At 58.6% G+C, this 57,671-nt stretch carries 49 protein-coding genes and 8 pseudogenes (2 of these 57 cut by a window edge); 39 read left to right on the plus strand and 18 right to left on the minus strand.

From position 1 onward, the window contains the following. On the plus strand, positions 1-829 hold the 3' portion of the coding sequence (locus A7K61_RS01590) for a DUF6361 family protein (RefSeq protein WP_139129444.1). The gene continues 212 nt to the left of window position 1, outside the view; 829 of the gene's 1,041 nt are visible here — the last part of the coding sequence; its start codon lies off the left edge, out of view; its stop codon occupies positions 827-829. Here A7K61_RS01590 and A7K61_RS30695 read toward each other — a convergent pair. From A7K61_RS30695 to A7K61_RS01605, 3 genes are all read right to left on the minus strand, one after another. Beyond that, a protein-coding gene (locus A7K61_RS30695; protein WP_139129445.1) for an IS5 family transposase occupies positions 774-1,627 on the minus strand; the annotation gives its coding sequence in 2 pieces (ribosomal slippage) (positions 774-1,285 and positions 1,285-1,627; 855 coding nt in all). The genes A7K61_RS01590 and A7K61_RS30695 overlap by 56 nt on opposite strands. Positions 1,628-2,023: 396 nt before the next feature. Further along, complete coding sequence (locus A7K61_RS01600; RefSeq protein WP_069556805.1) at positions 2,024-3,163, minus strand: glutathione-independent formaldehyde dehydrogenase; 1,140 nt, start codon at positions 3,161-3,163, stop codon at positions 2,024-2,026. Between the two features lie 171 nt (positions 3,164-3,334). Beyond that, positions 3,335-4,030: a reverse transcriptase domain-containing protein gene (locus A7K61_RS01605; protein WP_256557688.1), complete on the minus strand. Its 696-nt coding sequence runs from the start codon at positions 4,028-4,030 to the stop codon at positions 3,335-3,337. Positions 4,031-4,367: 337 nt separating this feature from the next. Between A7K61_RS01605 and A7K61_RS01610 the strand changes: the two genes are divergently transcribed. Beyond that, positions 4,368-6,131 carry a recombinase family protein gene (locus A7K61_RS01610; RefSeq protein ID WP_256557689.1) on the plus strand — a complete coding sequence of 588 codons (1,764 nt, stop codon included), beginning with the start codon at positions 4,368-4,370 and terminating at the stop codon, positions 6,129-6,131. Between the two features lie 169 nt (positions 6,132-6,300). Continuing rightward, positions 6,301-7,081, plus strand: a pseudogene (locus A7K61_RS30700) (ATP-binding protein). Here the strand turns inward: A7K61_RS30700 and A7K61_RS34125 are convergent. Beyond that, a pseudogene (locus A7K61_RS34125) lies at positions 7,011-7,487 on the minus strand (EAL domain-containing protein); the annotation flags it as partial. The pseudogenes A7K61_RS30700 and A7K61_RS34125 overlap by 71 nt on opposite strands. Before the next feature lies 1 nt (position 7,488). Here A7K61_RS34125 and A7K61_RS30710 point away from each other — a divergent pair. From A7K61_RS30710 to A7K61_RS01690, 14 genes and pseudogenes are all read left to right on the plus strand, one after another. Continuing rightward, positions 7,489-7,683, plus strand: a pseudogene (locus A7K61_RS30710) (EAL domain-containing protein); the annotation flags it as partial. A 162-nt stretch (positions 7,684-7,845) separates the two neighbouring features. Continuing rightward, complete coding sequence (locus A7K61_RS01630) at positions 7,846-10,845, plus strand: molybdopterin cofactor-binding domain-containing protein (RefSeq protein ID WP_069556809.1); 3,000 nt, start codon at positions 7,846-7,848, stop codon at positions 10,843-10,845. After that, entirely contained in the window at positions 10,842-11,648 is an 807-nt protein-coding gene (locus A7K61_RS01635; protein WP_017737798.1) for a xanthine dehydrogenase family protein subunit M, read from the plus strand. The genes A7K61_RS01630 and A7K61_RS01635 overlap by 4 nt, the downstream gene beginning before the upstream one ends. A 2-nt stretch (positions 11,649-11,650) precedes the next feature. Beyond that, positions 11,651-12,151 (plus strand): (2Fe-2S)-binding protein, encoded by a 501-nt coding sequence (locus A7K61_RS01640; protein WP_008060977.1) that lies wholly within the window; start codon positions 11,651-11,653, stop codon positions 12,149-12,151. A 5-nt stretch (positions 12,152-12,156) separates the two neighbouring features. Beyond that, positions 12,157-13,695 carry an AMP-binding protein gene (locus A7K61_RS01645; RefSeq protein WP_069556810.1) on the plus strand — a complete coding sequence of 513 codons (1,539 nt, stop codon included), beginning with the start codon at positions 12,157-12,159 and terminating at the stop codon, positions 13,693-13,695. A gap of 19 nt (positions 13,696-13,714) precedes the next feature. Beyond that, positions 13,715-14,518: an enoyl-CoA hydratase/isomerase family protein gene (locus A7K61_RS01650; protein ID WP_052229556.1), complete on the plus strand. Its 804-nt coding sequence runs from the start codon at positions 13,715-13,717 to the stop codon at positions 14,516-14,518. A gap of 194 nt (positions 14,519-14,712) precedes the next feature. Continuing rightward, positions 14,713-15,078 carry a hypothetical protein gene (locus A7K61_RS33045; RefSeq protein ID WP_069556811.1) on the plus strand — a complete coding sequence of 122 codons (366 nt, stop codon included), beginning with the start codon at positions 14,713-14,715 and terminating at the stop codon, positions 15,076-15,078. Then, entirely contained in the window at positions 15,066-16,499 is a 1,434-nt protein-coding gene (locus A7K61_RS01660; protein WP_069556812.1) for a UbiD family decarboxylase, read from the plus strand. The genes A7K61_RS33045 and A7K61_RS01660 overlap by 13 nt, the downstream gene beginning before the upstream one ends. Before the next feature lie 77 nt (positions 16,500-16,576). Next, positions 16,577-17,935: an MFS transporter gene (locus tag A7K61_RS01665; RefSeq protein WP_083263029.1), complete on the plus strand. Its 1,359-nt coding sequence runs from the start codon at positions 16,577-16,579 to the stop codon at positions 17,933-17,935. An 11-nt stretch (positions 17,936-17,946) separates the two neighbouring features. Beyond that, entirely contained in the window at positions 17,947-18,705 is a 759-nt protein-coding gene (locus A7K61_RS01670; RefSeq protein WP_017737792.1) for an SDR family NAD(P)-dependent oxidoreductase, read from the plus strand. A 49-nt stretch (positions 18,706-18,754) separates the two neighbouring features. Beyond that, positions 18,755-19,543 (plus strand): fatty acid hydroxylase, encoded by a 789-nt coding sequence (locus A7K61_RS01675; RefSeq protein WP_017737791.1) that lies wholly within the window; start codon positions 18,755-18,757, stop codon positions 19,541-19,543. A 71-nt stretch (positions 19,544-19,614) separates the two neighbouring features. Next, positions 19,615-21,057, plus strand: a complete 1,443-nt coding sequence (locus tag A7K61_RS01680) for an aldehyde dehydrogenase family protein (RefSeq protein WP_017737790.1) — start codon at positions 19,615-19,617, stop codon at positions 21,055-21,057. Positions 21,058-21,077: 20 nt separating this feature from the next. Next, entirely contained in the window at positions 21,078-22,031 is a 954-nt protein-coding gene (locus tag A7K61_RS01685; protein ID WP_069556813.1) for a LysR family transcriptional regulator, read from the plus strand. Beyond that, positions 22,015-22,638, plus strand: coding sequence for a UbiX family flavin prenyltransferase (locus tag A7K61_RS01690; RefSeq protein ID WP_026136920.1), 624 nt, complete (start codon positions 22,015-22,017; stop codon positions 22,636-22,638). The genes A7K61_RS01685 and A7K61_RS01690 overlap by 17 nt, the downstream gene beginning before the upstream one ends. Positions 22,639-22,654: 16 nt before the next feature. On the opposite strand, the gene A7K61_RS01695 is transcribed toward A7K61_RS01690, so the two are convergent. After that, on the minus strand, positions 22,655-23,434 hold the full coding sequence (locus A7K61_RS01695; protein ID WP_069556814.1) for an alpha/beta fold hydrolase: 780 nt from the start codon (positions 23,432-23,434) through the stop codon (positions 22,655-22,657). Between the two features lie 90 nt (positions 23,435-23,524). On the opposite strand from A7K61_RS01695, the gene A7K61_RS01700 reads away from it, so the two are divergent. The 7 genes and pseudogenes from A7K61_RS01700 (at position 23,525) to A7K61_RS01730 (ending at position 30,769) form a co-directional block, all read left to right on the plus strand. Continuing rightward, the gene (locus tag A7K61_RS01700) at positions 23,525-24,496 is read left to right on the plus strand and encodes an XdhC family protein (protein WP_069556815.1); all 972 of its coding nucleotides are present in this window, start codon (positions 23,525-23,527) and stop codon (positions 24,494-24,496) included. A gap of 186 nt (positions 24,497-24,682) precedes the next feature. Continuing rightward, entirely contained in the window at positions 24,683-25,537 is an 855-nt protein-coding gene (locus A7K61_RS01705) for an AraC family transcriptional regulator (protein ID WP_069556816.1), read from the plus strand. Positions 25,538-25,880: 343 nt separating this feature from the next. After that, positions 25,881-26,660, plus strand: a complete 780-nt coding sequence (locus tag A7K61_RS01710) for an ABC transporter ATP-binding protein (RefSeq protein ID WP_069556817.1) — start codon at positions 25,881-25,883, stop codon at positions 26,658-26,660. A gap of 1 nt (position 26,661) precedes the next feature. Further along, positions 26,662-27,372 carry an ABC transporter ATP-binding protein gene (locus A7K61_RS01715; protein ID WP_069556818.1) on the plus strand — a complete coding sequence of 237 codons (711 nt, stop codon included), beginning with the start codon at positions 26,662-26,664 and terminating at the stop codon, positions 27,370-27,372. 167 nt (positions 27,373-27,539) lie between these two features. Continuing rightward, the gene (locus A7K61_RS01720) at positions 27,540-28,427 is read left to right on the plus strand and encodes a branched-chain amino acid ABC transporter permease (RefSeq protein WP_069556819.1); all 888 of its coding nucleotides are present in this window, start codon (positions 27,540-27,542) and stop codon (positions 28,425-28,427) included. Between the two features lies 1 nt (position 28,428). Then, positions 28,429-29,325: pseudogene (locus A7K61_RS01725) on the plus strand (branched-chain amino acid ABC transporter permease); the annotation flags it as partial. A 217-nt stretch (positions 29,326-29,542) separates the two neighbouring features. After that, positions 29,543-30,769, plus strand: a complete 1,227-nt coding sequence (locus A7K61_RS01730) for an ABC transporter substrate-binding protein (RefSeq protein ID WP_069556821.1) — start codon at positions 29,543-29,545, stop codon at positions 30,767-30,769. A 158-nt stretch (positions 30,770-30,927) separates the two neighbouring features. Here the strand turns inward: A7K61_RS01730 and A7K61_RS01735 are convergent, their stop codons facing one another. Then, a complete protein-coding gene (locus A7K61_RS01735) occupies positions 30,928-31,830 on the minus strand; it encodes a LysR substrate-binding domain-containing protein (protein WP_069556822.1) in 903 nt (300 codons plus the stop codon). Positions 31,831-32,001: 171 nt separating this feature from the next. Here A7K61_RS01735 and A7K61_RS01740 point away from each other — a divergent pair, with 171 nt between their 5' ends. The 8 genes and pseudogenes from A7K61_RS01740 (at position 32,002) to A7K61_RS01775 (ending at position 42,355) form a co-directional block, all read left to right on the plus strand. Then, positions 32,002-33,123, plus strand: a complete 1,122-nt coding sequence (locus A7K61_RS01740; protein WP_069556823.1) for a glycoside hydrolase family 88 protein — start codon at positions 32,002-32,004, stop codon at positions 33,121-33,123. A 29-nt stretch (positions 33,124-33,152) separates the two neighbouring features. Further along, on the plus strand, positions 33,153-33,593 hold the full coding sequence (locus tag A7K61_RS01745) for a MaoC/PaaZ C-terminal domain-containing protein (protein ID WP_069556824.1): 441 nt from the start codon (positions 33,153-33,155) through the stop codon (positions 33,591-33,593). Positions 33,594-33,629: 36 nt separating this feature from the next. Then, positions 33,630-35,198 carry an acyl CoA:acetate/3-ketoacid CoA transferase gene (locus A7K61_RS01750; protein WP_069556825.1) on the plus strand — a complete coding sequence of 523 codons (1,569 nt, stop codon included), beginning with the start codon at positions 33,630-33,632 and terminating at the stop codon, positions 35,196-35,198. 41 nt (positions 35,199-35,239) lie between these two features. Then, positions 35,240-36,367: an iron-containing alcohol dehydrogenase gene (locus tag A7K61_RS01755; RefSeq protein ID WP_069556826.1), complete on the plus strand. Its 1,128-nt coding sequence runs from the start codon at positions 35,240-35,242 to the stop codon at positions 36,365-36,367. Beyond that, on the plus strand, positions 36,367-37,500 hold the full coding sequence (locus A7K61_RS01760) for an acyl-CoA dehydrogenase family protein (RefSeq protein WP_069556827.1): 1,134 nt from the start codon (positions 36,367-36,369) through the stop codon (positions 37,498-37,500). Before A7K61_RS01755 ends, A7K61_RS01760 begins: the two co-directional genes overlap by 1 nt. Before the next feature lie 69 nt (positions 37,501-37,569). Continuing rightward, positions 37,570-39,228 (plus strand): acyl-CoA synthetase, encoded by a 1,659-nt coding sequence (locus A7K61_RS01765; protein ID WP_069556828.1) that lies wholly within the window; start codon positions 37,570-37,572, stop codon positions 39,226-39,228. Between the two features lie 183 nt (positions 39,229-39,411). After that, positions 39,412-40,989 carry an aldehyde dehydrogenase (NADP(+)) gene (locus A7K61_RS01770; protein WP_069556829.1) on the plus strand — a complete coding sequence of 526 codons (1,578 nt, stop codon included), beginning with the start codon at positions 39,412-39,414 and terminating at the stop codon, positions 40,987-40,989. Positions 40,990-41,087: 98 nt separating this feature from the next. Further along, positions 41,088-42,355: pseudogene (locus tag A7K61_RS01775) on the plus strand (OprD family porin). A gap of 90 nt (positions 42,356-42,445) precedes the next feature. On the opposite strand, the gene A7K61_RS01780 reads toward A7K61_RS01775, so the two are convergent. Continuing rightward, positions 42,446-42,781: an alginate export family protein gene (locus A7K61_RS01780; protein ID WP_256557690.1), complete on the minus strand. Its 336-nt coding sequence runs from the start codon at positions 42,779-42,781 to the stop codon at positions 42,446-42,448. Between the two features lie 129 nt (positions 42,782-42,910). Between A7K61_RS01780 and A7K61_RS01785 the strand changes: the two genes are divergently transcribed. Continuing rightward, positions 42,911-43,765: an AraC family transcriptional regulator gene (locus tag A7K61_RS01785; protein ID WP_069556831.1), complete on the plus strand. Its 855-nt coding sequence runs from the start codon at positions 42,911-42,913 to the stop codon at positions 43,763-43,765. Between the two features lie 104 nt (positions 43,766-43,869). Here the strand turns inward: A7K61_RS01785 and A7K61_RS01790 are convergent, their stop codons facing one another. Then, positions 43,870-44,160: a DUF6388 family protein gene (locus tag A7K61_RS01790; protein ID WP_069556832.1), complete on the minus strand. Its 291-nt coding sequence runs from the start codon at positions 44,158-44,160 to the stop codon at positions 43,870-43,872. Positions 44,161-44,230: 70 nt separating this feature from the next. After that, positions 44,231-44,632 (minus strand): SPOR domain-containing protein, encoded by a 402-nt coding sequence (locus tag A7K61_RS30715; RefSeq protein WP_080758726.1) that lies wholly within the window; start codon positions 44,630-44,632, stop codon positions 44,231-44,233. 846 nt (positions 44,633-45,478) lie between these two features. Here A7K61_RS30715 and A7K61_RS01795 point away from each other — a divergent pair. Beyond that, positions 45,479-46,786 (plus strand): OprD family porin, encoded by a 1,308-nt coding sequence (locus A7K61_RS01795; protein WP_069556833.1) that lies wholly within the window; start codon positions 45,479-45,481, stop codon positions 46,784-46,786. Between the two features lie 151 nt (positions 46,787-46,937). On the opposite strand, the gene A7K61_RS01800 is transcribed toward A7K61_RS01795, so the two are convergent. The 3 genes from A7K61_RS01800 to A7K61_RS01810 form a co-directional block, all read right to left on the minus strand. Further along, complete coding sequence (locus tag A7K61_RS01800; protein ID WP_017737781.1) at positions 46,938-47,957, minus strand: zinc-binding alcohol dehydrogenase family protein; 1,020 nt, start codon at positions 47,955-47,957, stop codon at positions 46,938-46,940. A 10-nt stretch (positions 47,958-47,967) separates the two neighbouring features. Continuing rightward, positions 47,968-48,261 (minus strand): putative quinol monooxygenase, encoded by a 294-nt coding sequence (locus A7K61_RS01805; RefSeq protein WP_017737780.1) that lies wholly within the window; start codon positions 48,259-48,261, stop codon positions 47,968-47,970. A 188-nt stretch (positions 48,262-48,449) separates the two neighbouring features. Next, positions 48,450-49,541: an NADH:flavin oxidoreductase/NADH oxidase gene (locus A7K61_RS01810; protein WP_026136919.1), complete on the minus strand. Its 1,092-nt coding sequence runs from the start codon at positions 49,539-49,541 to the stop codon at positions 48,450-48,452. An 85-nt stretch (positions 49,542-49,626) separates the two neighbouring features. Between A7K61_RS01810 and A7K61_RS01815 the strand changes: the two genes are divergently transcribed. Further along, positions 49,627-49,941 (plus strand): helix-turn-helix transcriptional regulator, encoded by a 315-nt coding sequence (locus A7K61_RS01815; protein ID WP_017737778.1) that lies wholly within the window; start codon positions 49,627-49,629, stop codon positions 49,939-49,941. A 30-nt stretch (positions 49,942-49,971) separates the two neighbouring features. Here A7K61_RS01815 and A7K61_RS01820 read toward each other — a convergent pair whose 3' ends face one another. Further along, positions 49,972-50,880: a LysR family transcriptional regulator gene (locus tag A7K61_RS01820; protein WP_069556834.1), complete on the minus strand. Its 909-nt coding sequence runs from the start codon at positions 50,878-50,880 to the stop codon at positions 49,972-49,974. Positions 50,881-51,002: 122 nt separating this feature from the next. Here A7K61_RS01820 and A7K61_RS01825 point away from each other — a divergent pair, with 122 nt between their 5' ends. From A7K61_RS01825 to A7K61_RS33430, 3 genes and pseudogenes are all read left to right on the plus strand, one after another. Further along, complete coding sequence (locus A7K61_RS01825; protein WP_017737776.1) at positions 51,003-51,746, plus strand: SDR family oxidoreductase; 744 nt, start codon at positions 51,003-51,005, stop codon at positions 51,744-51,746. A 67-nt stretch (positions 51,747-51,813) separates the two neighbouring features. Beyond that, positions 51,814-52,305, plus strand: a pseudogene (locus tag A7K61_RS32060) (LysR family transcriptional regulator); the annotation flags it as partial. Positions 52,306-52,381: 76 nt separating this feature from the next. Further along, positions 52,382-52,702 (plus strand): hypothetical protein, encoded by a 321-nt coding sequence (locus tag A7K61_RS33430; RefSeq protein WP_256557692.1) that lies wholly within the window; start codon positions 52,382-52,384, stop codon positions 52,700-52,702. A 276-nt stretch (positions 52,703-52,978) separates the two neighbouring features. Here the strand turns inward: A7K61_RS33430 and A7K61_RS33435 are convergent. The 5 genes and pseudogenes from A7K61_RS33435 to A7K61_RS01855 all read right to left on the minus strand — a co-directional run. Next, positions 52,979-53,899 (minus strand): annotated as a pseudogene (locus tag A7K61_RS33435) (hypothetical protein); the annotation flags it as partial. A 6-nt stretch (positions 53,900-53,905) separates the two neighbouring features. Beyond that, positions 53,906-54,376: pseudogene (locus tag A7K61_RS33290) on the minus strand (amidohydrolase family protein); the annotation flags it as partial. 3 nt (positions 54,377-54,379) lie between these two features. After that, on the minus strand, positions 54,380-54,688 hold the full coding sequence (locus tag A7K61_RS33295) for a hypothetical protein (protein ID WP_069556837.1): 309 nt from the start codon (positions 54,686-54,688) through the stop codon (positions 54,380-54,382). Between the two features lie 351 nt (positions 54,689-55,039). Further along, positions 55,040-55,468 carry a hypothetical protein gene (locus A7K61_RS33300; protein ID WP_069556838.1) on the minus strand — a complete coding sequence of 143 codons (429 nt, stop codon included), beginning with the start codon at positions 55,466-55,468 and terminating at the stop codon, positions 55,040-55,042. Positions 55,469-55,983: 515 nt separating this feature from the next. Beyond that, positions 55,984-56,889 (minus strand): LysR family transcriptional regulator, encoded by a 906-nt coding sequence (locus A7K61_RS01855; RefSeq protein ID WP_069556839.1) that lies wholly within the window; start codon positions 56,887-56,889, stop codon positions 55,984-55,986. A gap of 157 nt (positions 56,890-57,046) precedes the next feature. On the opposite strand from A7K61_RS01855, the gene A7K61_RS01860 reads away from it, so the two are divergent. Next, positions 57,047-57,671, plus strand: partial view of an S-(hydroxymethyl)glutathione dehydrogenase/class III alcohol dehydrogenase gene (locus A7K61_RS01860; RefSeq protein ID WP_069556840.1) — the 5' portion only. It continues 485 nt past the right edge of the window; 625 of the gene's 1,110 nt are visible here — the first part of the coding sequence; it begins with the start codon at positions 57,047-57,049; the stop codon falls past the right edge of the window.

Genomic DNA, 57,671 nt, shown 5'->3' on the forward strand with positions numbered 1-57,671 from the left:
CGATTACCTGCAGCTCAGTTGTGCGCGCCAGCGCAAGCAGCCACTTGCCCACTACCTGGAGGAACAGGAGGCGCATCTTTCGGAGTTGCTCAGGGTAAAGCACCATAATTCTGGCCAGACCGGTATCTCCGGGTTCTCCCTGCAAAAAGGCGAGCGGGTTTCCCGGCAGCCATCGTCCATTTATTGGGTTGGCTTGCGCACTTGGAAACTGATCGATACCCAAGGGTCGCTGCGCCAGTTCGCGCAGGCCATCGGCTCGGCAGAAGAACCCTGGGCCGGTCTGCAGGAAGAGGCGGGAGATGACAGCGACGCCCACAGCCCGTCGAGGCTCGTCCACCTAGATCGCCATGATCCGGCTTGGCTTGACGGCGTCAGCATCGAACTGACCGATTCGGAGGCGCGCTTCTTGAGCGAAAAGCTCAAAACCGGGCCTGAGTATAACCTCGTTACCGAGCTTGAACGATCCGATCTGCGCGAGCAGGCGCTGGTCAAGGGAAAGGCCGGGTTTCCGGCGCTGGCAGCCTGGGTGGGCGATCAGACGCAACTGCCTCGCCAGACCCGCGACAGCGTGGCCATGGCGCAGGCGTTCAGTGAGCTGATTTACGGTGCCCATCTGCGCTTGAACATGCTGCTGGTGCGTAACGGCGCCGAGCACCGGGCGTTGCTGGATACCTACAGCGAATACTGGGACGCCTGGCGTTTGCAGGCCCATGCCCACCCGCAGGAGGTCGATCGATGGCTGGCGCACACCAAGGTTTCGCTGGCCGGCCACACTAGGTTCTGTACGAAAAGTACTGCCGTAGGCATCGCAGCGTGCAAGCCAGCGTGACCATCGCGCCAAAACTTCTGGCGAGCTTGTCGTAGCGGGTGCCGATTCTCCGGTTCTCTTTCAGCCAGCCAAACATCCGCTCGATGATGTTCCGTTGCCGGTATTTCGGACGATCAAACAGTCGGGGTAGTCCTGGCTTGGGTTTGCGCTTCATGGTGCGCTGCAGAATCACCGGCTGCATGCGATAGCGGTCGCAGTACTGGCGCAGATGCTCGGCATCGTAACCTTTGTCTGCCAGTAACCAACGGCAGCGCTTACGAGGCCGTCCCGACTTTCCGGGGATACGCACCTGATCCAAGAGCGGCTGAGCATGTGCAATGTCGCTGGCTTGCCCCGGTGACAGCATGAAGCGAAGAGGTATCCCATTGGCATCGCAGATCAGGTGAATCTTGGTGGTCAGGCCGCCTCGACTACGTCCCAATGCATGGTCTACCGGTTCTTCTGGCCCCCCTTTTTCCCGGCGCCAGAAGAGGCTCGGGTTGCGCGCAACGCAGTGGAGTCGATCATCCACGTATCCAGGTCAATCAGGCCTTCCTGATTCAGCCGGACGTGCAATCGCTCAAGTACTCGGTCAAACGTACCGTCGTCTCGCCAGTCACGGAACCGTTGATACACCGTCGACCACGGGCCGAAACGTTCCGGCAGATCACGCCAGGCGGCTCCGGAGCAGAGGATCCAGAAGATGCCGTTGAGCACCAGCCGATCATCACTTCGAGGTCGGCCCATCTTCTGTTCCGGGGAAACCAGATCCTTGATCAACTCCCAGCCCGCATCCGGGAGTTCGTAGCGCCTTGCCATGTGGGCCTCCAGCCAATCATGGCGGCGATTCTACCTGCATCGACTTTTCGTACAGAACCTAGCAGACGTCATCTACTATCTTCATCAGCTGATGGAACAGCGACGTTTTTTCGTAAGTCCCCAAGCCCGCCCATGCGGGCATTTTCCTTTGAGCTCAAGGCAGAGCGAATTAACTGTTTTGGGTGCCGCCGCCATCTTTATACGACAAAGCCCTGATTATTCAAGGCTTTGTCGTTTCTGGAGTTTGATTTTCTCAGCTGCCTCTCCGCGGAACGTTTGTCCATCTCTTCGACGAGCTCCGCAACCTACTCTCCAGAAATCGATGCAGGTCCAGGAGACATTCACGTAGCTGGTGAATGGCCCGATCTTCTAACCCGGCGCGACTACTTATCCGACTCAAGCCGCAGGTTTGAGCACAACTTTTGTCCAGCCATTGTCACGCGCATCGAAGTGCTTATAGGCCTCAGGCCCTTCAGCGAGTTTCAGTCGGTGCGAAATGATCTGCGCGGGGTTGGCGCGACCGTGGTAAATGAGCTCAGCCAAACGACGGTTGTAGACTTTGACGTTGGCTTGCCCGGTGCGAATCTGCTGCCCCTTGAACCAGAAAGCTCCGAAGTCGAAGGCCATCTTACCTTGCTTGGCGAGGTCATTTTTGGCACCTGGATCTTCCGGCACAAACACACCTACGACACCGATTCCACCGGTAGCCTTGGTCGAGGCGACGAGGTTGTTCATGGTCAAGTGATTGGCTTCATGACCATGACGGTCGCAGCACTGATAGCCCACACATTCGCAACCGCGATCAGTCCCCTTGCCATGAGTCAGATTGAGAATCTGATCCACCGCGTCCTTCCCCAGCGAGTTGATTGGCGTGGCGCCCATCTGAGCAGCAAGCTTCAATCGGTCAGGATGGTTGTCGACCACAAATACCTGCGATGCACCTTTGATCATCGCAGAGTGAGCAGCCATCAGACCCACCGGGCCGGCACCATAAATGGCAATGCTCTCACCCGGTAAAAGACCGGCCAATTCCGTGGCGTGCCAGCCCGTTGGAAAGATGTCGGACAGCATGACGTAGTCGTCTTCACGCTCTTGCGCATCCTCAGGTAGCACCAGACAGTTGAAGTCTGCGTAAGGCACTCGGAGCAATTCAGCTTGCCCACCTTGATAGGGCCCCATATCGGCAAAACCATACGCGGCGCCTGCGCTACCGGGGTTTGCAGTCAGGCAGAAACCCGTCAGGCCCTTTTCACAGTTTTCGCAGAAGCCACAACCGATGTTGAACGGTAGGCAAACGCGGTCGCCCACCTTTACCCGATCAACACCGGCTCCCACCTCGATTACCTCACCGAGGTTCTCATGTCCAAATACACGACCTGTCTCCATCGAGGTACGGCCTTCGTACATATGCAGGTCTGAACCGCAGATGTTGGTCGTGGTAATTCGAACCAGGGAGTCTGTGGGTTTTTCAATTTTGGCATCGGTAACATTTTTTACACTCACGTCACGTGGGCCGTTGTAAACAATGGCTTTCATGTTGTTCTCCCATTGGCAAAACGAAAGATATGTTTCGTTTGCTCAAACTTATAGTTAAGAAGGGAATGAACGTATGTTCAAACAATTGATGAGGGAATTGACCAGCGGTTGAACGGTCGCGGTAGGAATGGCAGTCACCTGCCACCCCCGCACAGATCCGTACGTGCGGAACTACCGCATACGGCTCCTGCCTTGGGTTTTGACGCCGAAGCGGGTTATGGGATGCGGATGCATTGGTAGCTCTCTTGGATAGGGTATGAATAGCCGGGCCAACGTAGCCATGCGTTCCCAGTTCAGACGGTGCCGCTGACTTCGCCGTTTAAGAGCATGCCTCCACGCACCGATCACTTCACGGCGAAAGGCATCCAGTCGCCGTGTGTTACCGGGGACGTGATAGTAGTTGCAGTAACCTTTAAACAGACGGCTCGACCATTGTCCGATTACCGGGACGGGCTCATGTCTGCGCTTGTGTAACTGCGCCCGTATCTCCCTGATTGTCGTTCTCATACGCTTGGCGATGGTCACGCGTCTAACCACAAACATCCCGTTCTTGGTTTTGTCACAGATATGCGTGAACCCGAGAAAATCGAAAGTTTCCGGTTTTCCTTCTCCGCGCTTCTTGCGATCTTCGATCGCGAACCAGCCAAACCGTAGCAAACGTGTTTTCTCTGGATGCAGTGTCAGGTTGAACTGGGCTAGTCGAGCCTCCAACGCCTGGCGAAAACTCCATGCATCTTCATGCTTTTCAAACCCAAGCACACTGTCGTCTGCGTATCGCACAGCAATCATCTGACCTCGTGCAGTACGCTCGCGCCATTGCCTGATCCACAAGTCCATCACGTAGTGCAGGTAGATGTTGGCAAGCAACGGTGAAATAACGCCGGCAACAATAGAGCAAACTCTTGGATAAACTGGGGGCTGCGCATTGCCAGGGAGAGTTTTGCTCCGAGGTATGCAGGATGCCCCGACGTCGAGATTGTTCTCGTCATTGAGGTCATCGCCTCCACTGACGGGAGACTTCAGTCATGAGCCGAAAACCGCGGATCTGGCATATTCGTCTGGCTTTCGAGCCAAATCGATTCTCTTATGAGCAGTTCGAGAGGGTCTACGAGCAGCTAAAACCGACAGATGCGCGCGGTTCCTCAGAATTGCCACAACCCCAATCCTCTGTGACAAAGCATCGTGCTGCCAAGCGAGGTGAACAATGAGCCAGGCTGTGATGGTGGCGTTCTATGCTCGCGTATCCTCTGATCAACAGGCTAAACGCGGCACGATTGAAAGCCAGATTGCCGCGTTGACAGAGCGGATCGTGGCTGATGGTGCCCACGTTGCTGAGGACATGCGCTTTGTCGATGCAGGCGTCAGCGGCGCGACGCTGATTCGCCCACAATTGGAACGGCTCAGAGACCGCGCTGCACTTGGCCTGGTGGAACGTCTCTACGTCCTGTCCCCAGACCGGCTGTCGCGAAAATATGCTCACCAGGCCTTGCTGATGGAAGAACTATCGGCGTGCGGCGTACAGGTCGTGTTCCTCAATCATGCCATTGGCGTCACGCCAGAGGAGTCGTTGCTGCTGCAGATGCAGGGCATGATCGCGGAATATGAGCGTGCCAAAATCATGGAGCGCCATCGTCGCGGCAAGCTTCATGGGGCCAGACGTGGCAGCATCAATGTGTTGTCGACTGCGCCGTACGGTTATCGCTACATTCGTAAGCAACTTGATGGCGCACCCGCACAGTACGTTATCGACCTGCCGCAAGCGGCGACGGTCAGAACCATCTTTCAATGGATTGGGATGGAGCGACTGAGCATCGGCGAAGTGGTGCGACGCCTTGGGGCAACCGGCACCGTCACCGCCTCAGGTAAACCGTATTGGGATCGCAGCACTGTATGGGGAATATTGCAAAATCCAGCCTACATGGGCCGGGCCGCTTTCGGTAAAACACCGGCGCGTGATCGTTTACCTCGGATACGCGCACAACGCCACAGTGCCGAGGTGCCCAGGAAGGGCTACTCCACCGTACGTACCGATCCGAGTCAGTGGATCGAGATAGCCGTACCGGCGATTGTCAGCGAAGGGTTGTTTCAGTCGGTTCAAGAGCAACTTGCTGAGAATCGCAAAGCGACTCGTCAGCGCCGTCATGGTGCGGTCTACCTGCTTCAGGGCTTGACCGTTTGCGGCCATTGTCACTACGCCTATTACGGTAAAAAGGTCAGCAAGGCAGCGGCCAAAGTCCAACGTCGGGACTATGCCTATTATCGTTGCATTGGAACCGATGCCTACCGCTTTGGTGGCGAACGCGTCTGTGACAATCAGCAAATACGAACGGACCGTCTCGATGAACTGGTGTGGCAGCAGGTTGTTGAGCTGCTCGCCCACCCTGGAAGGCTAAAGAATGAATATGAACGTCGGCTGGGAATCCTCGAAGAAAAAGAAAAAACAAACCTTGATACGGCCGCACTGGAACGACAACGACTGCAGCTGGACAAAGGCAGGTCGCGGCTCATCGATAGTTATGCCGAGGGTATGATCGACAAAATGGACTTTGATCCGAAGATGCGGCACTTGAAGAGCCGTCTGGAGCAGCTTGATCAGCAGATTCAGGACTCACGGCGTCATCAGGTGGGGCAGCGCGAGCTGTTTCTCGTGATTAATCGTCTCGAAGAGTTTGCCGCGGCTGTCCATGACCGACTGGGCACTGTCGATTTCGTCACCAAGCGCGAGATCATCCGCGGTCTGGTCAAACGCGTCGAGATTCACAAAGACGAGATTTTGGTGGTGTTCCGGGTTGATCCGGATCCCGGGTTCAACGCCAGCGAGACGTCGACTGGCTCCGGCACCAGAGAAAAAAGTATGCAAGATCGTACGCGGCGTACTGGGCGCACCTTGCGGCGTGCCCTGCTTCGCAGGAATGCGCTTTCCATTTTCGAGAACACCTGTGCGCAGCCATCGAGCTATCAGCGCTAACATTCGCCTATCCGCAATTCGGTGTTGCAGGAAGCACATCATCCATTCGTGATGGTTGTACTGGATAGCTGCTGGTTTTATCGTGTTTATCCTCATAGTGTTTTTTACTCTGTCGCGACAGTTGCGCTCGCGGGTCAGCACCTTGTTACAGGGCGCTCATCAGTTGTCCATGGGCGACCTCAGTTATCGCCTGGCTGAACAGCCCCGTGACGACGAAATCAACCATGTAGCGCGGGCGTTCAATGTAATGGCCGCGCGCTTGGCGGACATGTTGGAAAACACTGTGCGGACAGAAAATCTCGCGGTACTGGGGGCCTTTGCCACGGGCGTGGCCCATGAGGTGCGCAATCCCCTAACAACCATGAAAACTACAGTGCAAGCCTTACTGCGCCGAGAAGAAGAACCCGAACGACGTTACTTGCTGACCGACCTAGGCAAGGAAATCGACCGCTTATCCCTTGTCACCAGCGATCTGTTGGAATATGGGAGGCCTCACCCGGCTCAACCCGAGGTGGTTGCTGTCGCGTCGTTGTTCGAGCAGATCGTCCGGCTGGCAGGGCCGGACGACCCGCAATTGCTGTGCGAAACAGAACCAGGCTTGCAGCTTTACGTCGACCCGGACCAGATCCGGCAGATCCTGGTCAACCTTTGTTTGAATGCGTTCCAGGCTTGCGACAACCAGAGCCCCGTGCGCCTGTGCGCCCAAGTATGGGATGGGCAGGTGCGAGTCATGGTCATTGACCAGGGCTGCGGTATCTCCGAGGCGGACTTGCAGCGCATCCGCCAACCGTTTTTTTACCTCCAAGGCGCGGGGTACAGGGCTGGGGCTGAGCATCAGTCAGCAACTGCTGGATGCCAACGGTGCGCGCATGGACATTATCAGTACGCTTGGCGTAGGAACTCAGGTGATCCTGGACTTTCCCGCGCCCCCAGGGAACGAGGCGAAGTAAACCACCGATGTCTGACATTCACGTTTTGATAGTAGATGACGAAGACACACTGGACGAAATTGCCACGCTGAAAATGCATCGGCGAAATATTCACCGCCATCGAGATGCCGGTGATGCCCTGCTCGCCTAACTGGCGCAAGTGCGCGCAGGCCGTATCGAGTACCGCATCGTGAGGGTCGGTGGCGATTTCCTGGATGAACGAGCGATCAATCTTGATCTTGTGGATGGGCAAACGCTTGAGATAACTGAGGCTGGAAAAGCCGGTGCCGAAATCATCGAGCGCAATGCGCACCCCCAACGCCTTGAGCCGGTGCAACGTATCGATCGCGCTATGCAACAGAAGCGACTCGGTGATCTCCAGCTCTAACTGCTCACCACGCAGACCATGTTTCTCCAGGGTGGCTTGGGCGATCACCCAAGGCATTATTTCCATGGCCCATCACCTCAGCCTGACGGTGGTCGCCGAAGGCGTGGAAACGGCGTCTCAGGTGGATTTCCTGAAGGGCAGTCGCTGCGATATTTTTCAGGGGTATTACTTTGCCAAACCAATGCCCTACGCAGAAATCGAAGCTTTCCTGAGCCATCCCGCGCCCCTTCCCTGAGCGGCCATTCTGTCGGGTCCCAGTCCTGTAAATCAGACGCTAAGGCAAATTGTCAGACTCCAACGCAGAACTCCCTCTCCCCAGGCAAGGCGCTCCCTGCGCCTTTCTCACACACTCGGCTCTAACGCTATCGCGCTGCATAACAACAAGAGCCGCGAAAAAATGACTAGTTTCCAACCTGCTACCGAAAATCAGACCGGCCACATCGGCGCCCGTCAGGCCCGTGTCGAGGACGCCGCATTGTTGCGCGGTCTCGGCTGCTATGCCGATGACGCTGCGATCCCGCCGGGGACGCTCCATGCGGCGATCATCCGTTCACCCCACGCTCATGCGCGGATCACCTCGGTGGACTTTTCCAGTGCGCTGCTGATGAAAGGCGTGCACGGCGTGCTGGTCGGCGAAGACGTCAAACGCTGGGCGCTGCCATTTCCGGTGGGTGTACGTCAGCCGATGGAGCACTGGTGCGTCGCCGTCGACAAAGTGCGCTACGTTGGAGAGCCGGTGGCCGTGGTGATCGCCGAGAGCCGCTATCTGGCCGAAGACGCCATCGAAGGTGTGCGCGTTGAATACGAGCCGCTGCCCCCGATCATCGATCCAGAACGGGCCACCGCCGAACAGGCGCCTATCCTGCACGAAGCCGTCGGCAGCAACGTGGTCAACGAACGACGCTTTCGTTATGGCGAGCCGGAGCAGGCCTTCGAGCAGGCGCCGCACAAGGTCTCGCTCAAAGTGAAGTTTCCGCGCAGTTCCTGCACACCCATTGAATGCTATGTGGTGTTGGCTCAGTACGAGCGCGCCACCGGCATTTATGACGTGCTGGCCAATTTCCAGGGCCCCTATGCATTACACACGGTCATGGCCCGGGCTCTGAATGTGCCTGGCAACCGCTTGCGTTTGCGCACACCGAAAGATTCCGGTGGCAGCTTTGGCATCAAGCAAGGGGTTTTCCCTTACGTGGTGATGATGGGGCTGGCGTCACGCAAGGTCGGCGCACCGGTGAAGTGGGTCGAGGACCGTCTGGAACATCTTCAGGGGGCTTCTTCGGCGACCAATCGGGTGACCGAAATTGAAGCGGCGGTAGAAGCAGACGGGCGCATCACCGCTTTGCGTTATGACCAGATCGACGATTGTGGTGCCTACCTTAGAGCGCCTGAACCGGCGACTTTCTACCGCATGCACGGCAACCTGACGGGTGCCTATGCGATCCGCAATCTGCAAGTGCGCAACCGCGTGGTGCTGACCAACAAAACCCCTTCCGGCCTGAACCGTGGTTTCGGTGGCCCGCAGGTATATTTCGCCCTGGAGCGGCTGCTGCAACATATCGCCGTGCAGTTGAAGCTTGATCCGTTGGACGTGATCCGCCGCAACCTGGTGCCGGCCGATGCCTTCCCATATCGCGCGGCCGCCGGTGCGTTGCTCGATTCCGGCAACTACCAAGCTTGCATTGCCTTGGCGGCGGCTGACGGTGGACTCGACGAGTTGCTCAAACGTCGTGATCAGGCGCGGGCGGAAGGTCGAATCTATGGCATTGGCTATGCCGCCGTCATTGAACCCTCGATTTCCAACATGGGTTACATCACCACCGCGATGACACCCGAAGAGCGGCGCAAGGCCGGTCCGAAAAACGGCGCTGTCGCCACCGCAACCATCAACGTCGGCCCGTTGGGTGACGTCAGTGTGCATGTGTCCTCGACACCGCAAGGGCAGGGCCATCAAACCACCGTCGCTCAGGTCGTCGCCGACGTGCTTGGGGTTGCATTGGAATCCATCGTGGTCAACGTCGAGCTGGATACTCAGAAGGACGCTTGGTCGATTGCCTCGGGCAACTATTCCAGCCGTTTCGCCGGCGCTGTGGCCGGTGCCGTCTATAAGGCCGCGCTGAAGATCCGCGATCGCCTCGCCGTGATTGCCGGCGAGCAATTGCAGGCCAGTCCCGAAGATATTCGTTTCGCCGGCGGCAAGATTTTTGTGGTCAATGGCGGGGCGGTGGCGCCATTCCATCGGATTGCCGGTGCGACCCACTGGTCGCCGGGCCTGCTACCGGAAGGTGAAAGTGGCGGTCTGCGCGAAACCGCGTTCTGGAGCCCGCCGCAATTGGTGGCCCCGGACGACCAGGACCAGGTCAATAGCTCGCTGTGCTACGGCTTTGTCTTCGACATCTGTGGTCTGGAAATCGACCGCATGACCGGCGAGATCCACATCGATCGCTACGTCACCTGCCATGACGCCGGCCGCCTGCTCAACCCCGCGCTGGTCGACGGCCAGATTCGTGGTGGCTTCACCCAAGGCCTCGGCGCGGCGCTGATGGAAGAATTCGCCTACGGTGAGGACGGCAGCTTCCTCTCCGGGACCTTCGCCGATTATCTGGTGCCAACCGCACCGGAAGTGATCGAACCGGTGATCCTGCACATGGATACGCCATCGCCCTTCACCCCGCTGGGCTCCAAGGGTGTGGGCGAGGGCAACAACATGAGCACGCCGGTGTGCATCGCCAACGCGGTGGCCGACGCCCTCGGTCGCTCGGACATCCGTCTGCCACTGACACCATCGAAAGTACGCACGCTCATCGGGATCGACGAGCCCCCTCGGCCCGCCGGTATGGAGCCCGACGAAGACCTGGACGCAGCACCTGCCGGTGGACCCGCGTTGCGGGCCAACGACTCGGTGGTGATTCCTGCTTCGCCGCAACAGGTCTTCGATACCTTGCTCGACCCGCAGACGCTGGCGGCGATCATTCCCGGTTGCCACGACCTCGTGCTTGAAGGCGAGAACCGATACCGCGCAGACGTCACCGTCGGCGTCGGCATGATCCGTGCGCGCTTCGAGGCCAAGGTGGCCCTGAGTGATCTGGACCCACCGCATTCGTTGCGTCTGTCCGGTTCCGGCAGCAGCTCGATGGGTTCGGCCCAGGGCCAGGCCAAAGTGCGTTTCGTCGAACTGGAAAATGGCCACACGCGTCTGGAATACCAATACCAGGTGGCGGTCAGCGGCAAAGTCGCCGCGGTCGGCGGCCGAATGTTGCAAGGGGCCTCGAAAGTGATCATCGGACAAATCTTTACTCGCCTGTCGCAACGGGTCAGCGGCCAAGCCATCTCCACCGGCTGGTGGGCGCGACTGCGCGCCTCGCTTGGCGCGCTGTTTGGCAAGGGGGGTGCGCAATGAAACCGGCTGCTTTCGATTACGTTCGGGCTGAAACCCGTCGTCAGGTGGTTGAGTTGCTCGCCGAGTATGGCCAGGAGGCTCGCATCATCGCCGGTGGCCAATCGCTGATGGCGGTGCTGAACATGCGCCTGGCTCAACCCAAGTTGCTGATCGATATCAATCATGTGGCCGAGCTGGCCTATATCGAGCTGCGCAAGGATTGCCTGGCGGTAGGTGCCGGGGTGCGACAGGCGCAGTTGCTGGCGCGTTCGACCCTGATGGACGAGGTGCCTTTATTGGCACTGGCGATGCCCTGGATCGGCCACTTCCAGACGCGTAATCGCGGTACGGTCTGCGGTTCGGTGGCTCACGCCGACCCCAGCGCCGAGTTGCCGCTGTGCCTGGTGACACTGGGCGGCGAGATCGTTCTCGAGTCCAAAAAAGGCAAGCGCATCGTCAAGGCCGCCGACTTCTTCCAAGGCATTCTCACCACCGACAAGCGTGCGGATGAGCTGGTCGTCGAGGTGCGTTTTCCGCTCAAGCGCGAAGGCATCACCTATCGCTTCCGCGAAATCGCCATGCGCCACGGCGACTTTGCAATTGTCTCCCTGGCCGCGGCCATCGGGACGGACCAGGTCGAACTCGGCATCGGCGGGGTCGCCGACCGTCCGCAACGTCGCAGCCTGCCACGGGGTGCGGCGCTGCCTGACGCGCTCAATCAAACCGCCTGGTCGCTCGATGCACAAGACGACGTGCACGCCAGCGCCGCCTATCGCCGCCAACTGGTTCGCGAGCTGGGTCATCAGATGATCGAAGGAGTCTGAACATGCGTGTAACTGCCGACCAAACCTTTCCGATTCGCCTGGAACTCAATGGCCGCTCCCGCGAAGCGCTGGCCGAACCGCGGACCCAACTCTGCGACTTCCTGCGCCACGACCTCGGTGCCACCGGCGTCCATGTCGGTTGCGAACACGGTGTCTGCGGCGCCTGCACGGTGCTGGTGGACGGGGTCGCCATGCGTTCCTGCCTGATGCTCGCGGTACAGGGGCACGAACGGCGTATCGAGACCGTCGAGTCCCTGGCCGACGACGACACACTGAGCGATCTGCAACAAGCCTTTCGCCGTCATCACGCCTTGCAGTGCGGCTTTTGCACTGCGGGCATTCTCATGTCCTGCGTGGATTTCCTCGAACGGGTACCCAACCCGGACGAGACCCAGGTACGCGACATGCTTTCGGGGCATCTATGTCGCTGCACGGGCTACACCGGCATCGTCCAGGCCGTGCTCGAAGTCGCTGCCCAGCGCCAAACGAACAAAGGGGTATAACAATAATGTTCGATCTCGGACGCAGTTTTCTCGCTGCCGTTGAACGCCGACCGCACGCCGTGGCGGTCAGTGACGGTGCGTTGAAGAAAACCTATGAAGACTGGTTCGTCGATATCCAGAGTGCAGCGCGGGGCTTGCAACGCCTTAGGCTGCAACGGGGTGACCGACTGCTGGTAGCGATGCAGAACCGCTGGCAGATGGCGACCCTGCATTGGGCCTGTCAGTTTGCGGGCGTGGTCATGACCCCGTTGAACTGGCGTTCGACTGCCGATGAACTGGGCTACTGCATCGAAGATGCGCAAATCCGCGCACTGGCTTACGACGACGCGACCGTGGCCGCGGTGGCCGGTTGCAGCGCCGCCACCAGGCTGCCACGGATCGCCGCCGGTATCCGTGCCGCCGACACCGACCTGAGTTTCGAGGAGCTGTGTTCGCAGACCCCCTCCGACATCATTTTGCAGGCCGACGCCGAAGACTTTTCACTGCTGCTGTACACCTCCGGAACCACCAGCAAGCCCAAGGGCGTGCCCCGTCGGCACCGTAGTGAACGCGCCGCGGCGGTGGCCCACGTAGCGCAAAACCTCTACCGCCAGAGCGAGTGCACGCTGGGTGTCATGCCGCTTTACCACACCATGGGCGTGCGTTCGTTGCTGTCCATGGCGCTGATCGACGGGCATTTCGTCTGTGTGCCGAAGTTCGACGTGGAAGCCACGCTGCAGGCCATCGAGCGGGAAAAGGTCAGCAACCTGTACCTCGTACCGACGCTCTACCACATGCTCATCGAGCACCCGGCCTTCGGCCGCGAGCGAGTAGCCAGTGTGGAGAAAATCGGCTTTGCCGGCGCGCCGATGAGCGACGGCTTGATGCGTCGCGTCGAGCAGGCGTTCCAGCCGCAGTTGTTCGTCAACCATTACGGCAGCTCGGAAATCTACACCTTCACCATCGACCAGCAGGCCAGTCGCAAACCCGGCTCCTCAGGGCGCAGTGCAATGAACCAGCGCGTGCGCGTGGTACCGATCGATGCTGAAACGGTGGACGTGCAGGCCAACCCATTGGAGGAGGGCCAGATCATCGCCGACCTGGCGAGTGACGAGGCGTTCGAAGGCTACCTGAACCGCCCTGAGGCGAACGCCAAGGCGTTGCGTGACGGATGGTATTTCACCGGTGACATCGGCTACTTCGATCTGGAAGGCGATCTGTTCGTCACGGGTCGTGTCGATGACTTGATCATCACCGGCGGCGAAAACGTCAGCCCGGCGGAAATCGAAAACATGCTCTCTCTGCACCCGGCAGTGGAAGAAGTGGTGGTGGTCGGTCTGCCTGACGAGCAGTGGGGCAAGATCATTGCAGCGTTTATCAAGCTGCGCGCCGAGGTGTCGGAATGCGACCTCGATGCTCATTGCATCGCTTCGGGCCTGGCCAAATTCAAGCGGCCACGGCGTTACCAGTTCATCGATCAGATTCCCAAATCTCCAGTTGGCAAGGTGCTGCGGCGCGTGCTGCTGGCCCAATTTCAGGAACAGGCCTTGAAGGCCATCAGCTAATCATCCAGAGGACACTACAATGCAACAACAAGCGATCCAGCAATTTCTCGACACTCAGTTCGATGGCTTCCAGGTTGAAGTCGATGTGTCCCGCGAGCGCGCTGACATCATCCTCAACCGGGCGCCGTTGAACGTCATTTCCATGGGGCAGCGTGATCAACTGCGCCTGGTCTTCGAAGCCCTCGATGCACACAAAGATGTGCGCGTCATCGTGCTGCGCTCGGTGGGTGAACACTTCTCCAGCGGTGGCGACATCAAGGGTTTCCTTGAAGCTTCGCCGGAGCACGTTTCGAAGCTGGCCTGGAACGTTGCGGCACCGGCACGTTGCGAAAAACCGGTAATCGTCGCCAACCGTGGTTACACCTTCGGCGTCGGTTTTGAATTGTCCCTGGCCTGCGATTTCCGCGTTGCTTCGCAAACCACGCGCTACGCCTTGCCGGAGCAGAACCTGGGTCAGATCCCAGGCTCGGGAGGCTCCGCACGCCTGCAGAAAATCATCGGCATCACCCGCACCAAACACATGGTGATGCGCGCCAAGCGCATTACGGGCGACCAGGCCTATGCCTGGGGTATTGCTACCGAGGTCGTGCCAGATACCGAACTGGAAAACACCGTCGATGCGCTGGCTGATGAACTGCGGCGCTTCTCGCCGCTGGCTCAGCGCACGGCGAAAAAACTGATCAACGACAACGAAGATGCGCCGCTGACCGTCGCGATCGAAATGGAAGGTCACTGCTACAGCCGCCTGCGCAGCTCCAAGGACTTCAAGGAAGGCGTCGAAGCGTTTCACAGCAAGCGTCCGGCAGTGTTCACCGGCGAGTAAATGCGTACCGGCGAGCAGGCCCGGGAGCATGTCGGCAAAGGCGTGCCTCCCTATGGAGCAGGGCCTGCCGCCCCTTCACTGAAACTGATAGGGCGCATCAATATTCGTTAATAGAAAACCCGTTGCGGGGCTCGTAGGGTGAGATCGGCTGCACCGAAATCCGTCCAATAAATATAAAAATCGGAGTTCCACTTATGGCTTCTAGCTGGCTGGTATTAACCATCGTGGCCGCCTACAGGGTGGTCTTGGCGTTGATCAGTTTCTGGGTTCGACGCTCTACACAAAGCGCGAAAAACTTCACCTCCGGAGGCAAGGAATTCCCGGCGGTGATTCCATCGTTGCAGGCCGTTGCGCAATTTTTCGGGCACATGCACGAATGGATGGCCGGGATCGCCGTTGCAGGACTGGCCGGGGCGCTGTTCGGCACCATGGCCGCGCTAACCATGGGCATCGCCACCTTGTTGCTCAAGGACTTCTATCAGCCGTTCTTTAACCCGCCGCCGGATGACCGGGCATGCCACCAAAATAATAATGACGAGGTAAGGCCATGCAGCCTGTGACGCTTTCCACCCCCGAAGCCGACATGGCCGGGGACTTGCCAGCAGGCGCCAGCCTGCGTGGCTGGCTCGACCATTTGCAGCGCCAGCAGCGTTTGGCAATGATACGTCCCGGCGTGGACCTGCGTTTCGGCGTTGCAGCGATTGCTAATCGTCTGGACGGCAAGAGCGCTTCACTGTTTCCCCAGCCTGGCGGCCACTCGATTGCGGTGGTTTCCGGCCTGCTGTCCGACCGGCAGTGGATGGCCGAGGCGATGGGCGTGGAGTCCGCTGAAGTGTTGGCGCGTTTCGAGGCGGCCAGCCTCAATCCGCTGCCGTGGCGGGAAGTCAGCGATGCAGCTTGTCAGCAAGTGGTGCATCGCGAGATCGACCTGAACAAACTGCTACCAATTCCCACCCACAACGAGTACGACAGCGGCCCTTACATCACCGCTGGCCTGCTGATTACCCGCAACCCGCGCACCGGGGTGCAGAACGTTTCGATTCACCGCTTGCAGGTGAGCAGCCCAAATCGACTGGGTGCATTGCTGCTGCCACGCCATGCGCTGGCCTTCTTTCAGGAAGTCGAGGCGCTGGGTGAGGATCTGGACGTGGCGGTGGTAATTGGTGCTGATCCGCTGACCTTGCTGGCGTCCCAGGCCATCGTGCCGATCGATCACGACGAACTGGAAATCGCCGGCGCTCTGCATGGCCGTCCGCTGGCGGTAACGCGCTGCGTGACCCATCAGATTCGCGTGCCTGCCGACGCCGAGATCGTCATCGAGGGCCGGTTGCTGGCCAAGGCGCGGGAGATGGAAGGGCCGTTCGGCGAGTTTCCGCAGTACTACGGCGAACGCGCCGAGCGACATGTGATCGAAGTCGACGCCGTAACCCATCGTCACAACCCGATCTTTCACACCATCGTCGGCGGCGGCCTGGAACACTTGCTGCTCGGCGGCATCCCGCGCGAAGCGACCATGCTCGCGCACTTGCGCCGCAGTTTTCCGTGCGTGCGTGACGTGCACCTGAGCAAGGGCGGAGTGTGTCGTTATCACCTTTATGTGCAGATCGACAAACGCTCCGAAGGCGAGGGCAAGAACGTCATCCTCGGCGCGCTGGGCGGTCACTACGACATCAAGCATGTCACCGTGGTGGATCTGGATGTGGACATTCATGACCCCACCGAAGTCGAGTGGGCGATTGCCACCCGTTTCCAGGCCGACCGCGACCTGGTGCTGATCCACGAATCCCAGGGCTCGAAACTCGACCCGTCCACCCGTGACGGTGTTGGCTCGAAGATGGGCTACGACGCCACGGTGTCGCTGTCGGCACCGACCATGCGCTTCAAACGAATCCAGGTGCCAGGCCAACAGGAAGTCGAACTCGACAAGTTGGCGGACGCGGCCCCGCAGGACTGGCAGCGCGTGCTCCAGATGCACGATTGAACCCGGTGGCCGCTGGATTCGGCGGCCTGTTTCCGATAGTTCCAACCAACTCAAGACACGTCTTGCGTGAGGCAACCATGACCACGACAACAACAACAACAACAACTGCATCGCCAACCAGCGCCGCTATCGATACACCGCAGATTCCACCGGGCAAGGCTTTACTGGCGGCATTTGCCTCAACATTCGGCTGGGCGCTGGATTTGTTTGACCTGTTCATTCTGCTCTACGTGGCGCCGATCATCGGCCGCATGTTTTTCCCCTCGGACACCCCGACACTGTCGCTGGCCGCGGTATACGCCTCATTCGCCGTGGCCCTGCTGGTGCGCCCCCTGGGTTCGGCAATCTTCGGCGCGTATGCCGACAAGCACGGCCGCAAGCGAGCGTTGATGGTGTCGATGGTCGGCGTCGGTATTTCCACGGCACTGTTTGGCGCGCTGCCGACCATTCATCAGGCCGGCTTATTGGCCCCGATACTGTTTCTGCTATTGCGGGTGATTCAGGGCATTTTCGTTGGCGGCATCGTGGCCTCCACTCACACCATCGGCACCGAATCCATCTCGCCGCGCTATCGCGGCCTGATGTCCGGGTTGATCGGTGGTGCCGGTGCCGGCATGGGCGCGCTGTTGGCGTCGTTCACTTACCTGGTGTTGTCGGAAATTTTCCCCGGGGATGAATTTGACGTCTGGGGCTGGCGCTTCATGTTCTTCTGCGGGCTGCTCAGCACGTTTTTCGGGCTGGTGATGTTCCGCTATCTGGAAGAAACCCCGGTCTGGCAGCAACTGCAACAAGCGCGCAAGACCAAGGGGCCGGCGGTAGTGGTCGTGTCGCCGCTCAAGCGTCTGTTTGGTCGCGAGTACCGCAGCGTGATGCTGGTCAATCTGCTGATTACATTCGGCGGCGGAGCGACGTATTACCTGGCCTGCGGTTATCTGCCGACCTTGCTCAACGTGGTCGCCAAAGTGCCCCATACGCAAACTTCGCAGATGCTCATGTACGGGTCGGTGGCAACCATTGTCGGAGCACTGGCCTTCGGTTACCTGAGTGACCTGATCGGTCGCAAGAAGACCTTCATGCTACTGGGTGTGATTAACCTGGTGAGCTTGCCGATGATGTTCCTCGGTGTCGCCGAGCCGGGTTCGCTGACCCGCACTGCGCTGTATTGCGTGGGCATCGCCTTCATGGGCGGGGCGATCATCGCGCCGATCCTGATCTTCCTCAACGAACGCTTCAGCACCGAGCTGCGCGCCAGCGGCACAGGATTGTCCTGGAACATCGGTTTCGCCCTCGGTGGAACCATGCCGACCTTTGTGTCCCTGTTCAGCAGCAGCCCCGCGCAGATCCCCATGGTACTGGCGATTTTCGCCGCCGGCCTGTCGGTGATCTACCTGATCGGCAGCGTGGTGATTCCGGAAACCCAAGGCAACTTCAAGTGAAGGAGATGGCAATGAACAGATTGACCGGCAAGGTCGCTATCGTCACCGGCGCGGCCCAAGGTATCGGCGCCACCTACGCCAAGGCGCTGGCGGCCGAGGGCGCGAAGGTGGTGCTCTGCGATTTGAAGGCGCCTGACGAAACCGCTGCCGCGATCCGCAACAAGGGCGGTACGGCCCTGGCAATCGCTTGCGACGTGACCGACGGTGCCGCGGTGCAAGCCATGGTCGAGGAAGCCGTGGCGCAGTTCAGCGGTGTGCACGTGCTGATCAACAACGCGGCGTTGTTCGCCACCCTGGAACTCAAACCTTTCGAGCAGACCAGCTCGGCGGAATGGGACCGGATCATGGCAGTCAACGTGCGCGGTTCCTTCGAGTGCGCGAAGGCGGTAATGCCGGTGATGCGCCGTCAGGGCTACGGCAAGATCGTCAATATTGCCTCGGCAACGGCTTTCAAAGGCGCGCCGATGATGGCGGCGTATGTCGCGTCGAAGGGCGCGGTGATTGCCCTGACACGCTCGATAGCGCGCGAAGTCGGCGACGCCGGCATCCGCTGCAACTGCCTGGCCCCCGGCCTGACCATGAGCGCCAACGTCCAGGCCAACGCCGCCTGGGCCGGCGACATCGTGCGCAACAACATCGCCAGCCGCTGCATCAAGCGCGAGGCGGTACCGGAAGACCTGGTCGGCGCGCTGCTGTTTCTGGCCAGCGCCGACAGCGATTTCATGAGCGGCCAGACTGTGGTGGTCGACGGCGGCTCGGTGACCCACTGATAGGGGGAGTCCATGCGCAGCCGATATTTCATTGAAAGGGTAAACCGTTATGAATCGTGAACAACAAATCGTTGAGCGTTCGCACGCATACCGCGAGAGCTATCGTGCGTCCACACCCAGCTGGTATCGCGGCGAAATGCACCTGGCTTTCACCCTGCTGTTCACCGGCGGGGTGCTCTGGTACTGCGCCAGCCAGATTGTCGATGCGAGCTGGCAGGAGTGGTTGCTGGTGGTAGTGCCGATGTTCCTGTTCGGCAATTGGGCCGAATGGGCGGGCCACCGTTATTTGCTACACAGCCCTAGGAGCTGGCTCAAGCCGGCCTACAAGCGGCATGTCGCCACCCACCATCAGTTCTTCTCGCACAAGACGCTGGACTATCACGGCCATCAGGATTGGCGCGCTCTGCTGTTTCCCCCATTCGCTCCGGTGTTGTTCGTGATGGCCGCGCTGCCGCTGGCCCTGCTGCTGGGCACGTTATGGACGGCCAACGCCGGCTATATCGCAATGTTGACGATGGCGGCCTACTTCCTGATGTACGAAGGCCTGCACACGCTGTCGCACCTCGAGCATCCGCTGCTCGATGCCATGCCGCTGGTCAACACGGTGCGCCGCATGCATGTCCTGCATCACAACCCGGACTTCATGCACACGCGCAATTTCAACCTGACCTTTCCGATCTGCGATGCACTGTTTGGCACCAGCGACTTGAACAAGGGCGTGCTGGGCACGCTGTTCAATGGCATGTCGGATGCGGCGCGCAAACCCGAGGACCAGGCTCGCGTTGATGCGCAGCAGGTCGAGCGCGCGTCCAAAGCGGCTACCGAACACCAGCTCTGACAGCGACTCAATGAGCGGTCGGTTCTGGTGGTCGACCGCTGCTCGCTGACCCACGGAATACCGGAGGACTCATGCAAAGCAGACATTTCATCGATGGGCAATGGACCGACGCGGGACATTGGGCGGACAGCTTCGACCCGGCCAGCTGCGAGTTGATCGGCCGCTTCGCCGATGGCGGCGAAGCCGAGGCGCAAGCGGCGGTCTCCGCCGCCGCGCGCGCCTTCGCCAACCCGCAGTGGTCACAGAATCCGCGCCTGCGTCAGCAATTGCTGCTGGACTGGGCCGCAGGCCTCAAGGCACGCCAGGAGGAACTGGCGCAGCTGCTCACCCGCGAGAATGGCAAGGCCCTGGTGCAATCGCGCGGCGAGATAGCCGGGGCGATTTCCGAGATTGTCTATTATGCCGGTCTGGCCCGACACAACCCCGGCCATGTGATGGAGGTGGCGCCTGGCGAGTTCTCCAACATGCTGCGTGAACCGGCCGGGGTCGCGGGGCTGATCATTCCATGGAATGCCCCGGCGGTGCTGCTGGTGCGCGCCCTCGCCCCGGCATTGGCGGCCGGCTGCACCGCGGTGATCAAGCCGGCGCCGCAGACCGCGCTATTCAACGCGGCCATGCTCGAGCCGCTATTCGCCCTACCGGGCCTACCGGCCGGCGCGGTCAACCTGTTCGCTGAAACTGGGCATGTCGGCGCGGCGTACCTGGTGGCTTCGCCGCTGGTAGATGTGCTCAGCTTTACTGGCTCCACCGCAACCGGCCAGCGCATCATGCAAGACGCCGCAGCGACCATGAAGAAGCTGTCCCTTGAACTCGGCGGCAAATCCTGTTGCCTGGTCTTCGAGGATACCGACGTCGAGGCTATCGCACCGAAACTGGCGGCAGCAGCAACCATCATTTCCGGCCAACAGTGCACCGCCGCACGGCGCGTGCTGGTGCAGGCCAGCCGTTTTGCCGAGATGAAACGTGCGCTCAGTGCCGCGCTCGGCGAAATCCGCCTGGGCCACGGTTTGGAGGCGGCGACGCAAATGGGCCCGCTGATCGACTGGCAGTCGCGCGACAAGGTCGAGAGGCGCATCGCCGAGGCGCTGGACTGTTGCGACGAGGTGCTGCTGGCCGGCGGCCGCCCGGATGGCGCGCTGAGTCAGGGCGCCTTCCTCGCCCCTGCACTGATCGCCCACCGCGACAGCGGCGCGTTCTTCTGCCAGGAGGAAATCTTCGGCCCGTTGCTGGTGCTGGAGTCCTTCGAAGATGAAGCCGAGGCAGTAGCGCGCGCCAACCATACCGAGTTCGGTCTGTCGGCGAGTGTCTGGACCGGGCAGGGCGCTCGCGCCTGGCGTGTCGCTCGGGCACTGCGCAACGGTACGGTGTGGCTGAACGACCACAACAAATTGTTCGCCGAGGCGGAAACTGGTGGCTACCGCAAGAGCGGTCTGGGGCGCTTGCATGGCGTCGATGCGCTGCTGGATTTCAGCGAGCTCAAACACATTTATCAGAACGTCGGCACGCTCGGTTGAGCGCGCACGCGAGGGTGACCATGGAGCTGCGCCATCTGAAGTATTTTACCTGCCTTTATGAGGAAGGCTCCGTCACCCGGGCTGCGCAGCGCTTGAATATCGTGCAACCGGCGTTGTCGATGCAGATCGCCAGGCTTGAGGAAGAACTCGGGCAGACGTTGTTCGAGCGCAGCTCCAAGGGCATGGCGCCGACCGAGGCCGGCGATCAGGCTTATCGTTTGTTCATGCCGATTCTTGCCCAGCTGCTGGCGGCGCGTCAGGCCCTGATCGACCGTAGCGGCCAGATCGGCGGACGCATCAGTGCCGGGCTGATCGCGTCTGCCGCCAACAACGCGTTGGCCAGCACCCTGGCGCATTTCGTCGAGCATCAGCCACAGGTTGAATTGAGCGTCACCTCGGGCTACAGCCAGGAGTTGATCGCGAAGGTCCTGACCGGCGTGCTGGATTTCGCGGTCATCAACCAAAGCTTTCAGCATGAGCACCTGATCGGCCACGACATTTTCGATGAGGAGCTACTGGTCGCCACCGGTGCAGCCAATCGCCTTAACGGAGCGTTGCCCTTGCCGTTGGCCAGTCTGGCGGGATTCAAACTGGTGCTGCCCTCGCGTCGTCACGGGCTGCGTATGGTCATCGACCAGCACCTTGCCGCCCAGGGCATTGAAGTCACCCCGCAGTTGGAGGTGGACGATCTGGCGGTCATTGAGGACTTCTTGCGTCGCAGCGACTGGGTCAGCGTGCTGCCGGCAACCGTCTTGCATCGCGGATTGCACGAAGGCGCGTTGCGCGCCTATCCGCTGGTCGCGCCGGTGATCAGCCGGCGCATGGTCTGTGTGCACGACGCCCGTCGACCACTGACCCCGGCGGCAATGCTGTTCATCGAGATGATCGGCAAAACCATGACCACCGCACTCGACGCCATCCATTTCTACAAAGAAGGTCCGATAGAGGAAGGCGACCATGAGCGTTCCCAGTAATAGCCGGCCGCAGCGGCTGATCGTAGGAATTTCCGGTGCCTCCGGCGCCGTTTATGGCGTACGTCTACTGGAGCTGTTGCGCGACACGCCGATTGAAACCCATCTGGTGGTCAGCAAGTCGGCGCTGATTACTTTGGCCCATGAAACCGAGATGTCCTGGTCTCAGATCAAGACCCTTGCTGACGTTAGCTACATCAATCAGGACATCGGCGCGGCAATTGCCAGTGGCTCGTTCAAAACCATGGGCATGATCATCGCGCCGTGTTCGATACGCAGCCTGTCAGAAATTGCCAGCGGCGTGACCTCAACGCTGCTGACCCGCGCCGCCGACGTGGTGCTCAAGGAGCGCCGGCGCCTGGTGCTGATGGTTCGCGAGACGCCACTGCACCGCAATCACCTGCGCAGCATGACCGAGTTGGCTGAACTCGGTGCGGTGATCGCGCCGCCAGTGCCTGCGTTCTATGCCAAGCCGACCAGCCTGGATGACATGATCGATCACACTGTAGGAAGGGTGCTGGATATGTTCGATATCGAACTGGGTGTCGTCCGTCGCTGGCGCGAACGACCGGAGCGCGTAGCAACGCTGGATGAGGTGATCGATGGTTGAGTCACATTCGGGGCATTCAGGCGGGGAGGCGCTCCAGGAATTCGCAGATCAGCTGCAAGGTCCGCTCGGTCGCTTCGGTCTGGGGAAAGTGCCGGCAGTTATCCAGCAACACACAGCGGCACGGCCCAGGCACCTGTCGCTGGATGACCATCAGTTGCTCGGGCGTGGCGTAGTGGTCTTCGCGACCCTGAATGACCAGCAGCGGCCTTTCGATATAAGCCAACTGCGCTTCGAGATCGTCCAAGGAAAAGTCCGGGTGCAACCAGCTGTCGCTCCAACCGTGAAAGGCGCCGTCGACATTGGTCCCATGGTGGCGTGTCAGGCGTTCGCGCAATTCGCCCTGATGCCAAACCTCGGTGGTATGGCGAATGCCATCGAGGCTCTCGGTCTCGACAATCACGTGAGGCGCCAGTGCAATGCTGCCCAATACGCGGGGATCATTGGCGGCGGCATAGGCGAGGACAATGGAGGCGCCGTCACTGTGACCGAGCAAAACCACTTGCGGCAGTTGCAAGGCATCGAGCAATTGCCGCAGTTCACGAGGGCCGTCGCTGCTCAGGTAGTTCAGCGGACGCGGCAGGGTTACCGGGCTCGATTGCCCATAACCCTGACGACTGTAGGTGACCACACCGCAACCGCTGGCCTGGGCCAGGCGCTGGGGGAAGTCTTTCCATTGATCGGCGCTGCCGAGGCCTTCGTGCAACAGCACAAGCGTCGGTCGCGATGGGTCAGCCGCAGGAATTTGGCGATATTCCAGGCGCAGCGGCCCAAGTTGCAGAAATTGTTGTGGCGACATGTTGAATCAACGATTGAACAAGGTTGCTCGCAGGTTACCGTAAACGTAACCCTGTCTGCAGCACCACGCTTTGCTTGAGGTACAGAAAACATGCGTCATCTCGATGTTCAGGTGATCGACCAGGCACTGCAATGGGCTCGCGCCGGGCAGGCCCAGTGGCTGTGTACGGTGCTCTCCACCTATGGCTCGGCGCCGCGTGCGCCGGGGGCGATGCTGGTGACCAATGGCTCGGGCGAACACGTCGGCTCGCTGTCGGGTGGCTGCGTCGAGGAGGAGTTTCTCGAAAGCCTGACGCGCGGTGAATTACGCGAACCGGCGCAGATCGTCAGTTATGGCGACAGCGTCGAGCAACGCCACCGTCTGCGATTACCCTGTGGTGGCGTGCTGATCGTGCTGGTCGAGCACCGCGCTGCGAGTCTCGAATGGATCGAGCACCTGGAGAGTCTGCAAGCGGCGTTACTGGGTCAGCGGCGTCTGCTGCGCCATGTCGAGTTGAGCAGCGGAGCCTTGCGCCTGGACGCAGACATCGGACACGGCAGCGAGCGGGTGCAAGTCGTCGACGAGACGGTGCGCATCAGTGTTGGCCCTGCGTTGCGACTGATTCTGGCCGGGCTGTCGCCGGTCGCTGAAGTTTGCGCCAGTTTCGCCCGCGCCATCGGCTGCGAAGTCATCGCCTGCGACCCCCGGGATGAGATGCAGCATGTGCAGCTCGAAGGCGTGGAGATGCAACGCATGCTGCCCTCGATGTACATCGCCGCTGGTGGTTGCCATGCGGCGACTGCGGTGGTGGCGCTGACTCACGATCCTCGAATCGATGATCTGGCGCTGATGGAAGCGGTTCACACCCCGGCGTTTTACATCGGTGCCATGGGTTCTCAGGCAACCTCGGCCAAGCGCGCCGAGCGGCTCAAGCGCATCGGTGGTCTGACGGATGAACAGATTGCCCGTTTGCACATGCCCATCGGCCTCGATCTGGGCAGCAAGGCCCCGGCGGAGATCGCTCTGGCGGTGGTGGCCGATATCCTGCGCGTTTATCACGGCAAAGAACGCCATGCCTTGTAAGGCGGTTTTTCCGACGAACGTGGGGGCTGCGAAAGTCGAGGTAGACGCTCGGTCATTCGCGCGCGATAGTGGTCAGCCAAGTCTGGCTGAACCATGGACCGATCGACGGGCTTGAGAAATAGATAAGCGCCCCGATGATATGCATTGAGGCCGATAACAATATCGCTTCAAGCGAGGAGGAATCTGATGTCGATTGCCCAACGGGTTTTCCACGGCAGGTTTGGCCGGGTCGCCTTGCTGAATATGGATCATTCGCTGGTCACCCATACCCATTCCGAATGCCATGTGCTGGTCAAAGTGTCCGGCGAGGATACTTACTTCAACGTTAAGGGTCGACGGGTTCCGCTCAGTGATCGCACCGCGGTGTTGGTCAACGCCTGGGAGCCGCATTTCTACGATCCGCAGCCGGGTGCCGGTGCCACGCTAATCCTGGCGCTTTACATAGAGCCCGCCTGGCTGGCCACTGCCCAGCAATCGCTGGCGCTCAGCGGTCGGCCGGACTTTTTTGCCCAATCATGCATCGAGCTGTCGAGTCGAAATCGCACCCTGGCCGACATCCTGGTCGCCGAAGCGCATGGTTGTGGGATCGTGCCGAAAGAGCGTTTGGAGTTCATGCTGTTCGACTTCCTGATCGAACTGATCGAGGACTTTTCCAGCTGGCGGCATTTGTCGCTACTGGGTGCGCCCAACACAGGTGAGTTCCGGGATGCGCGCGTGCGCCGTGGCACCGCCTGGTTGCTTGAGCACCTCGATGATCCGAACCCGATCGACAACGCCGCGCGGGCCTGTGGTCTGTCTCGGGCACACTTCTTTGCGCTGTTCAAGAAAGACACCGGCATGACCCCGACCCTGCTGCTTAACGACGCGCGCATGCGCCGGGCTTTTGCCTGGCTGGAGCGTGAGCGCAGTGGCACGTTGGGCCTGTTGTCTGAGAACCTCGGGTTCTCCGAGCAAGGTCATTTCACACGGTTTTTCCGTCAGCACATCGGCGCTTCCCCCAGCCAGTACCGAAGGGTAGTGGATAGCTATGCGGGGGTTTGAATATCGCCTCAATCCTGGCCTGCTCAGGTTATTTCCTGAAATTCAGACTCCGAGGCAAACTTGCAGACGTCCGCGCAAAACTCCATCGCTCAAGGCAAAGCTTTCCCTCGTGCCTTTCTCCCACACTCGGCTCTAATGATAGTGGCTGGGTGTCGTTGGCAGAAGCGTTGGCTATGTCTATAGCCGCTTAACCTTCCCCAGTCACAATACTGAAAATGGCTGGACTCGAGAAAATAAAGACTTTTTACGTATAAATAATTCCTTAAAATAATATTGGACCAGTACTAGTCGACGACTTAGATTCACATTACAAGAAAAGCAAGAACGTGAGTTGAAAAATAATATGGCTAATGATGCGATTCTGGAAACTGTTGGTTTGACCAAAGAGTTCAAAGGATTTATCGCTGTTGAAAATATCAACTTGCGTGTGAAGCGTGGCTCAATTCATGCCCTGATCGGTCCCAACGGTGCCGGAAAGACGACATGTTTTAACTTGCTCACCAAGTTTCTCGATCCTACCCAAGGGACTATTCGCTTCAACGGCCAGGACATCACTCGTGAGCACCCAGCTGCAGTAGCGCGCAGAGGGATGATTCGATCTTTCCAGATATCGGCAGTCTTTCCTCGCCTTACCGTGCGAGAAAACATCTATATTCCGCTACAGCGAAGCCTGGGGACTTCCTTCCATTTCTGGAAGTCGCGCGCTGCACTTGCCGCTCTTGACGATAGAGCGATGGAGTTGCTCGCCCAAGTGGGATTGGAGTCATTCGCCGATCTAGTAGCAATGGAACTGTCCTATGGCCGCAAGCGAGCGCTGGAAATAGCCACCACTTTAGCGCTGGACCCTGAGTTGATGTTGCTCGATGAACCCACCCAAGGCATGGGGCATGAAGACGTCGATTGGGTCATGGAGCTGATCAAGAATGTCGCCGCCAACCGCACTGTCCTGATGGTCGAGCATAACATGAAGGTTGTAGAGGGGATTTGCGACACTATCACGGTACTTGCTCGCGGCAGTGTGCTCGCCGAGGGCAGTTATTCTGAAGTTTCAGTCAATCCACTCGTGGTCGAAGCCTATATGGGGAGTGCCGACAGTGAGCTGCGCTCTCCAGGGAGCCATTGATATGACCAATGCTACCGAATACATGCGAGTTGCCAACTTGCAAGCCTTCTACGGTGAGTCTCACGTTCTCCACGGCATTGACTTCACTGTGAAGCAGGGTGAATGCGTTACTTTGTTAGGTCGCAATGGCGCAGGCCGCACCACCACCTTGCGAGCCATTATGGGGCTCACGGGGAAGCGCCAGGGTTCGATCATAATAGACGGTACTGAAACCATCGATCTATCGCCCCATAAGATTGCGCGCCTGGGTGTGGGTTATTGCCCAGAGGAAAGAGGCATTTATGCCAGTCTTTCGTGTGAGGAAAATCTGCTGTTGCTGCCGCGTTTAGGAAACAATGGAATGTGCCTGGAGGAAATCTATGAGATGTTCCCCAACCTCTACGAGCGTCGTCACAGCCAAGGTACCCGCATGTCGGGTGGTGAACAGCAAATGCTGGCCATGGCCCGAGTCCTGCGCACTGGTGCGCGCCTTCTACTGCTTGACGAGATATCCGAGGGACTTGCACCGGTCATCGTCCAGCGGCTCGCCGAAATCATCCGCCAGCTCAAGAGCAAGGGCTTCACAATCCTTCTGGTCGAACAGAATTCACGTTTTGCCGCCCCCCTCGCGGATCGCATGTATATCGTCGAGCACGGCAAGATTATCGCTGAGATTCACCAGCACGAAGTTGGGCAAAAAAGCGATCTGCTTCAAGAATATTTAGGGATCTAATATCGGCTAAAGCACTTGTCTGGTTTAGACGGTTCCAACGGCGAGCCAAGGGATTTAAAACCCCTACAACGCACCTTCTGGGTACAAGGCTGAAGCGTGTGGCTCTATAAGTTTTCCAGGCTCTTCGGCGAATATCCTACTAATAACAAATCGTCAGGATAAACAATATGGCAACACTCTTCGATGTTCCATTGTCGGCCTTGACAGGCCAACTTATGCTAGGACTGGTTAACGGCTCGTTTTACGCGATCCTCAGCCTGGGCTTGGCAGTTATATTTGGCATGCTTCGCATCATCAATTTCGCGCACGGTGCGTTTTTCATGATGGGAGCGTTTTTTTCATGGATGTGTCTCAATTATTTTGGCGTCAACTATTGGTGGTCATTGTTGCTTGTACCACTCACGGTGGGGATTGTCGGCGTTGTGATCGAACGCGCTCTGCTGCAGTGGTTGTATAAGCTCGATCATCTATACGGTTTATTGCTGACATTTGGGATGGCGCTCATCATCGAGGGCGTTTTCCGTAATGAATTTGGTGTTTCAGGTCAACCCTACGCAGTCCCTGAGGCACTGAAAGGGGCAATGAATCTGGGATTCATGTTTCTACCCGTCTACCGAGGCTGGGTGATTGTTGCCTCGCTTGCCGTATGCGCCCTGACGTGGTTCATGATCGAAAGGACACGCTTGGGGTCATACTTGCGTGCTGCCACGGAAAACCCGGCATTGACCCAGGCCTTCGGCATTAATGTACCTGTCATGGTGATGCTGACTTATGGTTTCGGCGTCGCGCTGGCCAGTTTTGCCGGGGTGCTGGCTGCGCCAGTATTACAAGTCAGTCCCATGATGGGCTCGCAGTTGATTATTGTGGTATTTGCGGTGGTGGTGATTGGCGGGATGGGCTCGATTTTTGGCGCCATTATTACCGGTCTTTCACTCGGCGTGATTGAGGGTTTGGCCAAACTGTTCTATCCGGAAGTTTCCGCAACCATTGTTTTTATTATCATGGCGATCGTCCTGTTATTTCGGCCGGCCGGTCTATTTGGGAGGGCTGAGTAACATGTCATCGAGAACGCGACTATTAGGCTGTATCCTTCTGCTCATCTGCGGTGCTATTGTCCCCTTCGCCATATACCCGATACTGGCCATGAAGGTGCTTTGTTTTGCGCTGTTTGCCTGTGCATTCAATCTTTTGCTTGGCTATACCGGCTTGCTTTCGTTCGGTCATGCCGTCTTTTTCGGCGCAGCCGCTTATGTGAGCGCCTATAGCATCAAGGTGTGGGGCTTCCCGCCCGAGCTGGGGATCCTCACAGCGGTTGTGGCTGCCGCCGTGCTGGGGTTGGGATTCGGCCTGTTGGCGATACGGTGCTCAGGCATCTACTTTGCGATGATCACATTGGCGTTGGCGCAGATGATGTATTTCGTCTTCCTGCAATCTCCGTTCACCGGAGGGGAGGACGGTTTACAAGGTGTGCAGCGCGGGCTGTTATTTGGGTTTATCGACCTCAGCAACGACGTAAATCTGTACTACCTGGTGTTTGCCATCTTTGTTTTTGGCTTCTGGTTGATTCATCGCGTTATCCAGTCTCCTTTTGGCCAGATTCTCAAAGCCATTCGAGAAAACGAGTCGAGGGTGATTTCCCTGGGCTATCAGGCAGCCCGATACAAATTGTTGGCCTTCGTTCTTTCGGCTGCTCTGGCGGGGCTCGCTGGCGGTACCAAAGCCGTGTTGTTTCAGTTCGCGACCTTGAGCGACGCCCATTGGCAGACCTCGGGCGAAGTAGTGCTGATGACCCTGCTCGGAGGCCTGGGCACCATCTTCGGCCCACTGATAGGGGCCGCCATCGTTGTGACTCTGCAGAACGCATTGGCCGATAAGGTGGGCGCGCTCTTGCCAGTCATCATGGGCGTCATTTTCATCGTTTGCGTGCTGCTCTTTCGCCGCGGTATTGCCGGGGAGTTTGCGGCTTTCTACCAAAGCAGGCTGGCGGCAAGGCGCGCTGATGCAAACCGCCGAAAGTCTCTTGGGGCCTCTCGCAAAGGGGGCGGTGCAAGGGGAGCGGATGGTTCGGCGAGGGAGGCGAACCCGTGATGCGGATGTCGAGCATTCAACTTCGAAAAATATAAAAAAACCCGTACTAAACACCCGAATGAAAGAGTAGGAGAAAATAATAATGATCAAACAACTGAATACTCATCTGCGCAAGATCTGCTTCGGGCTGCTGGTAGCCGCTCCGGCCGTGCAAGCCCAGGTTTCAGATGGTGTAGTGCGTATCGGCGTATTGAATGATTTGTCAGGTACCTATGCCGGGCTTTCCGGTCCGGGCTCGGTGTGGGCCGCAAAGCAGGCGGTGGCCGACTTCGAGCCTGAAAAACATGGCCTGAAGGTCGAGGTCGTGGCGGCTGATCACCAGAACAAGCCAGATGTAGGGGCCAGTGTGGCCCGTCGTTGGTTCGATGTGGATAAGGTGGATGTGATCGTCGACGTGCCGACTTCGTCAGTCATCCTGGCCGTCAATGAAGTGGTGAGGGAAAAAAACAAGGTGCTCCTGGTATCCGGTGGCGGCAGTTCCGATCTGACCGGTAAGGCGTGCAGCCCGAACACCATTCATTGGACCTACGACACATGGGCGCTTGCCAACGGTACCGGTAAAGCGGTGGTGGGGAGTGGCGGCAAAAGCTGGTTTTTCATGACGGCGGATTACGCCTTTGGTCACGCATTGGAACGTGATACGGCGTCGGTCGTTGAAAAAAGTGGCGGAACAGTGATGGGCAAGGTTCGCCATCCGTTCCCGGGCACCGATTTTTCGTCTTACTTGTTGCAGGCCCAGGCTTCCGGGGCGCAGATAATCGGGTTGGCAAATGCCGGTGGGGACACCATTGTTGCCGTCAAGCAAGCGTCTGAATTTGGCATCACCGCTGGTGGCCAGAAGCTAGCCGGTTTGTTGGTGTTCATTAGCGACGTGCAAGCGTTGGGCCTGGAGGCGGCACAAGGGTTGATGCTGACTGCTGCCTGGTACTGGGACATGAATGACGCGAGCCGTGAATTCGGTAGAGTATTCGCTGCTGCCAACGGCGGGAAATTTCCGACAATGGCGCAGGCTGGTGTTTACTCCGCCGTCACGAACTATCTGCGAGCAGTTGCCGTCAACAATGACGATGGGAATGGTGCCGAAGTCGTCGCCCGGATGAAGGCGGTCAAAACCGAGGATAAGCTCTTCGGCGAGGGAAGTATTCGTGCCGATGGTCGCAAGATCCACCCACTCTATCTCTTCGAAGTGAAAAAGCCCTCCGAGTCCAAGTACCCTGGCGACTATTACAAGTTGCTGTCCACAATACCTGCCGATGAAGCATTTCGGCCGATGTCCGCAGGCGGTTGCTCGCTTGTTACTTTGAAATAAGCACTGAGGTTTCAAACAGGTCGAGCATTGGCTTGGCCGGTTTAGAACAAAGGGAGAGCTATAGTGCTATTCGCGGTAGCGATATTGGGTGGCTGGATATAAGAGTTAAAACATTTTCCTTGCAAGTTATGGCGCCACAGAGGGCGCCTTGTCAATTATTAAAGTCGCTCGTGCTCGAAGGCCGTCATCACTTCTTTTGCGGTATCAATAAACGACTGCAATAGCGGCGAAGTGTTACTGCTGCGCCATCCAAGCATCACTTTTACCAAGGGCATCTGCCCCTGAATAGGCCGGTATGTAAGGTGCTCAAGGTGAATGCGCTGAACAGAACTCGGTACCAGGGCCAGGCCTACGCCTGAGCTGACGAGGCCCAGGCAGGCATAAATCTGGCCGACCTCCAGTGCCGCGTTGGGTGTGAAACCTGCTTCCGCGCAAAGGCGATAAATCATGGTATGAAAATCGGGAGCCAGTTTGGGCGCGTACAGGACAAAGCGCTCGGTGGCGCACTGACTCAGCGCCACGCTGTCCTGGGACGCCAGCGGGTGGTGCTCCGGGATCGCAAGTACGAAGGGTTCTGTCAGCAGCGTCTCGGTGCTGATTCCGTCGAATTGCGATGTGGGGCGCATGAAGGCGATATCGACATCGCCTCGCAGGAGCGCATCGGCCTGGTCCACCACAGGGAACCAGCGCAGGACCACTTCCACATCCGGGAAGCGTTCGCAAAAGGCGCGGTAAATCGGCGGCAGCAGGGTATAGGACATATGTTCGAAGAAGCCCACGGACAACCGGCCAATCTCTCCGCGTTCGGCGCGTTGAGCCTCCAGTGCCGCGACATCCGTGGCCCGTAGAATCTGCTTGGCATGAATATAAAATACCTGGCCAGCATCTGTAAGTTGCACATGGCGCTTGGTCCGTTGAAATAGCGTTACGCCGAGCTCCTCTTCTAATTGACGAATCTGTTGACTCAGAGGCGGCTGGGCAATGTGCAGTCGTAACGCGGCCTGAGTGAAACTCAGCTCCTCCGCAACTGCAATAAAATAGCGCATGTGCCGCAGGTTCATATTAATACCTTTTTAATATTATTCTTGATCAAATTATATATTGGAAGTCTCGGAAGTCAATTCGTAACATGTCTTCCGTGGCCTCAAGACAGTGGCTCAATACATTGATTCGGCTCTTATCGGAAGACATTTTCTGCCATTTGAAAACGGCGCAACTATAGGAGAGATAAGTTGGATAACAAGATTCTCAAGCGCGCAATCGATAGAGTGTTGACACGCATTGACGCGACCCTCGATCAGCCCGGCCAAGGGTTTCCCCATTACGCCGACCAAACCACTGGTGAATGGACTCGTAGTCCGGCAGGCGACTGGACGGGGGGGTTTTGGGTGGGCATGCTTTGGCTTGCCGCCTGGCATACAAAAGAGCCGCGTTACCATGATCAAGCGCGGATCTGGGCCGAGCGCCTTGGGCCACGCGCTTCGTCCCAATCGGCGTTCAAGGGCTTTCTCTTCTGGTATGGCACCGAGCTGGGCGCTGAGCTTCTGAACGACGAAACGGCGCGCAATTTGTCGTTGGCAGGCACTCGCGGATTGCTCGACATGTACAACCCCCAAGCGCAATTGATTCCCTTGGGCAAAGAGGCCGAGGAGGCCTCGGATGTCGGCAGCAACGAGGCAAACATCGATGCGCTGCCAGGGCCGGTTCCTTTATTGATCAAGCATGCGGCAGCGCTTGACTCCCTCGAGATTGCTCGCAATCACCTTCGCCAACATATCGCACTCTGCGTGCGCGATGACGGATCTGTCTGTCAGTCCGCCAGTTTCGATCCGCAAACCGGGGCGTTGCTGCGCCGTTACACCCACAAGGGCATTCACGGCGAAAGCACGTGGACTCGTGCCCAGGCGTGGGCGATGGTTTCCCTCGCTCAGGCGCTCAATCGCGGAGAAATGGAATTCCGAGACGTCGCCATTCAGGTTGCTGACTGGTGGTTGGAACATCAGCCCAAGGACCATGTGGCGTACTGGGACTTCGATGATCCGGCAATTCCCGATACCAGTCGCGACACCTCGGGTGCTGCCATCGCCGCGGCTGCATTGTTAAAGCTTGCTGTCTGCCTGCCGGAAAGACGTGAGCGTTATCGGCAGTCCGCAGAGGCGATCGTCGAGGCATTGGTGCTGCGCTATCAGACCCCGGTCGGTGCCAGCGACTCCCGCCCCGTCGGCATCCTCACCCATGGTTGTTTCAATCGAAAGCTCGGTGTCGCAATGGAAAACGAGTTGATCTGGGGTGACTACTTTCTTTTCGAAGCACTGTTGGTACTCGACGGTCGCCTGGCTTCCGAGCGGGTATGAGCACACAAATCAGTCACAAGGAGACAGCCATGCCTGAGTTCAATAGTCCTCATCGCGGAGAGGTTTCGTCCCTCATCGGCACGCAGACCAGCTACACCCGCACAGTCAGTGAATACGATATCTACGCGTTTGCCGGGATCAGCGGTGACAACCATCCCAATCATGTCGACGAGGAGTATTGCAAGCGCGTCGGCTTGGGCGCTCGGGTGGCCCAGGGGGCAATGTTGGTGGGTTACATCGCTGGCGCCGTTACCAAGTACCTGGGGCTGATCGACCGCCCGGCCGTTTCCTACGGATACGACCGGGTACGTTTCACCCAGTCCGTATTCATAGGTGACACCTTGACCGTGAGCTACCGCATCGCCCGTGCCGATGATGAGAAGAAGCGGCTTTGGGCAGAGGCGGTACTGACCAACCAGCACGGCGACACCGTGTGCGTCGGCACCCACATCATTCACTTCCAAGAGTAACGCCCTCGGCACTCATAAAAACAAGAGGAGAGTGTAATGACCAAAATATGCTCGGCTGCCGAGGCCGTGGCCGATATTCAGTCTGGCCAGACGGTTGGCTGTGTCGGTGTTATCGGATGGCTCACGCCGGATACCTTGCTGCAGGCGCTGGCGCAGCGTTTCGAGGAGAGTGCCTCGCCCCGGGATCTGACTTTTTTCTTTCCGGTCAGCGTTGGCGACGCGATGGACATCCGCGGGATGGATCATGTCGCGATAGAAGGCTTGATGAAGCGCGTCATCTCGGGCAACTACATCAATACGCTGGATCCGAAGACCGGAAAACGTCCGCAAATGATGCGCTTGATCCGCGAGAACAAGGTCCAAGCCTATTGCTGGCCCATCGGCGCGACCATGCATTGGCTCCGGGAAGTGGCGCGCCGCGGTCCGGGTTACCTCACGCGCATCGGCCTGGGTAGTTACATCGACCCGCGCCAGCAAGGGGGTAAATATACGGCGTGCGCTGAGGAAGATCTGGTCAAGCTGGTGGAGTTCGAAGGCCAGGAATATCTGTTTTATCCCGCTCAGCCAGTGGACGTAGCCTTGCTGCGCGCAAGCAGTGCCGATGAGTACGGCAACCTCAGCTTCGAAGACGAGCCGATCACTTCCAGCGCCTTGGCCATGGCGCTCGCGGTTAAGGCCTGTGGCGGCACAGTGATCGCGCAGGTCCGCAAGATCGTCCCCCGCCAGGCGCGGCCGGTGCACGCTGTGCGTGTTCCCGGCGAACTGGTGGATCGTGTTGTCGTTGCCCCTCAAGCCATGATGACCACCGAGGTCGTGTATGACGACAGCTACCTGGGGGGGCAGCTCTTTCCTGGTGGCTGCACGGCAGTACTGCCTGCCGGTGCCGACAAGATTATCGCCCGGCGGGCGGCTTGCGAGATTCGTCCGGGCGTGCCGAGCATCTTTGGCTTCGGCGCATCTTCCGATATCCCGAGCGTGATGATGGAAGATGGCGCCTTCGATGGCGACGGACTCCTGCGTCACCGCTTTACGACGGAGCACGGTCCGTTCGGTGGCATCGTCATGAGTGGCTGGCAGTTCTCCGCCAATAAGTATCCGGAGGCGCTGCTCGATGGCCCGGCCCAGTTCGACTTCATCAATGGCGGCAACTGCAAGGTCGCAGCGCTGGCGTTCGCCCAGTTCGATGAAAACGGCAACGTCAACGTCAGCCGATTCGGCGCTGCGAACCCGGGGCCTGGCGGGTTCATCGATATCGCCTACAACGCTGAAACCTTGATTTTCACCGGCACCTTCACGACCGGTGGGCTGGAGGTGGCGTACGAGGGTGGCGAGTTGCGCATCGTGCGTGAGGGATCGGTACGCAAGTTCGCCCGCCACGTGCAGGAAATTACCTATCCGGTGCGCCTCAACGTCGCCACCCGTGGCCAGCGCGCCATGCTCATCACCGAGCGGGCGGTGTTTGCCATCGAGCCCGAAGGGCTGGTGCTGACGGAAATCGCTCCCGGGATCGACCTGCAAAGCCAGGTACTCGATCTGATGGACTATGCCCCGATGCGCATAGCCGACCCCTTGCCCCTGATGAATGCGGCCGTGTTCAAGTCCTGAGCACGCCATCGTCGCGCCAATAAACGAGGAGATTCCACGCTATGGCTGTTATCAACTATTTGACCACCATCCAATTCGAACAGGGCGCAATCGAGCTATTGCCGTCCGAGCTTGATCGCCTGGGCATACGGCGGCCCTTGATCGTCACCGACCAGGGCGTGCGCGCTGCCGGGCTGCTTGATCGCGTACTGGGGACCCTGGCCTCGCCTCCCGCCGCGATCTTCGACCAGACGCCAGCCAATCCCACCGAGGAGGCGGTCGTCGCCGCTACTGCGATGTTCAAGGACAATGACTGCGATGGCATCGTTGCCCTGGGTGGCGGATCGCCGATCGATCTGGGCAAAGCGACGGCGCTTCTGGCCACCCATCCTGCGCCGCTGCAGCAGTATTCGGTGGTGGATGGCGGTGTCGGGCGAATCACCGATAAAGTCGCGCCACTGGTGGCGATTCCCACGACGGCAGGGACCGGCAGCGAAGTAGGGCGGGCCGGCGTTATCGTGATGAAGTCCGGGCGCAAGCTTGGCCTGTTGAGCCCTTATCTGCTGCCTAAAGTGGCCATTTGCGACCCGGATCTGACGTTGGGCCTGCCGCCGATGTTGACAGCGGCTACCGGCATGGATGCGATCGCCCACTGCATCGAGACCTTCCTGGCGCCTGCCATCAACCCGCCGGCCGAGGCCATTGCCCTGGATGGTTTGCGTCGGGGCATGGCCAATATCGAGCGCGCGACGATCGATGGCAGTGACCGGGAGGCGCGCTGGAACATGATGATGGCGGCGACTGAAGGCGCGATGGCGTTTCAGAAAGGACTGGGAGCGGTGCATGCCCTGTCCCATCCCCTGGGGGCCGTGCCCGGCATTTCCTTGCACCATGGCACCCTCAATGCGGTGCTGCTGCCGGCAGTGATGCGTTTCAACCGGCCAGCCGTCGGTGCCAAGTACGAGGCGTTGGCCCAAGCCATGGGACTGAGTGCAGGCGTCGCCCCAGATGAAGCCATTGCCCGGTTGACCGCCCGCCTGGGTCTGCCCGTGAGCCTTGGCGCGATGGGCCTGGACCGGGCTGCGCTGCCTGAGATTGCCCAGGCCGCCCTCAAAGACCACTGCCACGCCACCAACCCCCGTCCTGCCACCGCAGAGGACTACCTGCGGATGCTCGAGGAGTCTTATTGATGAATGAGCAACATGTAATGATTCGCGATGCCGTCAGGCGGTTCGCCGAGCAGGAGATTGCACCGGTCTCCGAACGCCTTTGGGAGGAGCAGGAGTTTGCCTATCAGGTCTGGAAGCAGGCCGGAGAGTTGGGCTTCCTCGGCCTTCCCTACCCGGAGGAGCACGGTGGCGGTGGCGGGGACTGGCTTGGCTTTACCATTGTGCTGGAGGAAATCGCCCGGGTAGACGCGGCTGTGGCATCGTCCATGATGGCCAATTCCACGCCCGCCAGCCTGATCAACAATTATGGCACTCCTGCGCAGAAGGAGCGTTACTTGCGCCCCATCATCGACGGGACGCAGGTCGGCTGCATTGGGCTGACCGAGCCGAATGCAGGCTCGGACGCCGCCAATATCCAGACCCGTGCCGTTCTGCGAGACGGTCAGTGGATCATCAATGGTTCCAAGACCTTCATCACCAATTCGGGTACCGACATCACCGGTCCGATCGTGATCGCAGCCGTTACCGGCACGCGGGACGACGGGCGCAAGGAAATCTCCAACTTTATCCTGCCGTCCGATACCGCCGGTTTCAGCCTGGGGCGCAAGCTGCAGAAGATCGGTTGGCGCGGATCGACCACTTATGAACTGTTCTTCGAAGATTGCGTGCTGCCGGCCGACCATCTACTCGGCGAACAAGGCGCGGGGCTCAAGCAGACCCTGGGCAACATAAGCACCGGGCGCATCCTGATCGGTGCGCTGGGGCTGGGTATTCTGCAAGGCTCCATGGAACGCTCGGTCGCCTACTTGAAGGATCGCAGCGCCTTCGGCAAGCGGCTCGAACATTTTCAGGCGCTGCAGTTCAAGGTCGCCGACATGGCCACCCATGCCCACGCCGCCCGCCTGATGCTCTACGACGCGGCCTCGCGCAAGGACGCCGGTTTGTCATGTGATGTCGAGGCGTCCATGGCCAAGCTCTTCGCTACCGAGAGGGCGATGGAGGCGGCTCACCAGGCGATCCAGATCCATGGCGGCAACGGCATCATGACTGAATACCCGGTCGCACGCGCTTTCGGCGACGCCAAGGTATTGGAGATCGTCGAAGGCACTTCCGAAATCCAACGCATGATCATTTCCAGGCAAGTGCTGAGCTAAACGCGTCCTGCAGCCTGTGCCGGTTCCGTTGGGGAGCCGGTCGTTCAGCTATCTTCGGGGAAAATCAGCATGCCAGGCTCCAATCCTTATGACCTCGGCCTTGAGCAAAGTCCGGTCAACTACCGGCCTCTCACGCCGCTGGGCTTCATAGCCCGCACCGCCCAGGTATATCCGCAGCGGTTGGCGGTTATCCATGGTGCGCGTCGATACAACTGGTCCGAGACCTACGACCGGGTCTGCCGCCTGTCATCTGCGCTCAAGGCCGCGGGCATTGGCCGTGGCGATACGGTGGTATTGATCGCCGCCAACACCCCGGAGATGATCGAGGCGCATTTCGGCGTACCGATGTGTGGCGCGGTCTTGTGCACGGTCAACACCCGGCTCGATCCTGCGGCAATCGCCTACATCCTGATGCATTGCGAAGCCCGGCTCGTGATCAGCGACACCGAATACGCGAGCGCCGTCGGCCAGGCGCTGGCACTTTTGGAGCACCGGCCAAGGGTGATCGACATCGATGACAGCGAGGGGCCGGGCGGCGAGCGTCTGGGTGAGCTCGACTACGAGGCGTTCATCGGCGCGGCTTCTACAGACGAGCATTGGCAGGAACCTGTGGACGAGTGGCAGCCGATTGCCCTGAACTACACCTCGGGCACCACAGGGCGTCCCAAGGGGGTGGTTTATCACCATCGGGGGGCTTATCTGGCGGCGCTTTCAAATATGCTCGACTGGCAAATGCCGCGGCACTCCATCTTCTTGTGGACCCTGCCCATGTTCCATTGCAATGGCTGGGGCTTCGTCTGGACCATGGCGGTCAACGCCGGCACTCACGTGTGTCTTCGCCGCTGTGAACCGCAATGCGTGCTGTCGATGATTCGACAACACGGTGTTACCCATTACTGCGGCGCGCCAGTGGTGCACGCCATGCTGGCCCATGCGCCAAAGGAGTGGAAAGCCGGGATCAGCCACCGTGTTCATGGCCTGATCGGTGGCGCTCCGCCCCAACTGCCGGTGATTGCGGCGTTGCATCGAATGGGCATCGATCTTTTGCAGATATACGGTCTGACGGAGGTCTACGGTCCCGCTGTGATATGTGCCGAGCACCAGGAATGGAGCGAGCTTTCCACCGACTTGCTGACCGAACGCAAAAGTCGACAAGGCGTGCGTTATACGGCTCAGGAAGATATGGCGGTCCTGGACCCCGAGGACTTCACGCCGGTGCCGCGCGATGGCCGCAGCATTGGCGAAGTGATGTTCCGCGGCAACATGACGATGATGGGCTACCTGAAGGATCCGCAGGCCACCGCCGAGGCCTTTTCGGGTGGCTGGTTTCATTCCGGCGATCTTGCCCTGGTGCATGAGGACGGCTACATCCAGATCAGAGACAGGGCTAAGGACATCATCATTTCAGGTGGTGAGAACATCAGTTCGGTCGAGGTCGAGGAAGTGCTTTACCGGCATCCGGCTGTCCGTACCGCGGCGGTGGTTGCCATGCCCCATGCCAAGTGGGGCGAGACCCCCTGTGCCTTTGTCGAGACGAGCCCTGACGCGAGCATCGGCGAAGCGGAACTCATCGCCCATTGCCGTTCCTGCCTGGCCCATTACAAGGTGCCGACGCGGGTCATCGTGGGGGATTTGAGCAAGACGGCAACTGGCAAGGTGCGCAAAGTCGAACTGCGTGAACACGCCTTGCGGCTGGCTTCGAAAGATGCGGCCATCCCGATCGATTGAAGGACGTTCGAGACTGAAATTCCGGTTTCCGTAGGCCTGTTCGGGCTTGCGCGATGTTGTGCAAAAAAATTCAACTGGATGCCTCATCCAGGTCGAGTGACGTTGCAGACGCGGACAGTGTCGGCGGCGATCACGACGGCCCGGTGGTTTCGGTATCCCTGCCTTTTGAGCGAGGAGACACCCATGAAAATTCTCGGCCATAACTACACTGGCGGTACACGTCGCGGTGAAAGCGGCGTCTATCTGCACAGCTACGATGCGACCTCTGGCGAGCGGTTACCCTATGACTTCGTCCAGGCGAGCCCCGCCGAAGTCGATGCGGCTGCCCTGGCCGCCGCTTCGGCTTTTCCCACCTTTCGTGCACTGCCGGCTGTCAAGCGTGCGGCGTTTCTCGACGCTATTGCCGACGAACTGGATGCACTGGGTGATGACTTCGTTTCCCTGGTAACCCGCGAAACCGCGCTGCCTGCCGGCCGTATCCAGGGTGAGCGTGGCCGTACCAGCGGCCAGATGCGGCTGTTTGCAAACGTGTTGCGCCGTGGCGATTTCTACGGTGCCCGTATCGACCTGGCGCAACCCGATCGCAAGCCGCTGCCGCGTGTCGATCTGCGTCAGTGCAAGATGGGCGTTGGACCGGTGGCTGTATTCGGTGCCAGCAACTTCCCGCTGGCATTCTCCACGGCAGGTGGTGATACCGCCGCCGCCCTGGCTGCTGGTTGTCCGGTGGTGTTCAAGGCGCACAGTGGCCATATGGCGACCGCCGAGTGCGTGGCCGATGCCATCATCCGTGCCGCGCAACAGACCGGCATGCCCAAAGGCGTGTTCAACATGATCTACGGCGCAGGCGTTGGCGAGGCACTGGTTAAACACCCGGCGATCCAGGCCGTTGGTTTCACCGGCTCGCTCAAAGGCGGTCGCGCGCTGTGCGACATGGCCGCGGCGAGGCCGCAGCCGATTCCGGTGTTCGCCGAGATGTCCAGCATCAACCCGGTTCTGGTGCTACCCGAAGCGCTCAAACAGCGTGGTGCCAGCGTGGCCAACGAGCTGGCCGCTTCGGTGGTCATGGGCTGTGGCCAGTTCTGCACCAAACCCGGTCTGGTGATCGGCATTCGCTCGCCGGAGTTCTCCAGCTTTATTGAAAAAATCGCCGGCTTGATGGGTGATCAGCCAGCGCAAACCATGCTCAATGCCGGCACCCTGCACAACTACGAGAAGGGGCTGGCGGTACTGCATGCACATAAGGCCATCAAGCATCTGGGGGGGCAGGCACAGGAAGGTGAGCAAGCCAGGCCGCAGTTGTTCCAGGCCGATGTCAGCCTGTTGCTGGAAGACGACGAGTTGCTCCAGGAAGAGGTTTTCGGACCGATCGCCGTGCTGGTCGAAGTGGCTGACAAGGCCGAGTTGATCAAGGCGCTGCATGGCCTGCACGGTCAGCTTACCGCGACCCTGATTGCCGAGCCAGGCGACTTGGCTGCATTCGCCGAACTGGTGCCTGTGCTGGAGCAAAAAGCCGGCCGGTTACTGCTCAACGGCTACCCGACCGGCGTCGAGGTGTGTGACGCGATGGTGCACGGCGGGCCTTATCCCGCCACCTCGGATGCGCGCGGCACCTCCGTCGGTACGCTGGCCATCGACCGCTTCCTGCGCCCGGTGTGCTACCAGAACTACCCGGACACGCTACTGCCGGAGGCGTTGAGGAATGCCAACCCGCTGGGCATTCAGCGTCTGCTGGACGGTTGCAGTACCACCCAGGCGATATAAGGCGTCATCCGCAGATGCTGATGGATGTCGGTTCGCCGGGTATCTCGACGTAATGCCGTTTGGAATCGCCGATTACCACCTAACAAGAAGAGAGAACTATGCACGTACTTCGTCCCACCCATACTTTTCTGCTGTCCGGCCTTACTGGGGTTTTTGGCGTTTGTTCATCCGCTTCGGCTGAGTTCCTTGCGGACAGCAAGGCCAGTCTGGACATGCGCAATTTCTATATGAACCGAGACTTCCGCCAGCCAGCGGCCCCACAAAACAAGGAGGAGGAGTGGGCGCAAGGCTTCCTGTTGCGCTACGGATCCGGCTATACCGAAGGACCCGTAGGCGTGGGGGTCGATGCGCTTGGTTTACTCGGCATCAAGCTGGATTCGAGCCCGGATCGCGCGGGCGCCACCGGTCTGCTACCGCGTGGCGCCGAGTCGAGGAGGGCACCCGATGACAATAGCGAGCTTGGCCTGACTGCCAAGCTCCGGGTCTCCAAGTCCACCCTCAAAGTGGGGACCCTGATTCCCAAGCTGCCGGTATTGCAGCCCAACGATACACGGCTGCTGCCGCAGACCTTCCAAGGGGGCTGGCTGAACTCGACGGACCTCGCGAGTCTGACCTTCGACGCCGGTCGCCTCACCCAGGTGAACCAGCGCGACTCGACCAATCGCGAAGACATGACCGTCATGAAAGGCCCCAGGCGCAACATCGTGACCGGGGCGAGGGCCACCACCGACCAGTTCGACTTTCTCGGTGGCAATTTCATGTGGAGCAAGACGCTCAGTACTGGCTACCACTACGCGCAGTTGGACGACCTGTACAAGCAGCATTATCTGACGGTGATGCATGTGTTGCCTATTGCCGAGGGGCAGGCGCTGAAATCCGATCTGCGTTGGGCCCGTTCGACCGATGACGGCAGCAGCAATGTCGACAACCAAATGCTCGGCGCCATGTTCACCTATTCAATGGGTGCGCACGCCTTCGGTCTCAGCTACCAGAAAATGAGCGGCGATACCGGTTTCGCCAACGTTCAGGGCACCGATCCGTACCTGGTCAACCTGCTGCAAATCAACGACTTCGGCAATCAGGACGAGCGCTCCCTGCAAGCCCGTTACGACTTCAACTTCGCCGGCCTCGGCATTCCTGGCCTGACCTTTATGACCCGCTATGTAAAAGGCGACCAGGTTGACCTGGGAGTAGCTTCGGGAACCGGCAAGGAGTGGGAGCGTAATACCGACATCGGCTATGTGATCCAGAGTGGCGCGCTGAAAACGTCGGCATCAAATGGCGCAACGCGACGTATCGCTCGAGCTTTGCCAGTGACATCGACGAGAATCGCCTGATCGTCAGCTACAGCCTGCCGCTCTGGTAAGGCTGTTGCGTCGATGTCCATGGCGGGCGCCGCCGCGGTTATCGGTTGATGCCGTAACCGCGGTAGTGGCGTGTCGGATGACCTTGATGCCTAAAAGCGAAACGTAGAGCGCAGCACCAGTATTTGCGAGTTGTTGCCGCCGGCGCTTTTGATCGCCGAACCGATGTCGTAGAACAGATAGTCGAGGTCAACGGAAACGTTAGCGGTCGGCGTCCAATTGGCGTTGGCCTGATACAGGGTGCCCAGGCGTTTTCCGCTGCTGGCGGTTGTTCTGGGCGCTGTGGTCATGCCGGGCAAATAGACGCCGTCATCGTTGCTTTCTCGCCAGGCAGCAAACATGCCCGGTTCGAAACGGAACTTGTTGAAGTGAGTCGGCTTTTCCGACGAGCGTGGGGGCTGCGAAAGTCGAGGTAGACGCTCGGTCATTCGCGCGCGATAGTGGCCAGCAAAGTGCTGAACCATTGAGTGATCGTCGGGTCCGGAAACACATGAACGCCTCGATAATCCTTCATGGTGGCCGATAACAATATCGCTTCAAGCGAGCGGAGGAATCTGATGTCGATTGCCCAACGGGTTTTCCACGGCAGGTTTGGCCGGGTCGCCTTGCTGAACATGGATCGTTCGCTGGTTACCCACACCCATTCCGAATGCCATGTGCTGGTCAAAGTGTCCGGTGAAGACACTTACTTCAACGTCAACGGGCGGCGGGTGCCGCTCAGCGATCGCACGGCAGTGCTGGTCAACGCCTGGGAGCCGCATTTCTACGATCCGCAGCCGGGTGCCGGTGCCACTGTAATCCTGGCGCTCTACATCGAGCCCGCCTGGCTGGCCACTGCCCAGCAGTCGCTGGCGCTCAGCGGTCGGCCGGACTTTTTTGCCCAGTCGTGCATCGAGCTGTCGAGCCGTAATCGCACCTTGGCCGACATCCTGGTCGCCGAAGCCCATGGCTGCGGGATCGTGCCGAAAGAACGCATGGAGTTCATGCTGTTCGACTTCCTGATCGAACTGATCGAGGACTTTTCCAGCTGGCGGCATTTGTCGCTATTGGGGGCGCCGAGTTCAGGTGAGTTCCGGGACGCGCGCGTGCGCCGTGGCACCGCCTGGTTGCTTGAGCACCTCGATGATCCGCACCCGATCGACAACGCCGCGCGGACTTGTGGTCTGTCCCGGGCGCACTTCTTTGCGCTGTTCAAGAAAGATACCGGCATGACGCCGACCCTGTTGCTTAACGACGCGCGCATGCGCCGGGCTTTTGCCTGGCTGGAGCGTGAGCGCAGTGGAACGTTGGGCCTGTTGTCGGAGAACCTCGGGTTCTCCGAGCAAGGTCATTTCACACGGTTTTTCCGTCAGCACATCGGAGCTTCACCCAGCCAATATCGGCGCGTAGTGGATTGTTATACGACGGCTTGAACCGAGATGAGGGCGGGGGGTATTGGGCAATACTCCCGCCGATGAAGTTAGTCTTTCATCTTGAAATTGCCGGTTTTTATAGACGACCAAACTTGTAGAGTCTATTAATTGTCGAGAGAATCATAGATCTCTTTCATGCGTTCTTCGCGCATCAACTCAAGTTCTTCTTTGGTTTCAGCTACCCACTGCAGGATAAAATCCCAGCAATCGCAGTCGTGAGCATCCGCTTCTGTTTCAAATGCTTCTTTCAGAAATTTAAGGCTATATTCTTCTGGCGAGGGCCCGCAGTTTTCAGCGAGGCTGTAATTCAGCTCGCTGAGTTCAAGCTGAATCCATAGATTGGCGTCCAGGAATTTCTTCAGGGCAAGTTCGGCTCTAAGTTCTTTTGCGATCATGAATGCTCTCTTGTGGCATGCAATAAGTAGCTGGTTGTTCAAGGTCGGCCCAGCGCTAAATTGGACTATGTCAATTTCCTGCCATCATCCATCCTCGAACGCCATGACTTTCACTCAGCTCTTTCACGACTCGAGCCGCGTCCTGCTTATGTTTATATGGGCCTATGACGACAAAATTGTTTTCTTTACGCGCTACCGGCAACTCCAGTTGCTGAATGGCTTTTAGTGCGCGATGGCGGCTGGGCGTATTCAATGCGGGCGTGAATTCGTCGGGAAGATTTGTACTGATTTCTGTCGCAACTTTATTAGCGATGTCGTCAAATTCGTGCTCGAAGTCTGTCACTTTTTGCTGGATGTATGAATTGTCGACGTTATTTTCACAAGTTGGTCCTGTGGACGTGTAGGTCCATAGTAGAGCTGATAGTTGCCCTAAAACGCCAGTTACCAGTAAGCCCAAGCCAAGCTTTCGCACGGCGCCCTCTCCAAATCAAGTGAATAGTTATTTGTGCCATTTCTTTTTATAAAGAAAGGTTTTATTTCTGATCCTGAGATGGTCTGAGTTCTCGAGCGCGTCAGTGTGCCCAAGCGCCAAAATTAGTTGGCTGCTTTTTGTTGTTTTAGAGAACATCGGGCGTGCACTTTATAGACTACTGATTCACGAAAAAGGCTCAGATAGTCGAAAAAAACCATATCAGAATGGGAGAGGTTAATCCTATGAAATACTTGTATTTAAGATAAATATCGTGGCCAAAGTGCCTTGTGGAAAACCGCGAAGGATCTGCATTCGCCACTTATGTGATGAACGCTCAAAATTAAAAAGTTATAGAGCCCGGTCGCTATCCATAAAGTCATCGAAGTCGTCGAACATGACCGGAATTGTGTCGGGTCCCAGCCCCTTAAATCAGACGCAAAGACAAATTTCCAGACTTCGGCGCAAAACTCCATCTCCCCAGGCAAAGCGCTCCCTGCGCCTTTCACACACACTTGGCTCTAGCGCTCTCGCGCTGTAAAACAACAAGAGCCACGAAAAATGACCAGATTCCCACCTGCTATCGAAAGGCAGACCTGCCATATCGGCGCCCTCCGGGTACGCTACATGCGACGATCATCCGTTCACCTCATGCTCATGTGCAGATCACCTCGGTGGTTTTTTCCAACGCGCTGCCATGGAGCAGAATGTTCAGAAGAATAAGATGGCGTGCCAATTATCGGGCTAGTTGAAATTGACTAAGTACCGGTCCTTCGTGTGCGTTGCGTTGACCTCTAAGATTTTGCGTTGCTTCTATTACTTTAAAATAACAAAGGGAGCGCTATACAATTGAATAGGAAAAAAATTGCTGCAAGTTCGGTGTTTCTTGGTATCACCCTGAGTGCACAGGCGCATGCTGACTTTCTAAGTGATAGCAAGGCCACCTTGGGGATGAGGAACTTCTACTTCAATAACGACAACCGCGATGGCACTGCCGCCCCTTCCAAAACCGAAGAATGGGCGCAGGGTTTCATGTTGGACTTCAAATCGGGTTATACCGATGGCATGGTTGGCTTTGGTGTCGATGGCCTGGGATTGCTGGGGGTTACCCTGGACAGCGGCAAAGGACGGCATGTCGGCAGCACCATGATGCCTTCTGACAGTGACAACCGTGCCGTCGACGAGTGGAGCCGGGTGGGGCTGACCGGAAAAGTCAAAATGTCGAAAACTGAACTTCGCTACGGCACCTTGATTCCGAAACTCCCAATTCTGGTTGCCAACGATGGGCGCGTACTTCCACAAACCTTCGAGGGCGGTCAAATCACCTCGAGCGAGTTCAAGGGGCTGACCTTGACTGGAGGTCGGATCGAACATGCGACAGGGCGTGGTTCAAGCGATCAGACGGGGTTGGCCGTTGCTGGTGGTACGCGTGAGAGCAATCAGTTTGACTTCGCCGGGGGCGATTGGAGTGTCACCAAGGATCTGACAGCTCAGTACTACTACGCAAACCTCGATAACTACTATACGCAGCATTTTTTTGGATTGATTCACACCCTTGCGCTCTCGGACAATCAGTCCCTTAAAACCGACCTGCGCTACTTCAAAACTGACTCGTCAGGTGCAAATAGCTCCGGTACGTCAGGCTACAGAATTAATGGCTACACCAAAAACGGTGATGGAGAGATCGACAACCGTACCTGGAGTGCCGCGTTGATTTACACGCTGGGTGGCCACGCGATTACTGCGGGGTACCAAAGTGTGTCGGATGGCAGCAACTTCACTCAACTCAATCAGGGCAGCCTGATAGACAAGGGCGCCGGTGGAGCAAGCCTGTATCTGTATACAGACCGCCTGATCCAAACGTTCACCCGCGCAGGCGAGCGCACAGCTTTCGGTCAGTATGCTTACGACTTTGCCGCTCTGGGAGTTCCTGGCCTGAAAGGCTCGGTCATGTACCTCTCCGGCGATAATATTAAAACTACGTCCGGCGACAACCAAAAGGAATGGGAAAGAGACATTAGCCTGGACTACGTCCTTCAGTCCGGAGCGCTTAAAGGTGTCGGGTTCGGCTGGCGTAACGGCAAGTCCAACAGCGAAGCGGCTCGTAACGTAGATCAGAACCGAGTTTTTGTAAGCTATAGCATTCCGCTTCTCTAACGAGTGTCATGAGGACGAATAGCGCTTTCAGTCCGGCCACGCTGAGGAAGGCACCCGATAACACGGGTGCTTCTGTGCAGGATTATCCGCCCGACGCTCAGGACATTAGGTAGGTGGTGCAGCCGGTTTGATTTATTTTGTCTACGCCCTCTTAGAAGCCTTCCAGCACGATCTTGCCCTTCGCCTTGCCGCTTTCCAGCAGAGCATGGGCTCGACGAAGATTTTCTGCGCTGATGCGCCCGTAGTTTTCGCCAACGGTGGTGCGCAAGTCACCCGCATCAATGCGCCGCGCAATTTCGTTGAGGATGTTGTGCTGCTCTTGCATGTCCTCTGTCTCGTAAAGCGAGCGGGTGTACATCAGCTCCCAGTGCAACGACAGGCTCTTGCGCTTGAGCGGTACGGCGTCAAGCGTGGCCGGGTCATCGATCAGGCCCAGCTTGCCCTGAGGCTTCAGTGATTCGATGATTTGCTCGTAGTGCCGATCGGTCTGGGTCAGGCTAGCGACATGGCTGACTTGTGCGATACCGATGCGCTTGAGCTCCTCGCTGAGTGGCTTGGTATGGTCGATGACATGATGCGCACCAAGCTCGGTGACCCAGGTCTGGGTTTCAGGGCGCGAAGCCGTACCAATGATCGTCAACCCGGTTAGCTGACGCGCCAGCTGAGTCAGGATTGAACCCACCCCGCCTGCAGCGCCGATGATCAGCAGCGTTTCGCCCCGGTCGGTGGTATCGCGTGCAACACCGAGGCGATCAAACAGCAATTCCCAAGCGGTCAAGGAAGTCAGTGGCAATGCCGCAGCCTCGCTGAAATCCAGCGACTGGGGTATTGAGCCGACGATACGCTCGTCCACCAGTTGCAGCTCACTGTTGCTGCCCGGGCGGATCAGCGATCCGGCGTACCAGACCCTGTCACCGGGCTTGAAGAGCGTTACGTCGCTGCCGACCGACTTGACCACGCCGGCAGCGTCCCAACCGAGGATGCGCGGCTGGCTTTCGTCCTCGTGCGGTACGTAGCCCTGCCGCACCTTGGTATCGACAGGATTGACCGATACGGCCTTTACCTCTACGAGCAAGTCGCGCGGCCCCGGCACTGGCTCGGGTATATCGATCTCCACCAAGGCGTCGGGATGTTCAATAGGCAGGCATTTGAAGTGTGCAATGGCTTTCATTCGAAGATCCTCAGGAGATGCGATACATTTTCGTGATGGTGAGCTTTTCAGCAGCGCGTTCGATGAAAGGGAGCGCTGCCTGAAAATGCGGTGTCGCTTCGTGAGCAGTCAGCGCCGCTTCGTCCCGCCACTGCTCGATCATGTGGAAAGTGCGAGCCTGCTCGGCATCACGGTGGAAATCGTACTGGATGCAGTCCGCTTCGCTTCGGCTTGGGCCTTGCAGGCCCTGCAGCGTCTGCTCGAGCTCGACTTCGAAGCCGGCCTTGGCGACCAAGGTGGCAATCAGTGTCAGAGGGGTGGTCATCAAACCTCCTGTCTGTGTGCGATATGAAGAGGGAGCATTGGCTGGCACGGGTGTATCGAAGATGTCCATGCCGGCCATGCGGCCAAAAACCTGAATCCGGGTGAGAGCGCGACAACAATCTTGCCCACTTGGGCATTCGACCAAGTTGATAGCCCTAAGGCCACGCGAGCGCTCTCGCTCCGGCGGGATCACCTGTAGCGTTCAAGCCAATGGGCATAGGGAGCGGGCAAGGTCCAGGCAGCACGCTCTACACCCAGCGCCTGGGCGGCTGAATAGGACCAGTTAGGATTGCCCAGGTGCGCCCGGCCAATCATCGCCAGGTCCAGTTGACCACTTCTCACCGCTTCTTCGGCGACGCTCGGCGTGCCGAAGCCCCATGCCGAGGCCACCGCAATCCCCGTCTCGCGCCGTACCCGCTGGGTAACTTCGCCCATGAAACCGGGGGCCCAAGGAATGTTCGATTCAGGGATGGTGAACCCGATACTGACGCTGAGCAAGTCCAAACCACCGTCCTTGAAACGACGTGTCAGTTCGATAGCCTCTGACAAGGTCTGTTCATCCCGGCCGTCGTATTCGATAACACCCAGGCGAGCGGTCAGCGGCAAGTGCTCTGGCCATACTTCGCGAACCGCCGCCAGTGTTTCCAGCAGAAAGCGGCTACGGTTATCGAAGTTTCCGCCATAGGCGTCGTCACGAAGGTTGGAGTGTTCAGAGAGGAATGACTGGGCCAGATAGCCATGGGCGAAATGCAGCTCTAACCACTCGAAGCCAGCTTCACGTGCACGGCGAGCGGCTGAGACAAAATCCTCGCGCACCCGGGCGATATCCTCCAGCGTCATGGCTTTCGGCTGCTTGGCGAGCTGAGCGCCAAAGGCAACAGCCGACGGGGCGATGGTCTGCCAGCCACGCGAATCATCCTCGCCGATATGATCGTCACCTTCCCAAGGACGGTTCGCACTGGCCTTGCGCCCCGCGTGGGCAATCTGGATACCTGGCACTGCGCCGGCAGCCTTGATCGATTGCACCACCGGCACGAAGGCACGGGCGAGCTCATCATTCCAGATACCAGCGCAGCCAGGCGTGATCCGTCCTTCGGGTGACACGGCAGTCGCCTCGACGACCACCAGTCCTGCGCCGCCACGCGCGAGGGTGGCATAGTGCACAGTGTGCCAATCGTTGATCAGGCCATCATTGGCCGAGTACATGCACATGGGGGGAATCGCGATCCGGTTGCGAAGGGAGACATCCTTGAGCGTGAAAGGTTGGAACAGCGCAGACATTAGGTTTTTCTCCGAGGGATACTATTTCTCTTGTTCGATAATATTCGAACTATTGACATAGAGCAAACCCGTGTATGATTCGCTCATGCGCCCCTTCAAACACCTTCCTCTCAGTGAATTCGTTCTTGAGCGTCTGTTTTACGCCTTGAGCGACCCTGTACGCCTGGAGATTGTCCGGCGCCTCGCCGAGCTGGGAGAGGCCAGCTGTGGCGAGCTGGACGGTGGCCGTGCGAAGTCCACCATGTCCCACCATTTCCGGGTGCTGCGAGATGCCGGACTGGTTCAAACCCAGACCATCGGCACGACACACATGAACTCGTTGCGTAGGGAAGACTTGAGTCACCGTTTTCCGGGCCTGCTGGAAACGATCCTGTCCCAGTACGACGAAAAAGGAAGATGAGGCTCACGGGTGTTTTTCCACCCAACTCTTTCAGCGCGCGCTCTGCGCAAAAACACGCGGATCTGAGAAGCAGTTGACCAGGTGGTCGTACACGAGCCTCACTCTCGGTGCCACGGGCCCTGATTGCGGGCGATACATGATCAATTCGGAAGGCGGCGGAGCATCGTGTTGCATGAGCTCGACCAGTCGCCCTTCAGACAGATAGGGTTCTGCCAGATAACCGGGCATTTGCCCACAGGCGATTCCCGCCAGAACAATCTCTCGCTCGGTTTCTGGATCGTCGCAGGTAAATGCCGGGGAGGCAGGCAGGAACGTTTGCCCCTCGGCAAGCACCCACGGCCAGGGGCGGCCGTTTTTGCGATCGATCAGCATCGACAGGGGCAAGCGTTTCAGATCCTCGATGCTGCCAGGGCATTGCACGGTGTCGAGGAGTGACGGCGCCGCGACGATTTTCAGGTCGACATGGGCCACCGTTCTGGCGATATAGCGCCGATCCCGCACAGCTCCAACACGAATACCGATGTCAATCTTGTTGGCCACCGCGTCGGTGAGCTGGTCATCCAGGCTCAGGTCGATGCTCAGGCCGGGATTCTCCCGCATCAGCGGTTTCAGAAACTCAATCAGATACAGCTTGCCAATGGCGTGGGGGGCCGTGATGCCGACGACGCCTTTTGCCTCCTGTTTACTGTTGGCGATAAACAACTGATCCACCCGTTCCAGGGTTTCCCGGGCTTGCAAGGCGAGTTTGGCACCAAAAGCGGTGACGTGAACCTGCCGCGTGCTACGGTGGAACAACAGCTCCCCAAGCGTGCGCTCCAGTTCTTTGATGGCGCGTGTCACGGTCTGCGGAGAGGTGCCGAGGCGGGTGGCTGCATCGCGAAACGTGGTCGATTGCGCCGCCACCGAAAAGATCCGAATCAGCTCCATGCGATTGAGCATTGGCGTCAACTCCCGTTCCAGAAAATGGAATTCTCAAATCCGAACTCTTCCATTTTCTGACGAATAAAACCAGCGCAGACTGCACTCATCAACCCAAACAGGTCTCAACAGGTGCGCTGAACATGAGTAAAAACATCCAGGGTAAAGTGGTCGTTATCACCGGTGCGAGTAGCGGTCTGGGCGAAGCAACGGCGCGTCATCTGGCAGCGCTCGGCGCCCATGTAGTGCTTGGCGCCCGTCGCCAGGATCGTCTGGACGCGATTGTCCGGGAGATCGCCGCAGCAGGCGGCAAGGCGATTGCCCATCCGATCGATGTCACAAACAAAGAGGACTTGTCTGCGCTGGTCGCCAAGGCTGTCGAGGCATTCGGTCGCATCGATGTGATGATTAACAATGCAGGGCTGATGGCGATCTCTCCGATTTCGCAGCTGCGCGTCGAAGAGTGGGATCGCATGATCGACATCAACATCAAGGGCGTGTTGTATGGCATCGCGGCCGCGTTGCCGCTTTTCGAACAACAGGCCAGCGGTCACTTCATCAACATCTCGTCGGTTGCCGGCATCAAGGTGTTCAGCCCCGGTGGATCGGTGTACAGCGGTACCAAATTTGCGGTGCGCGCTATTTCCGATGGCCTGCGTCATGAAGTCGGCGGGAATATTCGCACGACGACCATCGAGCCGGGCGCGGTGGATTCCGAGCTCAAGTTCGGCAGCGGGCACCAGCCGAGCGCCGAGGTCGTTGGCGAGTTTTACAAGAAGGCCATCCCGGCTGATTCGGTTGCACGGGCCATCGCTTACGCGATCGAGCAACCTGCCGATGTCGATATCAACGAGATTGTTCTGCGTCCGACGGCGCAAGACTTCTGATAGTTAACCTGTGCCGTTTGTGCCCTTGCGCAAAGGCACGGGCGCGAGCGACTAAGCTTTAGCACTATTGAATACTTCGAATGTCTGGCCTGGAGCCAAACTTCCACGCAAGCCAACCAATATCGGTGATATCAACCCGTTTGTTTTTACCGTGAAGGCGGGAAGCTTTACCGCCGCGGCGATTACACTGGGCATGGACCCGCATTGTTCGCTTGGAGGACCGGATGGGCGCACGGTTGCTCAATCGCACGACGCGCAAACTGAGCCTGACGGACGAGGGGCAGATTGCGTATGAGCGCTGGCGGCAGATTATCGAGGATCTTGATGAGGTCGAGGTGACCATGGTCCGGGCCGTGGGCGGCCGACCGGTACCTTTAAACTCACGGTCCCGCTGTCCTTTGGTCAGCGCCATGTCCTGCCGATCCTTGATGCCTATCTGAAGCAGTGGCCTGAGCTGCACGTGGAGTTGTGGTTTACCGATCGCTTTGTCGACGCCCTTTTTACCACAGATGTAGCCGACTCCTCATCCTTCCCAGGAGCGTCATCCCGTTTTTCAACGCCTGTTTCAACCAGAAGCACTCACTATCGGTCCGATTTTGCCGCTGGAAACCCACCCCGGCCGAGCGGCCCCGACCATGCGCGGTCATTTCGAGATGGCGCAACGCGTCGAAGCGCTGGACTTTGGTGCGCTCTGGATGCGTGACATTCTTTTCTACGATCCGGATTATGGCCACGTGGCGCAGATGTTCGAACCGCTGGGCCATCCACAGCCAGCCAAGCGCCTATGCCAACAGCCAGCCGATGATGGTCCTCACCGACACGGCCGTGTTCCCAATAATGTGAATATAAGCAGCTCGCATGTTGTGGTCACGGCTATCCACTTCAAGGTTGTTGTGAGCATGCTCCGTGAATTCGACGGTCCGTTCACCAGATGGCAGAGCAACGGCTACTTTTGAACCCATGCGGCTCCGGAATTTCGGTGGTGATTTCCAGAAAGCCGGCTGTCTGCATAGTTAAACACTTGCCGCGAACCGTCCTGGCGTATCGTCGTAACAGTGACATAGCCGGCCGAGAGAATACCATTCATCCGGAAGTCACTGTCGATGGGGGGGGCGAGCCTGTGAAAAGCTTACCATTGACTGGTCTAATCCCATTCAGTCTGGAATCTTCAGCATGCGAACTGTCGACATCCAGCAGGCAAGAATAAACCTGTCCCAGCGTTGATGAGGCTGTCAAAGGATGTCATTCCTGATTTCCAAGTCCGGCAGGCGGCTCTCCTCATCTGTTGTACGGAGTTGGTAATATCGGGCCGTGTTGGCAACGGGTGCCACCTTAAGTTGTAGGCTGGTGTCTACGGAGAGCGGCGGTGCAGTGGCGGTGAGTCGGGCGAGAACATTTAGGATGTGATCGGCACTCAGGGCGCCAGACAATCCTCGCAAGCGCCAATCGATTTCGCGCGTGCCGCGCTCAGCGCTTCACACAGGGGGACCGAAGGTCCCGACTCAAGCACCACTTCTACTGCTACCAGCACCGGGTCGAGACCAGCGATGGGCACAGCAGCCAATACCTACGTCATAATTTGATCACCGTTGCTGTGATGTCTCAGGCCCCGCTTGAGAAGCCGCAACGGAGTGGGCAGATCAGCAAACGGCGTGCCATTGCACAGTGCACTGGGTTTGCGTTCGATGAGTGGGATGTAATGCTGCCAGTCAAACCTGACCTGATCTCAATCAAATAGGCACTCGTGGCTGGCAATCATCGTGTCATCGGCGATGACCCTGAGCCGGGAGGGATATAGACGGCTGCTTACCCATTGGCCGACTCGCTCACACGGCACCGAATCGCGATTTCGTGCCACGCAGATCAGGCAGGTGCTGGAGACCCTTACGGTGTGCTCGACGTAGCCATCAAAGGCGGTCGGCATCCATTTCGACCCGCTCCAGCTCCAAAACGTCCGCCACCGTCAGCCCGTTGCACTAGGGGTGTAGCAGCTCGCTCCAGAGCGCACGCACGACAGCGTTGGCCCAGCCAGGCATTCAGTTCCTCGAGGGTGTGGAACATGCAGTTTGAGCGTCAATCCTGATGCGCCGTCGACTGCCTTGAACGTTCTTATCGACAATGCCCTTTTTCCAGCCAGAGGCTACGTTGCAGAATTTTGCGAGTTTGCCGGGCACGATGCTTCCGACGTCCTTTTCCAGCTGGAGCGAGTACGCAGCATCCAGCGTCACCGCTTTCAGGGCGCCGAGGCGACTAACCCGTTGTTCGGGGCCGCGCAGGTTGCCATCGTTGGTGATGCGATTTACGCCGGTCCACATCAGGAAAAGCGGCTGGCCGGGGGCCATCGGCATATCGGAGTGGAAAGAGTAGGAAATGCCGGCCCTCTCGACATCACCCATGCGGGCCAGGTTATCCGCCCGCGCGGGGTCGAGCCCGTTGGTACGGTAATTGTCTGCAAGTGCCACTGGGTAGTACGGGTTCCCGCTCACGATGGCACCCAGTCGTTTAATACGCGCAACTTGTTCAGGCGTCGAGACCGCGAAGTGAACGATCACAGTGCGGTGGTCGGGGGCGAGGGTGACGGCGCATATTGAGCTCAAGCTGGTCGAGCAACATGTCGAGGCCGGCGTCACCGTTCACGTGCACATGGATCTGGTACCCGAGGTCCCAGTACACGCGGAACGACGGGCAAACAGATCGGGATCCATCATCCACTCGCCTTTATGCCCGTCGGTGTAGCCATCCTTCACCTGCATGAGCTGGGAGAAGATGGCGCCGTCCGCGAACAGCTTCACTTGCTTGGGAAGATACGCGGTCATACCCTGTCCCCAGGTCAGGATCTTCTCGCTTTCCTCGGCGATCTTTTCATCGGGGTAAACGCCGGTGATCGATTTGCCGTCAACGATGTAATAGAAGCAGAAGGGCGACGAGGAACTGCTCAGCACTGCATTTTGGGCTTCCTGCAACTTTTTCGACGAATGCCGCCCGCCGGGCTCGCACCCAACGTTACGCCGTTGGCGTGGTAGTAGGTCTGAACGAACTCGAGCCCTGCGCGTAACCGTTGCGGCGAGGCGATTACCGGACCGATCAGCGGCAGGACAGCGAATCCGCCCGGTTCCCAATAGTGGCCATTGGCAAAGTCCGACTGTCTTTTTGCGCTGTCGGACAGCCTGTCGTGCCAGGCTTTCGTTACACCATACTTTTTTCGGCAGCGGAGTTCACGTAAAACTCATGACCCGACCGGTGCCAGATGATAATCGGTCGAGTCTTGCTGATTGTATAAAGGTCGGCCTTCTTCAGCGCACCATGGAAGTATTAGTATAGCCCCAACTGATCAGAGGCGCATCTGGATCCTTCAGCGCAGTGTTGGCAGCCTTCAGGCGCGCGAGGTATTCCTCATGGTTCTTGGCTGCTTTCGATGTTCCCTTCGGCAGCACCAAGTCTTCGATGGAGATGATCTCGCTGGTCATTGTCAGTGCGGCCAGCAATGGATGATCGTGCTGGGCAATGAAGCCTGGCACGATGACCTGGTCGGCAAAGGGGTTGTTGACCGTGTAGGACTGCTTGCCAGCCGCGGCCTTGAATTCGTCAAGCGATTCCGTCTCGATAATGCGATCGCCGACGACCGCCACGGCCTGGACGGTGGGTTTCGCCGGGTCAAGGGTGACGATTTCCTTAGCCGGGTAAAGGATGATTTCGGGCAGTGTCTCCACCGCCTCGACCATATCCTGCAGCGATGAGGTGGTTCCTGCGGTCGCCGTACTCGCACCCTGCCGCCAAGAAGATGGCAGCTAATAGACCTGACCGAAGATGATGGACAGTTGGCATGTTCGCTCCTCGCTCACTCATTCCTGACCGTTAGGGCCGGTGGCATTGTTGAACCCACTAAGTAGGTAACGAAGTTAGTTTCCGTATCCAAAGTCTGTGCCCGACAGCATTCCTTGCTCTTTCCTAGTGCCAAAATATAACTTGAGATGAGCAGGAAGCACGACAGCGTTTTGGGGCGCATCACCGAGTCTAGCAGCGACCCTCCAGCCTGCTGTTTTATCCCCAACGCAGAGTTATCTATGATCAAGAAAACCCTATCCGTTGCGTGGACGGTAGGCAGCGACTGTTACCACCTCCAACAGGCTCGTAAAAGCTTCCCCGAGCCCGAGTAACTATTCAACCGCAAAGGCGAGCCACCAAGGCCCAGTGCCTCGCTTTCCACGACGTAGGCCCTGTAACGCCAAGCTGCGTGTCAGCGCAAAGCTGGCAGCGCCCCAACGGCGGCCAGCATTTCATCAAATACCACTCGAACCCGTCCCGGAACGGGGCCACGCTGGGGTCGATAGACGTACAACCCCCATGCCGGAGGCTCTTCGTCTTGCAACACTTGCACGAGTTTCCCGCTGGCAATGTAGGGGGCCGCCATGTAGTCCGCTAGTTGGGCGCAGGCGACCCCGGCCAGTGCGGCGCCTATTTCCATGTCGGCATTGTCGGCAATGAGGGTGGGAGCTGCGGGTATCCACTGCTGCCCCCCTTTGAAGTGCCAAGGCCAGGGGCGGCCGGTATTGGTATCCAGGGCTGCGGCGATCGGTAGGCCGGCCAACGCATCGATATCGCCAGGTGCGCCCACTTTCTCGATAAGACTTGGAGCGGCAACGATTGGCAACCTCATATCGGCTGCCTTGCGCGCGACGAAGCGACTATCGCGCATGAAACCAACTCTGATGCCAACATCGATCCCGTCGTCAACCGTGTTGCTGATGCGATCGGACAGGCGCACATCCAGGTTGATCCCAGGATGACGTGCGACAACGCGCTCCAATGCAGGTAAAACTGCTCTGGTACCCAGGCTGTGCGGTGCAGTGATGCGGACCGTGCCCGACAGGGTAGTCTGCTGGTCGGCCGCAGGCGTTCGCCATAGATCCTCGAACCGCTCCAGCACAGGGCGCACCTGTTCCAGCAGGCCTTCGGCAAAGGCGGTGATGCGCACCTGTCGCGTGCTGCGATGGAACAGCACCTCGCAGTAGTGTCTCTCCAGTTGTTGGATAGCTCGCGTGACGCCTTGAGGGGAAGTCCCCAGACGCACGGCTGCGTCGCGAAAACTGCTGCTTTCGGCCGCCACCCGAAATATGCGCAGCAGTTCGATATCTTTGGTCATTACCCATACCTCATGTCCAGCTTCGTTGATCGTTAATTGTTCCACAAATGGAATTATAAAATCGAAAAAATTCCATATTTTGCAGCTTTGTCGTCTCCTATACTGACAACTCAGCGGAATGCTCCGCTCCTGTGCCCCCTGATAAGGAAACGACATCATGAAATCCCGTGCAGCAGTCGCCTTCGAGCCTGGAAGGCCGCTGGAAATCGTCGAGATCGACGTTGATTCGCCTCGCAAAGGCGAAGTGCTCGTAAGGATCACAAATACTGGCGTTTGCCATACCGACGCCTTCACCCTGTCGGGCGATGACCCCGAAGGTCTATTCCCGGTCGTGCTGGGTCACGAGGGGGCGGGTATCGTCGTGGAGGTGGGTGAAGGTGTGACCAGCGTGAAGCCTGGCGATCACGTCATTCCTCTTTACACCGCCGAATGCGGCGAATGCCTGTTCTGCAAGTCCGGCAAGACCAACCTGTGTGTCGCTGTTCGCGCAACCCAGGGCAAGGGGCTAATGCCCGATGGTACGACCCGCTTCTCGTACAACGGCCAGCCGCTTTACCACTACATGGGCTGCTCGACCTTCAGCGAATACACGGTAGTGGCTGAGGTATCGCTGGCCAAGATCAACCCCGACGCCAATCCCGAGCACGTCTGCCTACTGGGTTGCGGTGTGACCACGGGCATCGGCGCCGTTCACAACACGGCCAAGGTGCAGCCAGGTGACTCGGTGGCCATCTTCGGTCTCGGCGGCATCGGGCTCGCAGCGATTCAGGGTGCGCGCCAAG

The sequence above is a fragment of the Pseudomonas sp. AP42 genome (assembly GCF_001728935.1).
Lineage (GTDB): Bacteria > Pseudomonadota > Gammaproteobacteria > Pseudomonadales > Pseudomonadaceae > Aquipseudomonas > Aquipseudomonas lactis.

Bases quoted from the DNA above. Each gene is read 5' to 3' on its own strand.
- A7K61_RS01600 (WP_069556805.1), bottom strand. From the start codon at position 3,163: ATGAAAGCCATTGTTTACAACGGCCCACGTGACGTGAGTGTAAAAAAT.
- A7K61_RS01610 (WP_256557689.1), top strand. From the start codon at position 4,368: ATGAGCCAGGCTGTGATGGTGGCGTTCTATGCTCGCGTATCCTCTGAT.
- A7K61_RS01630 (WP_069556809.1), top strand. From the start codon at position 7,846: ATGACTAGTTTCCAACCTGCTACCGAAAATCAGACCGGCCACATCGGC.
- A7K61_RS01635 (WP_017737798.1), top strand. From the start codon at position 10,842: ATGAAACCGGCTGCTTTCGATTACGTTCGGGCTGAAACCCGTCGTCAG.
- A7K61_RS01640 (WP_008060977.1), top strand. From the start codon at position 11,651: ATGCGTGTAACTGCCGACCAAACCTTTCCGATTCGCCTGGAACTCAAT.
- A7K61_RS01645 (WP_069556810.1), top strand. From the start codon at position 12,157: ATGTTCGATCTCGGACGCAGTTTTCTCGCTGCCGTTGAACGCCGACCG.
- A7K61_RS01650 (WP_052229556.1), top strand. From the start codon at position 13,715: ATGCAACAACAAGCGATCCAGCAATTTCTCGACACTCAGTTCGATGGC.
- A7K61_RS33045 (WP_069556811.1), top strand. From the start codon at position 14,713: ATGGCTTCTAGCTGGCTGGTATTAACCATCGTGGCCGCCTACAGGGTG.
- A7K61_RS01660 (WP_069556812.1), top strand. From the start codon at position 15,066: ATGCAGCCTGTGACGCTTTCCACCCCCGAAGCCGACATGGCCGGGGAC.
- A7K61_RS01665 (WP_083263029.1), top strand. From the start codon at position 16,577: ATGACCACGACAACAACAACAACAACAACTGCATCGCCAACCAGCGCC.
- A7K61_RS01670 (WP_017737792.1), top strand. From the start codon at position 17,947: ATGAACAGATTGACCGGCAAGGTCGCTATCGTCACCGGCGCGGCCCAA.
- A7K61_RS01675 (WP_017737791.1), top strand. From the start codon at position 18,755: ATGAATCGTGAACAACAAATCGTTGAGCGTTCGCACGCATACCGCGAG.
- A7K61_RS01680 (WP_017737790.1), top strand. From the start codon at position 19,615: ATGCAAAGCAGACATTTCATCGATGGGCAATGGACCGACGCGGGACAT.
- A7K61_RS01685 (WP_069556813.1), top strand. From the start codon at position 21,078: ATGGAGCTGCGCCATCTGAAGTATTTTACCTGCCTTTATGAGGAAGGC.
- A7K61_RS01690 (WP_026136920.1), top strand. From the start codon at position 22,015: ATGAGCGTTCCCAGTAATAGCCGGCCGCAGCGGCTGATCGTAGGAATT.
- A7K61_RS01695 (WP_069556814.1), bottom strand. From the start codon at position 23,434: ATGTCGCCACAACAATTTCTGCAACTTGGGCCGCTGCGCCTGGAATAT.
- A7K61_RS01700 (WP_069556815.1), top strand. From the start codon at position 23,525: ATGCGTCATCTCGATGTTCAGGTGATCGACCAGGCACTGCAATGGGCT.
- A7K61_RS01705 (WP_069556816.1), top strand. From the start codon at position 24,683: ATGTCGATTGCCCAACGGGTTTTCCACGGCAGGTTTGGCCGGGTCGCC.
- A7K61_RS01710 (WP_069556817.1), top strand. From the start codon at position 25,881: ATGGCTAATGATGCGATTCTGGAAACTGTTGGTTTGACCAAAGAGTTC.
- A7K61_RS01715 (WP_069556818.1), top strand. From the start codon at position 26,662: ATGACCAATGCTACCGAATACATGCGAGTTGCCAACTTGCAAGCCTTC.
- A7K61_RS01720 (WP_069556819.1), top strand. From the start codon at position 27,540: ATGGCAACACTCTTCGATGTTCCATTGTCGGCCTTGACAGGCCAACTT.
- A7K61_RS01730 (WP_069556821.1), top strand. From the start codon at position 29,543: ATGATCAAACAACTGAATACTCATCTGCGCAAGATCTGCTTCGGGCTG.
- A7K61_RS01735 (WP_069556822.1), bottom strand. From the start codon at position 31,830: ATGAACCTGCGGCACATGCGCTATTTTATTGCAGTTGCGGAGGAGCTG.
- A7K61_RS01745 (WP_069556824.1), top strand. From the start codon at position 33,153: ATGCCTGAGTTCAATAGTCCTCATCGCGGAGAGGTTTCGTCCCTCATC.
- A7K61_RS01750 (WP_069556825.1), top strand. From the start codon at position 33,630: ATGACCAAAATATGCTCGGCTGCCGAGGCCGTGGCCGATATTCAGTCT.
- A7K61_RS01755 (WP_069556826.1), top strand. From the start codon at position 35,240: ATGGCTGTTATCAACTATTTGACCACCATCCAATTCGAACAGGGCGCA.
- A7K61_RS01760 (WP_069556827.1), top strand. From the start codon at position 36,367: ATGAATGAGCAACATGTAATGATTCGCGATGCCGTCAGGCGGTTCGCC.
- A7K61_RS01765 (WP_069556828.1), top strand. From the start codon at position 37,570: ATGCCAGGCTCCAATCCTTATGACCTCGGCCTTGAGCAAAGTCCGGTC.
- A7K61_RS01770 (WP_069556829.1), top strand. From the start codon at position 39,412: ATGAAAATTCTCGGCCATAACTACACTGGCGGTACACGTCGCGGTGAA.
- A7K61_RS01780 (WP_256557690.1), bottom strand. From the start codon at position 42,781: ATGACCGAGCGTCTACCTCGACTTTCGCAGCCCCCACGCTCGTCGGAA.
- A7K61_RS01785 (WP_069556831.1), top strand. From the start codon at position 42,911: ATGTCGATTGCCCAACGGGTTTTCCACGGCAGGTTTGGCCGGGTCGCC.
- A7K61_RS01790 (WP_069556832.1), bottom strand. From the start codon at position 44,160: ATGATCGCAAAAGAACTTAGAGCCGAACTTGCCCTGAAGAAATTCCTG.
- A7K61_RS01800 (WP_017737781.1), bottom strand. From the start codon at position 47,957: ATGAAAGCCATTGCACACTTCAAATGCCTGCCTATTGAACATCCCGAC.
- A7K61_RS01805 (WP_017737780.1), bottom strand. From the start codon at position 48,261: ATGACCACCCCTCTGACACTGATTGCCACCTTGGTCGCCAAGGCCGGC.
- A7K61_RS01810 (WP_026136919.1), bottom strand. From the start codon at position 49,541: ATGTCTGCGCTGTTCCAACCTTTCACGCTCAAGGATGTCTCCCTTCGC.
- A7K61_RS01815 (WP_017737778.1), top strand. From the start codon at position 49,627: ATGCGCCCCTTCAAACACCTTCCTCTCAGTGAATTCGTTCTTGAGCGT.
- A7K61_RS01820 (WP_069556834.1), bottom strand. From the start codon at position 50,880: ATGCTCAATCGCATGGAGCTGATTCGGATCTTTTCGGTGGCGGCGCAA.
- A7K61_RS01825 (WP_017737776.1), top strand. From the start codon at position 51,003: ATGAGTAAAAACATCCAGGGTAAAGTGGTCGTTATCACCGGTGCGAGT.
- A7K61_RS33430 (WP_256557692.1), top strand. From the start codon at position 52,382: ATGCGCGGTCATTTCGAGATGGCGCAACGCGTCGAAGCGCTGGACTTT.
- A7K61_RS33300 (WP_069556838.1), bottom strand. From the start codon at position 55,468: ATGGTCGAGGCGGTGGAGACACTGCCCGAAATCATCCTTTACCCGGCT.
- A7K61_RS01855 (WP_069556839.1), bottom strand. From the start codon at position 56,889: ATGACCAAAGATATCGAACTGCTGCGCATATTTCGGGTGGCGGCCGAA.